General features: G+C 32.1%; 52 protein-coding genes, 1 riboswitch and 1 other annotated feature. Of the genes, 41 read left to right on the forward strand and 11 right to left on the reverse strand.

The features are described from left to right. From B5D15_RS10665 to B5D15_RS10685, 5 genes are all read right to left on the reverse strand, one after another. Positions 1–428, reverse strand: a 428-nt coding sequence (locus B5D15_RS10665) for a transposase (RefSeq protein WP_179122271.1), incomplete at its 3' end; no start/stop codon positions are given. A gap of 122 nt (positions 429–550) precedes the next feature. Further along, the gene (locus B5D15_RS10670; protein WP_078697116.1) at positions 551–1078 is read right to left on the reverse strand and encodes a hypothetical protein; all 528 of its coding nucleotides are present in this window, start codon (positions 1076–1078) and stop codon (positions 551–553) included. 20 nt (positions 1079–1098) lie between these two features. Beyond that, positions 1099–2385 carry a hypothetical protein gene (locus B5D15_RS10675; protein ID WP_078697117.1) on the reverse strand — a complete coding sequence of 429 codons (1287 nt, stop codon included), beginning with the start codon at positions 2383–2385 and terminating at the stop codon, positions 1099–1101. 187 nt (positions 2386–2572) lie between these two features. Next, positions 2573–3745, reverse strand: a complete 1173-nt coding sequence (locus B5D15_RS10680) for an NAD(P)-dependent malic enzyme (protein ID WP_078697118.1) — start codon at positions 3743–3745, stop codon at positions 2573–2575. A gap of 15 nt (positions 3746–3760) precedes the next feature. Next, positions 3761–4876 (reverse strand): Ldh family oxidoreductase, encoded by a 1116-nt coding sequence (locus B5D15_RS10685; protein WP_078697119.1) that lies wholly within the window; start codon positions 4874–4876, stop codon positions 3761–3763. Between the two features lie 262 nt (positions 4877–5138). On the opposite strand from B5D15_RS10685, the gene B5D15_RS10690 reads away from it, so the two are divergent. Together B5D15_RS10690 and B5D15_RS10695 are read left to right on the forward strand one after the other, a co-directional pair. Continuing rightward, positions 5139–5885 carry an acyl-[acyl-carrier-protein] thioesterase gene (locus tag B5D15_RS10690; protein WP_078697120.1) on the forward strand — a complete coding sequence of 249 codons (747 nt, stop codon included), beginning with the start codon at positions 5139–5141 and terminating at the stop codon, positions 5883–5885. A gap of 379 nt (positions 5886–6264) precedes the next feature. Beyond that, positions 6265–6524, forward strand: a binding site (T-box leader). Positions 6525–6585: 61 nt separating this feature from the next. Further along, positions 6586–7500: a branched-chain amino acid transaminase gene (locus B5D15_RS10695; RefSeq protein ID WP_078697121.1), complete on the forward strand. Its 915-nt coding sequence runs from the start codon at positions 6586–6588 to the stop codon at positions 7498–7500. Between the two features lie 128 nt (positions 7501–7628). Here the strand turns inward: B5D15_RS10695 and B5D15_RS10700 are convergent, their stop codons facing one another. Next, positions 7629–8570, reverse strand: coding sequence for a phosphoglycerate dehydrogenase (locus tag B5D15_RS10700; RefSeq protein ID WP_078697122.1), 942 nt, complete (start codon positions 8568–8570; stop codon positions 7629–7631). A gap of 80 nt (positions 8571–8650) precedes the next feature. Between B5D15_RS10700 and B5D15_RS10705 the strand changes: the two genes are divergently transcribed. The 13 genes from B5D15_RS10705 (at position 8651) to B5D15_RS15470 (ending at position 18636) form a co-directional block, all read left to right on the forward strand. Further along, entirely contained in the window at positions 8651–8881 is a 231-nt protein-coding gene (locus tag B5D15_RS10705; protein WP_078697123.1) for a hypothetical protein, read from the forward strand. Positions 8882–8979: 98 nt separating this feature from the next. Further along, entirely contained in the window at positions 8980–9741 is a 762-nt protein-coding gene (gene aroD, locus B5D15_RS10710) for a type I 3-dehydroquinate dehydratase (RefSeq protein ID WP_078697124.1), read from the forward strand. Positions 9742–9891: 150 nt separating this feature from the next. Then, a riboswitch (molybdenum cofactor riboswitch) is annotated at positions 9892–10009 on the forward strand. Between the two features lie 28 nt (positions 10010–10037). Beyond that, complete coding sequence (locus B5D15_RS10715; protein WP_078697158.1) at positions 10038–10868, forward strand: ABC transporter substrate-binding protein; 831 nt, start codon at positions 10038–10040, stop codon at positions 10866–10868. Between the two features lie 9 nt (positions 10869–10877). Beyond that, complete coding sequence (locus B5D15_RS10720; RefSeq protein WP_078697125.1) at positions 10878–11519, forward strand: ABC transporter permease; 642 nt, start codon at positions 10878–10880, stop codon at positions 11517–11519. Beyond that, positions 11516–12142, forward strand: coding sequence for an ATP-binding cassette domain-containing protein (locus B5D15_RS10725; protein ID WP_078697126.1), 627 nt, complete (start codon positions 11516–11518; stop codon positions 12140–12142). Before B5D15_RS10720 ends, B5D15_RS10725 begins: the two co-directional genes overlap by 4 nt. Further along, positions 12135–12623, forward strand: coding sequence for a MogA/MoaB family molybdenum cofactor biosynthesis protein (locus B5D15_RS10730; RefSeq protein WP_078697127.1), 489 nt, complete (start codon positions 12135–12137; stop codon positions 12621–12623). The genes B5D15_RS10725 and B5D15_RS10730 overlap by 8 nt, the downstream gene beginning before the upstream one ends. A gap of 12 nt (positions 12624–12635) precedes the next feature. After that, positions 12636–13859, forward strand: coding sequence for a molybdopterin molybdotransferase MoeA (locus tag B5D15_RS10735; RefSeq protein ID WP_078697128.1), 1224 nt, complete (start codon positions 12636–12638; stop codon positions 13857–13859). Between the two features lie 6 nt (positions 13860–13865). Continuing rightward, the gene (locus B5D15_RS10740) at positions 13866–15782 is read left to right on the forward strand and encodes a molybdopterin biosynthesis protein (RefSeq protein WP_143287290.1); all 1917 of its coding nucleotides are present in this window, start codon (positions 13866–13868) and stop codon (positions 15780–15782) included. 4 nt (positions 15783–15786) lie between these two features. Further along, positions 15787–16746 (forward strand): GTP 3',8-cyclase MoaA, encoded by a 960-nt coding sequence (moaA, locus tag B5D15_RS10745; RefSeq protein ID WP_078697130.1) that lies wholly within the window; start codon positions 15787–15789, stop codon positions 16744–16746. Between the two features lies 1 nt (position 16747). Then, entirely contained in the window at positions 16748–17227 is a 480-nt protein-coding gene (moaC, locus tag B5D15_RS10750; protein ID WP_078697131.1) for a cyclic pyranopterin monophosphate synthase MoaC, read from the forward strand. Position 17228: 1 nt separating this feature from the next. Next, positions 17229–17666 (forward strand): MOSC domain-containing protein, encoded by a 438-nt coding sequence (locus tag B5D15_RS10755; RefSeq protein ID WP_078697132.1) that lies wholly within the window; start codon positions 17229–17231, stop codon positions 17664–17666. A gap of 18 nt (positions 17667–17684) precedes the next feature. Continuing rightward, entirely contained in the window at positions 17685–18368 is a 684-nt protein-coding gene (locus B5D15_RS10760; RefSeq protein ID WP_242948736.1) for a HesA/MoeB/ThiF family protein, read from the forward strand. Between the two features lie 121 nt (positions 18369–18489). Further along, on the forward strand, positions 18490–18636 hold the full coding sequence (locus tag B5D15_RS15470) for a hypothetical protein (RefSeq protein WP_179122272.1): 147 nt from the start codon (positions 18490–18492) through the stop codon (positions 18634–18636). Between the two features lie 228 nt (positions 18637–18864). Here B5D15_RS15470 and B5D15_RS10765 read toward each other — a convergent pair whose 3' ends face one another. After that, complete coding sequence (locus B5D15_RS10765) at positions 18865–19464, reverse strand: DUF4825 domain-containing protein (protein WP_078697133.1); 600 nt, start codon at positions 19462–19464, stop codon at positions 18865–18867. Positions 19465–19730: 266 nt separating this feature from the next. Continuing rightward, positions 19731–21188, reverse strand: a complete 1458-nt coding sequence (locus B5D15_RS10770; RefSeq protein ID WP_078697134.1) for a 4Fe-4S dicluster domain-containing protein — start codon at positions 21186–21188, stop codon at positions 19731–19733. A gap of 242 nt (positions 21189–21430) precedes the next feature. On the opposite strand from B5D15_RS10770, the gene B5D15_RS10775 reads away from it, so the two are divergent. The 4 genes from B5D15_RS10775 to B5D15_RS10790 are packed head-to-tail and all read left to right on the forward strand — an operon-like array spanning position 21431 to position 26109. Further along, the gene (locus B5D15_RS10775; RefSeq protein ID WP_078697135.1) at positions 21431–21688 is read left to right on the forward strand and encodes a (2Fe-2S) ferredoxin domain-containing protein; all 258 of its coding nucleotides are present in this window, start codon (positions 21431–21433) and stop codon (positions 21686–21688) included. Then, on the forward strand, positions 21681–23387 hold the full coding sequence (locus tag B5D15_RS10780; RefSeq protein WP_242948737.1) for a [Fe-Fe] hydrogenase large subunit C-terminal domain-containing protein: 1707 nt from the start codon (positions 21681–21683) through the stop codon (positions 23385–23387). Before B5D15_RS10775 ends, B5D15_RS10780 begins: the two co-directional genes overlap by 8 nt. Next, positions 23384–24556, forward strand: a complete 1173-nt coding sequence (locus B5D15_RS10785; protein WP_078697136.1) for a SpoIIE family protein phosphatase — start codon at positions 23384–23386, stop codon at positions 24554–24556. Before B5D15_RS10780 ends, B5D15_RS10785 begins: the two co-directional genes overlap by 4 nt. Before the next feature lie 2 nt (positions 24557–24558). After that, the gene (locus B5D15_RS10790) at positions 24559–26109 is read left to right on the forward strand and encodes a hypothetical protein (protein WP_078697137.1); all 1551 of its coding nucleotides are present in this window, start codon (positions 24559–24561) and stop codon (positions 26107–26109) included. 133 nt (positions 26110–26242) lie between these two features. On the opposite strand, the gene B5D15_RS10795 is transcribed toward B5D15_RS10790, so the two are convergent. Beyond that, the gene (locus B5D15_RS10795) at positions 26243–26812 is read right to left on the reverse strand and encodes a DUF1836 domain-containing protein (protein WP_078697138.1); all 570 of its coding nucleotides are present in this window, start codon (positions 26810–26812) and stop codon (positions 26243–26245) included. A 417-nt stretch (positions 26813–27229) separates the two neighbouring features. On the opposite strand from B5D15_RS10795, the gene B5D15_RS10800 reads away from it, so the two are divergent. The 3 genes from B5D15_RS10800 to B5D15_RS10810 all read left to right on the forward strand — a co-directional run bounded on the left by B5D15_RS10800 (position 27230) and on the right by B5D15_RS10810 (position 29620). Next, positions 27230–27418 carry a PspC domain-containing protein gene (locus B5D15_RS10800; protein ID WP_078697139.1) on the forward strand — a complete coding sequence of 63 codons (189 nt, stop codon included), beginning with the start codon at positions 27230–27232 and terminating at the stop codon, positions 27416–27418. 132 nt (positions 27419–27550) lie between these two features. Further along, positions 27551–29248: a hypothetical protein gene (locus tag B5D15_RS10805; protein WP_078697140.1), complete on the forward strand. Its 1698-nt coding sequence runs from the start codon at positions 27551–27553 to the stop codon at positions 29246–29248. A 114-nt stretch (positions 29249–29362) separates the two neighbouring features. Further along, a complete protein-coding gene (locus tag B5D15_RS10810; protein WP_078697141.1) occupies positions 29363–29620 on the forward strand; it encodes an ATP cone domain-containing protein in 258 nt (85 codons plus the stop codon). 188 nt (positions 29621–29808) lie between these two features. Here B5D15_RS10810 and B5D15_RS10815 read toward each other — a convergent pair whose 3' ends face one another. Continuing rightward, on the reverse strand, positions 29809–33105 hold the full coding sequence (locus B5D15_RS10815) for an SNF2 helicase associated domain-containing protein (RefSeq protein ID WP_242948738.1): 3297 nt from the start codon (positions 33103–33105) through the stop codon (positions 29809–29811). Positions 33106–33314: 209 nt separating this feature from the next. Continuing rightward, the gene (locus B5D15_RS10820; protein WP_179122273.1) at positions 33315–35486 is read right to left on the reverse strand and encodes a substrate-binding domain-containing protein; all 2172 of its coding nucleotides are present in this window, start codon (positions 35484–35486) and stop codon (positions 33315–33317) included. Positions 35487–35686: 200 nt separating this feature from the next. Between B5D15_RS10820 and B5D15_RS10825 the strand changes: the two genes are divergently transcribed. From B5D15_RS10825 to murQ, 19 genes are all read left to right on the forward strand, one after another. After that, a complete protein-coding gene (locus B5D15_RS10825) occupies positions 35687–36679 on the forward strand; it encodes a LacI family DNA-binding transcriptional regulator (protein ID WP_179122274.1) in 993 nt (330 codons plus the stop codon). A 97-nt stretch (positions 36680–36776) separates the two neighbouring features. Next, the gene (locus B5D15_RS10830) at positions 36777–38093 is read left to right on the forward strand and encodes an ABC transporter substrate-binding protein (protein WP_078697144.1); all 1317 of its coding nucleotides are present in this window, start codon (positions 36777–36779) and stop codon (positions 38091–38093) included. Between the two features lie 71 nt (positions 38094–38164). Further along, entirely contained in the window at positions 38165–39049 is an 885-nt protein-coding gene (locus tag B5D15_RS10835; protein ID WP_078697145.1) for a carbohydrate ABC transporter permease, read from the forward strand. Continuing rightward, positions 39046–39876 (forward strand): carbohydrate ABC transporter permease, encoded by an 831-nt coding sequence (locus B5D15_RS10840; RefSeq protein ID WP_207651465.1) that lies wholly within the window; start codon positions 39046–39048, stop codon positions 39874–39876. Before B5D15_RS10835 ends, B5D15_RS10840 begins: the two co-directional genes overlap by 4 nt. A gap of 18 nt (positions 39877–39894) precedes the next feature. Beyond that, positions 39895–41355, forward strand: coding sequence for a glycoside hydrolase family 32 protein (locus tag B5D15_RS10845; protein ID WP_078697146.1), 1461 nt, complete (start codon positions 39895–39897; stop codon positions 41353–41355). 275 nt (positions 41356–41630) lie between these two features. Next, positions 41631–41759, forward strand: coding sequence for a hypothetical protein (locus B5D15_RS15795; RefSeq protein WP_278305837.1), 129 nt, complete (start codon positions 41631–41633; stop codon positions 41757–41759). A gap of 25 nt (positions 41760–41784) precedes the next feature. Next, a complete protein-coding gene (locus tag B5D15_RS10850; protein WP_143287292.1) occupies positions 41785–42729 on the forward strand; it encodes a carbohydrate kinase family protein in 945 nt (314 codons plus the stop codon). A gap of 9 nt (positions 42730–42738) precedes the next feature. Continuing rightward, positions 42739–44190, forward strand: a complete 1452-nt coding sequence (locus B5D15_RS10855) for a glycosyltransferase (RefSeq protein ID WP_078697147.1) — start codon at positions 42739–42741, stop codon at positions 44188–44190. A gap of 2 nt (positions 44191–44192) precedes the next feature. Then, entirely contained in the window at positions 44193–45119 is a 927-nt protein-coding gene (locus tag B5D15_RS10860; protein ID WP_078697148.1) for a galactose-1-phosphate uridylyltransferase, read from the forward strand. 16 nt (positions 45120–45135) lie between these two features. Then, a complete protein-coding gene (locus B5D15_RS10865; protein WP_078697149.1) occupies positions 45136–45822 on the forward strand; it encodes a response regulator transcription factor in 687 nt (228 codons plus the stop codon). Continuing rightward, the gene (locus tag B5D15_RS10870; protein ID WP_078697150.1) at positions 45809–47287 is read left to right on the forward strand and encodes a HAMP domain-containing sensor histidine kinase; all 1479 of its coding nucleotides are present in this window, start codon (positions 45809–45811) and stop codon (positions 47285–47287) included. Before B5D15_RS10865 ends, B5D15_RS10870 begins: the two co-directional genes overlap by 14 nt. Before the next feature lie 156 nt (positions 47288–47443). Next, positions 47444–49540 carry a glycosyltransferase family 39 protein gene (locus B5D15_RS10875; RefSeq protein WP_078697151.1) on the forward strand — a complete coding sequence of 699 codons (2097 nt, stop codon included), beginning with the start codon at positions 47444–47446 and terminating at the stop codon, positions 49538–49540. Positions 49541–49552: 12 nt separating this feature from the next. Beyond that, positions 49553–50467, forward strand: coding sequence for a glycosyltransferase family 2 protein (locus B5D15_RS10880; protein ID WP_078697152.1), 915 nt, complete (start codon positions 49553–49555; stop codon positions 50465–50467). Next, positions 50464–50874 carry a GtrA family protein gene (locus B5D15_RS10885; protein ID WP_078697153.1) on the forward strand — a complete coding sequence of 137 codons (411 nt, stop codon included), beginning with the start codon at positions 50464–50466 and terminating at the stop codon, positions 50872–50874. Before B5D15_RS10880 ends, B5D15_RS10885 begins: the two co-directional genes overlap by 4 nt. A gap of 163 nt (positions 50875–51037) precedes the next feature. After that, a complete protein-coding gene (locus tag B5D15_RS10890) occupies positions 51038–51523 on the forward strand; it encodes a PTS sugar transporter subunit IIA (RefSeq protein ID WP_078697154.1) in 486 nt (161 codons plus the stop codon). A gap of 27 nt (positions 51524–51550) precedes the next feature. Beyond that, complete coding sequence (locus B5D15_RS10895; RefSeq protein ID WP_078697155.1) at positions 51551–52393, forward strand: PRD domain-containing protein; 843 nt, start codon at positions 51551–51553, stop codon at positions 52391–52393. A gap of 126 nt (positions 52394–52519) precedes the next feature. After that, entirely contained in the window at positions 52520–53857 is a 1338-nt protein-coding gene (locus tag B5D15_RS10900) for a PTS transporter subunit EIIC (RefSeq protein WP_078697164.1), read from the forward strand. Positions 53858–53925: 68 nt separating this feature from the next. After that, a complete protein-coding gene (locus tag B5D15_RS10905) occupies positions 53926–55002 on the forward strand; it encodes a DUF871 domain-containing protein (protein WP_078697156.1) in 1077 nt (358 codons plus the stop codon). Positions 55003–55016: 14 nt separating this feature from the next. Next, positions 55017–55934, forward strand: coding sequence for an N-acetylmuramic acid 6-phosphate etherase (murQ, locus tag B5D15_RS10910; RefSeq protein ID WP_078697157.1), 918 nt, complete (start codon positions 55017–55019; stop codon positions 55932–55934). Positions 55935–56378: the final 444 nt, after the last annotated feature.

The raw sequence follows: 56378 nt of genomic DNA on the forward strand, positions 1-56378 counted from the left end.
CCTAAGGATGAAAAAGGATAATCCTGAGGGTTTGTCTCGTAGCCTTTGATATCCGTTGCATTATAGTGAACATAAGCAGTTAAGGCGAAGAGATACCTGTCATCCTTGACGATTTTGCTTTTAAATCTGTCTTGGAAGAGGTGGCCATGTCTTTTATGCCTTTTGTTAAAATACATGGCATATTTGTAGTTGATAAAATGCAAAATTTTCGATATGTCTGCCCCATTAGCATCTATAATAAAATGGGCGTGAGTATCCATTACGCAGTAGGAGTAAACTCTAAATTCAAACTGATCCTGAGCTTTTTTCATAAAATCCAAATATTTTACCTTATCCTTTTCGTCAATGTAAAGGTTTACCTCGGAAATACTTTTTACCATGATGTGATAAATAGAGTCAAAGGATTTTTCTCGTGACAATCTTGGCATAATAACGCACCTCCAGATTTGGTTGTATTTTTAGTATTATTTTGCCAATTTGGAGGTGGTTTTATTCATAAAATTATATAGTTGTAACAACAAATAAGTAACCGTCCCTTGCTGCTACCTCATTACTCCTGTTTTTGTGGCTGTAGGGATATGGTTATTATAGTTTCATAACCTTCCATTTCGCTACTTTTTCCTACATCTAAATTATAAGTATACCCACTCTTTGTTCCAAAGGATGTAAGGCTTTCATCGGTTTTTGTATCCATCTGTACTTTTGCCCCTTCTAAAACCTTATTATAAAATGCTATGACCTTTTTAACATCGTCCTTACTGAAAGCTGTAAGAACATAGCTGCCATCTAATTCTGTTACTGTTGAAATAAAGCTTCCCTCATATACAGGGAATTTATCAGAGGGATACTCCTTTGGAAGCTTTGCACTATTATTTGTTCCTTGTGTAACAGAAATCTTATAATTTGAATTTGAAGTTTCAGATTGTGAATTTTGTTCCTGTTTATTAGAGGAATTTTGATTTTCTGTTGTACTTTGAGTTTCTGTTTTTGGCTTGCTTTGTTCACCAGTTTTTGAGCCGCATCCTGCAAAAAGCAACAGTGATAAAATAACCATAAGACTAATTAATTTTCTTATCATATTAAAACCTTCATTTAAAATTAATCATCTATAGGAGTTAATATAATTTGAATCATTGTTTTTTCCTTACCACCTAAGGTGTTATCCATAATCATAACATTATATTCATAACCCTTTTTCTCACCCTGCATTGTGGATACTCCATTCATTGTAAAGGTTGATGCATCCTTTAGCAGAGTTTTATATTTTTTTAATACTTCTTCTTTTGATTCTTTTAGTTTAATAGTTACTTCATATCCATTTTTATTGTCCTCAGTTGGTACAGTATTAGAAATTGCAATAAAGGCATCTTCTGATATTGGGAATATATCTTGAGGATAATCCTTTGGCAAAGGGAGTCCATTCAAAGTATCGACGGAAATATCTTTATTTTCATCTATTTGAGATTCAGGATCAGGGATAAAATCAGTAGTAAAATCTATTTTTTTATTTTCTAAAAGCTTTGAGTTTAGATTTGCAATCTCACTCATAGCTTCAACATCAGTTAACTTCCTTAACTCTATACGAAACTTTCCATTAGGTTTAACTAAATTTCCAGTAACTTCATCAACCACAGTTTCTGAAGAGCTATATGTCCTTGAGACTTCAATATTTTTAGAGTCAGGAATAAGAGCTATTTGAGCATTAGCAAGTGATTCAGGAGGGAAAACTAAAGGAGGGCCATCGGAAACATCACGTCCTATTATATTTGATACCCAATCCTGGGATTTAGTTGGTGGTAAGGTAAATATAAGACTTTCTTTGACATTTAATCTTACAGGAAGTTTATCATATTGTGGAACATTATCTTTTTCGGTTATAAGGTCACCATATAATTCTATAAGTTCCCCAGTTGCGTCATAATTTTTAACTTGATCAAATGAACCACCTAAGTGCTTAACATTTACTGCTCCCTTTCCCTTATAGGTTAAACTTCTTGCTAATATATAGCATTTTTCAGTTTTATTATCATAAATTAAAATATCATTTGATATTAAAAATGAGTCAATAATCCCACTTGAAGAAACCTGGGCATTTGCTTCAAATTGATTGGTTTCAAATATACTAACTATTGTTTTATAATAGGTATTAGGCATGTTAGGATCAAGGGGCATATCAGAATCAGATAAAGAACCGTTATTTTTATCAGAAGAAGATGAATTTAAGCTTTCACTATTTTCATTTTGAATTTTAGTTTTGGTATTCTGATGAGAATTATTATTTGTATTTTTTTGGTTGTTTAAGGCTACTAAGACTGCTGCACCAATAACAATTAAGGTTCCCACAGCAGCAATGGCTTTTAAAATGGATTTACTCAATCCATACATCAATGTAACCTCCTAAAAACTAAAATTAACCATATATTATAATATTAAATTATTATATGATTGATTACAGTATTAATAAAAATAATTAAACATTTCATTGTATAAATATAAGAACATTATAAAATTGTTTTTTTAATATAGTATAAAAATAAAAGAGGCTGGCACTAATTATTTAGTGCCAACCTCTTTATATCCTTGCAACCTTTGATTTTATTGCAGCTTCTTTTACTGCCTGTGCAACTTTCTTTTGAACATCGAGATTGAAAGCCTTTGGAATTATATTATCTTCGCAAAGCTCACTATCGGGTATTGACTCTGCTATTGCCATAGCTGCGGCTATTTTCATTTCCTCGTTTATTGCACTTGCCCTGACATCGAGAGCTCCTCTGAATATTCCAGGAAAGGCGAGAACGTTGTTAATCTGGTTTGGAAAATCAGATCTTCCTGTTCCTACAATCCTTGCGCCAGCCTTTTTAGCATCTTCAGGGAATATCTCAGGGGTTGGGTTTGCCATTGCAAATATTATGCTGTCTTTATTCATAGTCTTTACCATATCTTCAGTTAACGCCCCTGCTACAGAAACACCTATAAACACATCAGCTTCCTTTATTACATCGGATAGTAATCCCTTTATATTTTCAGGGTTTGTAATGTTTGCAAGCTCAGCCTTTGATGAGTCCATGTTTTCACGGCCCTTGTATATAGCGCCCTTTCTATCGCAAAGAATTATGTTTTTTGCTCCTGATGATAAAAGAAGTTTTGCAATTGCTACTCCAGCAGCACCAGCACCATTTATTACTATCTTTAAATCTTCCATTTTCTTTTTAACTATCTTCAGAGCATTAATCAGTCCTGATAGAACAACAACAGCAGTTCCGTGCTGGTCATCGTGGAAAACAGGTATATCCAGTTTTTCTTTTAGCCTTTTTTCGATTTCAAAACATCTTGGAGCTGATATATCCTCAAGGTTTATTCCCCCAAAGGATGGAGATATTCTTACTATTGTTTCAACAAGTTCATCAACATCCTTAGAATTTATAACAATAGGGAAAGCATCAACATCACCAAAGCTTTTAAATAAAACAGCTTTACCCTCCATAACAGGAAGGGAGGATAATGCCCCAATATCACCAAGGCCTAAAACTGCAGTACCATCGGATATAACTGCAATTGTGTTCCATCTTCTTGTGTATATGTATGACTTTGATGGATCTTTTTGAATTTCAAGGCAGGGCTGTGCAACCCCAGGAGTGTAGGCTAAACTCAAATCCATTGAATTTTTTACTTCAACCCTCGATACAACTTCGATTTTTCCTTTTTTCTCCTCATGAAATTTGAGGGATTCTTCATAAATTGTCATAACTAATCCTCCTTTTTATTCTTCAAAGGGGAAGGAATATTGTGTAAGATTCAATTCTTTCTTTAATGTCAGCATATCCCTTTGAAGTGCTTCGTTTACAGGTACGCCTTTATCCTTTCTGTAAAGCCATGCTTCATATTCCTTTTCTCCAGCAGTATAAATTCTATCCTGTCCTGGAGCTTTTTTAGAATTTCTAAGCTGCCTTAGGATTTCTCCAGTGGTCTTTTTAAAATTTTCAAGCTCAGTAAATTCGCTTATATTAATTGCAATAAAGAAATGCCCAAGATGATAAGGCATAGGCTTATTGTTTTCATCAAAGCCCAAAAGCCCCTTAAGGAATGAACCGCCTTGAAGAGCAGCGGATAATATCTCAACAACAGTTGCATAGCCATACCCCTTATATCCTGCAGTTTCCTCTCCGATACCTCCAAGTGGAGTTAAGGCTGCTGTTCCTTTAACAAGGTCTTTTAAAATTTGATGGGTGTCGGTTCTTGCATTACCGTTTTCGTCTATAACCCAGCCTTTAGGTACATCCTTTCCTTCTCTATCGTATACCTCTATTTTACCCCTTTGTGTAATAGATGTTGCACAATCAAGAACAAAGGGGAATTCTTCATCAGTTGGCATACCGAAGGTTAAAGGATTAGTACCGAGCATATTTTCAACCCCGAAGGTTGGAGCGATTGAAGGCCTTGCGTTAGTTCCTGTAATGCCAATCATACCTTCTTTAACAGCCATAAGAGAATAGTATCCTGCAATTCCATAGTGAGTGGAATTTCTAACAGCAACCATACCCATTCCGTACTTTTTAGCCTTGTCTATGGCAAGCTGCATGGCTTTTTTGCCAATTACATGCCCCATTCCGTCATGACCGTCAACAACAGCTGTTGTAAGACCTTCTCTTACGATTTCAAAGTTTGTTACAGGATTTTGGATTCCAAGTTTTATTCTATCATAATATATAGGTTTTAATCTACCTATTCCGTGGGAATCTATGCCTCTTTTATCGGAGGTTATAAGAACATCAGCACATATTTTTGCATCCTCCAATGGGACCCCTACACCAACAAACACATCTACCATGAACTTTTCCATAGTTTCAAAATCAATCCAATAAATTTTTTCAGACATATTAACCCTCCTCAGTAAATTGATATTTTATTAACATAGAGGCTAAAAAAAAGCGCACAAAACAAAGGCTTAATGCCTTGCTTTGCGGCTCTCAACTCTCGCCAAATATTTACACTTTGATGATATCACTTAAAATAAATTAAATCAATAATTTTGTCAAAATATTATGCATTTAAATTAAAAAATTGAGCCCAAATTTTAATTTTCTTTTCAAAGTGATATAATCTAATAGGATAAAAATAAAAAATTTGGGGGAATTTATATGAAATATTCAAAAGAATTTAGTGTATACTACAGCGACGTAGATAGATTTAATAAATCAAAAACTCTTTCAATATTAAACTATCTTGAGGAAACAGCAATGAGCCACTCCTTAAGCGTTGGATTAGGCTTTGAAAAACTTTATAATGAAGGTTTCGCGTGGATTCTTGCAGCATGGCATGTTGAGATAGATAGAGCACCTTCCTTCAATGAAAAAATTACTGTTAAAACTTGGCCTGTTTGCTTTGACAAATATTTTGCCTATAGACATTTTAAAATTATTGATGAAATGGGAAATGTAATAGTAAGTGCAGCATCTAAATGGGTACTATTAGATATAAATAAAAGAAGAGCGGTTAAAATACCAAATGAGATTAAAAACTCCTATATTATTGATGAAGAGACTGCAACAAAACAGCCCTTTATGGATTTCAAAAAAATAGAAGTATTTGGTGATAAAAAGCAGTTTGATATAAGAAGAAGCGATATCGACACAAATAATCATGTGAATAATAAAAAATATGTTGAATGGGCAATAGAGACTGTACCTTATGATATTTATGATAACTACTATCTTTCTTCCTTTGATGTTTTATATAAAAGGGAGACGGAGTATGGGAATACTGTATTATCGTACTGCATGGAATCTTATAAGGATGAAAACAGCGCTGAGTATTACCATGCAATAAAATCAGAGGATGAATTAGAGCTTGCCCTAATCTTTACAAATTGGAAAAGGAGGTATTAAAACATAAAAGGGAAAAAAGAAATTAAAAAATAATATAAAAATCCTAAAAATAAAAGTAAAATAAATAGCTTAAAAACGAATTTAACAGTTTTAAATATTATTTGAAGAAGTATTATAAAAATAAAAAAGCATATTAAAAACTTAACCAAATCAATCACTCCGAAAAATGTTTTATATTATTATATTATATTACTCATAAAAAAGAAACAAATAAAGAATTTATGATTTTTAGAGTTATAATTTAGATGCATTGTTTATATAAAATTAAATTGAGGATTATTTTATTGAAAAAGCTCGTAAGAACAATTAAAATTTTGTAAAAATATTGACAAATCAATGCTGTGGTAATATAATTCTTTAAAAGATTAAATTCCTAAAGCAAAAGGCGTTGAAGGAGAGAAAGATGCTGAAATTAAACTCAAGAGAGCCAGCGTTTGGTGGGAGCTGGTGTTTAGCAGCATGTAATAATCACTCCGGAGCTTCCAGCCGAAAGATTAGTAGCGAGTAGGTTAGGACGGATGCCTCCGATACAGGGCTATATGGTTAAGATTTAATCATTATATTAAATCCGACCTGATTAAATAAGGCTTTTATGCGAATAAGGGTGGTACCGCGGAGAATAAATCCTTCGCCCCTGTGGATAGTTTTATATCCATGGAGGCGGAGGATTTTTTAATATAATAAGCAGGAGGTTTTAAAAATGAGTGAGTATTTTGCTTTTTACAATGGAGAAATAGTTAAAGAGGACAGCATAAAAATAAGCATAAGAAGCAAAGCTTTTAACTATGGATTAGGTTGCTTTGAGGGGATTAGAGCATATTGGAATGAAGAAAAAAATCAGCTTTATGTGTTTAGGCTGAGGGAACATTATGAGAGGCTTTTGCAGTCCTGCAAAACTCTTTATATTAATATTCCATACAGCGTTGAGCAGCTTTGCGATGCTACTGTTGAGCTTTTAAGGAAGAACAATTTTAAAACTACTGTATATATAAGGCCAGTTGCATATAAAAGCTCTGAAAAGCTCTCCCCATCCCTATATGATGATGAAAACAGTTTTTTAATTTACTGCCAGCCCTTAGAAAGATTTATAGAAAAAGAAGCTTTCAGAGTTTGCATATCATCATGGAGAAGAATTTCTGATAATATGATACCTGCAAGAACTAAACCTACAGGAGGGTATTTAAACTCAGCCCTTGCATCAATGGAAGCAACTTTAAATGGATATGATGAGGCGATTTTTTTAACTGACGATGGAAAGGTATGTGAAGGCCCGGGAGAAAACATATTTATATATAAAAACGGGAAACTTATAACACCCCCAGCATCGGATAATATACTTGAAGGAATTACAAGGGATATGGTTATAAAAATTGCTAAAAATGAACTTAACATACCAGTTGAAGAAAGGAGCATTTCAAGAACAGAGCTTTATGCTGCTGATGAAGTGTTTTTTACTGGAACAGCAATGGAGGTTGCTCCTGTTGTTGAAATAGACAGAAGAATTATAGGAAGCGGAGAACCTTCAAAGGTTGCTTTAGAAATAAGGAATTATTTAATGAATGCAGCTATGGGAAATATAGAAAAGTATATGGATATGTGCACAAGGGTTTATTAAAAATTTTAGGAGGGCAAGATACCCTCCTTTTTAACGTTAATTTTTAATTTAATTAGCTAAATAAGTAACCGTCCCTCTAAGGCTTACTAAAATAACCAAACTCATTAGCGTGTTGTTGAGTTTTAAATTTAATATCCTTTTATTATATCAACGACGTTTTTTAAAGGCTCGCCGTTAATGTACCTTTTAAGGTTATCATATATTATATTAAATCTTCTTTCATTTCTCATCTCTGAAATCCAAGAGTTGTGAGGGGTTATTATAACGTTTTCAAGTTCCCAAAGGTGACTGTCAGGTGGCAGAGGCTCATTTTCAAAAACATCGAGGGCTGCACCTGCTATTATTCCTTCCTTTAGAGCATCTATAAGGTCACATTCCTTTATGATGCTGCCCCTTGATATGTTTATTAAAAAGCTGCTGCTTTTAAAGAGTTTTAATCTTTCTTTATTGATTAGATGATAGGTTTTATCAGTAGATGGAATTGATAAAACAACAACATCAGCTCTATTTAAAACATTATTAAGCTTTTCTAAAGGATAACATTCATTAAAATACTCAGCATTCTTTCCAGTAGTATTTATTCCAAGTATGTTAACACCAAAGCCTGAAAAACGTTTTGCGGCCTCAACTGCTATGCTTCCAGTTCCTATAAATAATATAGTTTTGTTATAGAGCTCAAGAAGGGAAGTATCGAGTTTATATATTTTATTATCTTGCTTTTTATAAAATTCCTTGCTTTTTTTGAAAAGTTCAAGGGTTTTAAGTACTATCCACTCACCAATAGGTATAGAATAACCAGATTTATTGTTTGTAACTGTAATGCCTCTTTTAAGTACAATATCCTTTGGTACCTGATCTATTCCTATGCTTGACAGTTGTATCCATTTTAAATCATAAAACTTTGATATATCAATTTTTGAAAATGGATTGTAGCATACGAGTATCTGAGCATCTTCAATATCAGGGGAATTGGAGATAGTTCCTTCGTATTTGTATATAAGGTTATATCCAAGGTCAGAAACTCTTTGCATTTTTTCAGTACCGTAATCATATGTAAATAAAACCTTCATATTATCACCTGCTACTGCTTTTAATATTATTATATATTATACAATGAATTAATAAAAAGATTAAATGTAAAAAAAATAAAATGATTGAAGTTACCGATAGCGAAGTTATAATATATAGGTGGTTTTGGAAAAGAAGAATAAAGAAAGAAAATATAAGAAGCGCCTATGTATCAGATACATTTTATTTAACGATTCGTACCTATGATGGTAGAATCATAGCCTGCGGTAATGATTTTATTCTTTGGAGTTATGGAAAAAAATTAGAAATGATAGTTGATGAAGCTTTTGCTTCATCCATTTTTTTAAAATAGTTTATTTTTTTATCTATCTTTTATCTAATCATAACTTCTTTACTGAGTATGAAATTGCTGGTATTATATAAAAAAAGCTTAAAAATGAAGGGATATATATGAGTAAAACTTTAAAAATAAGAGATATTATAATCGGGGAAGGGATACCTAAGATTTGCACATCATTAGTTGATAGTACTATTGATGATTTGATTGAAGAATCATATAATTTAAAAAAATACGATTTGGATTTAGTAGAATGGAGAGCAGATTTTTATGAGGATATATATGAAATAGAAAAGGTTGAAAAGGCTCTTATTAGTATAAGAAAGATTATTTATGATAAGCCATTAATTTTTACCTTTAGAAGCGGGAAAGAAGGTGGAGCTAAAAATATAGATGAATCATACTATTTTGAATTAATTGATTTAATATTAAAAACAAAACTTGCAGATATTGTTGATATTGAGCTTTTAAGATGTGAAGAAAAGGTCAAAGATACAATAGATAAAGCCTGTAAAAACGGTATAGCTGTTATTTTATCTTATCATAATATTTATAATACTCCTTCAAGGGATGAAATATTAAACTATATAAATAAAGCAGACAATTTAGGTGCAGATATTATTAAGGTTTCAGTAATGGCTAAATCAACAAAAGATGTTATTACATTATTAGAGTCTGCATGTGCTGCAAAGGAAAATATTCAAAAGCCTTTTATTGCAATTTCCATGGGTAAAAAAGGAATTATAAGCCGAATATCAGGGGAGATATTTGGTTCCTGTATAACCTTTGGTTCTGTAAAAAATAAAAGTGCATTAGGACAGATTCATGTGGAAGATTTAAAAGCTATAATAAGCATTATTCACAAAAATTTATAATATTAAATTTTACTTCTATGAAAATTTAAGAAAGAATACAATAAATATAGATTGTTTTCTTACAATTTGGAAAAACGGTAAATTTTTGTTTTAAAATAGTTTATTCATATCTTGTGATGTATATAATTAGTGGAATATAATTAAAAAAAAGAATAAGTTATTCTCCGAATTATAATTCCTAAGGCTTTGGCTATGGATTATAATCGATGGGTATTGTTGGAAACGGCAGTGCCTTCCGCGTTTGAAAAGGGGAATTAATGGTTCTCCTTTTACATATATGTGAAAGGGGTTTTTTTATGAAAAAAAATTTAACTAAATTTTTTTACTTTTCTGTAATTTTCATTTTTTGTCTATCTTTTTTATCATGCACTTCTGTTAACGAAAAGAGCTTTATACTCGCAACAACAACAAGCACACAGGATTCAGGACTTTTAGATTACATACTCCCAGTATTTGAAAAAGAAACAGGTATAAAAGTTAAGGTAGTTGCAAAAGGTACAGGAGAAGCATTAGAGATGGGAAAAAGAGGAGATGCTGACTGCCTTTTGGTACATGCAAAGTCAAAGGAAGAGCAGTTTGTAAATGATGGATATGCTCTTAAAAGATATGATGTTATGTACAATGATTTTGTAATAGTAGGCCCTAAAGAGGATAGAGCCCAAATAAAGTCTACAGGTAATGATCCTTTGCTCGCTTTTAAAAAGATATATGAAAATAAGGTAGCTTTTATTTCGAGGGGTGATGAATCGGGAACCCATACAAAAGAAAAGGAGATTTGGAAAAAATTAAATATAAACATTAAGGGCGAATGGTATATTTCAGCTGGAACAGGAATGGGAGCTGTACTTAAAATGGCTGATGAAAAAAAAGCTTATACTTTAACCGACAGGGCTACATATCTTTCTATGAAGGATAAAATAAGTCTTGTAATTCTTGTAGAAAAAAACCCTATATTATATAACCAATATGGAATAATGATGGTAAACCCTAAAAAGCATAAAATAAAGGAAAAGGAAGTACAAACCTTTATAGACTGGATTTTATCAGATAAAACTCAAAAACTTATAGGGGAATACGGAAGGGACAAATATGGACAATCCCTCTTTATACCAAATGCAAAAAAATAGGAGAAGGTTATGGCAAGTGAAATTTTACCTGTAATTTTTTTATCACTGATTGTTTCATTTACATCGACATTTATTGCATCTGTTATTGGAATATCAGCTGCAGTACCCTTTTCTATTAAGAATTTTAAACTAAAAAAATATATCTTAAGAATTAATGAAGTGTTAATGAGCATGCCTCCTGTTCTTATGGGGCTTATAGTATATGTGGTTCTTTCAAAGGAGGGGTCTTTAGGCAATTATAATCTTTTATTTACCCCATTTGCTATGATAATTGCCCAGACTTTATTGGTAATGCCGATAGTTTTTACACTTACAGTATCATCACTATCTAAAGTTTCTGTTGAGATTATGAAAAACTGCAAAGTCCTTGGCGCAGGAAGATTTGAGATTTTTATATCTATTATTAATGAATGCAGGATGCAGATTCTTTCAATAATAACAACAGGCTTTGGAAGGGCAATATCAGAGGTTGGGGCTGTAATGATGGTAGGGGGAAATATAAAAGGCCATACAAGGGTTATGACAACTTTTATAGCCTTTGAAACAGGGAAGGGAAACTTTAGGGAAGCTTTTATTATAGGAGGGATACTTCTTTTTATATCTTTAATTGTAAATACCCTTATACACTGTTTTAAGGGGGAAGCGGAATGAGTGTTAGAATATGCAATATACAAAAGACTTATAACAGTAAAAGAGTTTTAGATATAGAAAACTACCATTTTAAAGAAAATTATATATATGTTATAAGAGGTAAAAATGGAGAAGGGAAAAGCACTCTTTTAAACATTATAGCAGGCATTGAAAAACCAGACTATGGAGAAGTTTTATATGATTTTAAGACAGACTGTTTAAGATATGATATTTCTATGATGCTTCAAAAACCATATTTATTTAATACAACAGTATATGAGAATATAATTATGGGATTAAAATACAGAAAGATAAATAAAAATGAAATAGATAAAAGGCTGAAAAGATACTGCAGCTATTTTAAAATGGGTGAGCTTATGAATAAAAACGCTAAAAAACTGTCAGGAGGGGAAAGTCAAAGAGTTGCTCTTTTAAGGAGTGCAATACTTGAATCAAAGCTAATGCTCCTTGATGAACCAACTTCCAGTATGGACTATGAAAATACTTTAATGGCAGAAAAACTTATTTTGGATATGAAAAATAAAGGCTCAACTATTATAATGGTTACTCATGATATGAGTCAGGCAAAAAGGATTGGCGATAAAATAATACTTTTAGAGGATGGGAGGATAAATTATGATTAGTGCAGCAGTTCTTACAATAAGCGATAAGGGCTCAAAGGGAGAGAGGGAGGACATTACGGGAAAAGATTTAAAGGAGCTTTTAGAGTCCTCAAATTACAGCGTTGAATATTACAAAATAATTCCTGATGAAATTGAGGAAATAAAAAGGGAGCTTATTTATATCTGCGATGAGCTTAAACTAAACTTGATACTTACAAATGGGGGGACAGGCTTTTCAAAGAGGGATGTAACCCCGGAGGCAACCCTTTCAGTAATTGAAAAAAACGCTATAGGTATTGCAGAGGCTATGAGATATAATTCACTTAAAATTACTCCAAAGGCAATGCTGTCAAGGGCAGCAGCGGGAATTAGGAAGGATACCCTTATTATAAATCTTCCAGGAAGCCCAAAGGGTGCAGTTGAAAATTTTAAATCTATAATGGATGCAATTCCCCATGGAATAGATATTTTAACAGGTAAGGCAAAAGAATGTGCAAGATAAGGGGCTGATAGTGTGGAACTTTTTAAGGTTGCAGACTTAGATGAAGCACTGAATATAGTTTTAGATAACAATAAAATCTCTTTAGGTTATGAAGAGATTGATATTTTAAATTCCTTAGACAGAGTTTTATATGAGGATATAGTATCCCCCCTTAATGTACCTGATTTTAGAAGGTCAACGGTAGATGGTTATGCAGTAAGATTTAAGGATACAATAGGCGCTAGTGAATCTATTCCAGCAATGTTAAACCTTAAGGGTGAGGTTGTAATGGGAAAGGCTGCAGATAGGGATATAAAAGAGGGAGAATGTGTGTACGTCCCAACAGGAGGGATGCTTCCTTATGGCAGTGATGCAGTTGTTATGATTGAGTATACTGAAAAGCTTGATGATGAAACGATTTTAATAAACTCACCTGTACCTTTTTTAGAAAACGTTGTTGAAATAGGAGAGGATGTTAAAAAAGATGAGATTATATTAAAAAAAGGAAGTATTATCAGACCTTTTGAAATAGGAGTTATGTCAAGCCTTGGAATTAAAAAAGTTAAAGTCTATAAAAAAGCAGTTATTGGGATAATATCAACGGGCAATGAGGTTTTAGATATAAATGAAAATCTTACTTTAGGAAAAATCTATGATATAAACTCTTATCTTCTAATGTCTTTAGTAAAAAAGGATATGGCAGAGGCTAAAAGCTACGGGATAGTAAAGGATGAGTATGATTTACTTAAAGGTATATTAAATAAAGCTTTAGATGAGTGCGATATAGTACTGATTTCAGGAGGAAGTTCTGTTGGCAAAAAGGATGAAACATTTAAAGTTTTAAACTCCTTTGATGATTTGGGGGTTTTAATCCACGGCATAGCAATAAAACCAGGAAAGCCAACCCTTATCGCAAGATGCAAAGGTAAAATAGTTTTTGGCCTTCCAGGGCACCCTTTAGCCTGCAGTGTTATTTATATTAGCCTTGTTAAAAAATATATACAAAGCCTTGTAAGCTTTTTTGAAAAAGAAATTCCTTTAAGCTGCACCTTTGGACTTAATTATCATAAAGCAAAGGGAAGGGAGGAATATCTTCCTGTTAATTTAATAGATGAATATGGAGAGTTAAAAGCATACCCTGTATTTACAAAATCAGGGCTTATAACTGGGTTTTCTAAGGCAGAAGGTTATATAGTAATACCTAAAAATGAAGAAGGACTTAGGGAAAATCAGAGGGTTTATGTTTATAGATTATAGGAGGATATTATGTCAAACATATATTTATCAAATTATGAGCTTAATGATGCTCTTAATATTTATTTTTCAAATTTTGATTTTAAAGAAAAACTTGAAAGGGAAGAAATTTTAACCTGTGAATCTTGCGGGAGAGTAACATCAAAGGCGGTATATGCAAAAATATCCTATCCTTTTTATAACTCATCGGCTATGGATGGTATTGCTGTTAAAAGCGAAAAAACTATTGGTGCTACGGAAAAGAATATGATAGAGCTTTATGAAAATGAGGACTACATAGTTGTTGATACAGGAGATCCTATACCTAAAGGCTTCGACAGCGTTATTATGGTTGAAGATATTATAAAGGTTAAAGAGGGCTGCGTAAAAATATACAAAAGTGTCCTGCCCTATGAGAATATAAGGCCTATTGGTGAAGATATTGTGCAAAATACATTAATCCTTCCATCAAACCATAAAATAAGGGCAGTAGATATTGGGGCTCTTCTTTGCGGGGGAGTAAATAGTATAAAGGTCTATAAAAAGCCTAAAGTAGGCATAATACCAACAGGAACGGAAATAGTAGAGCCTGCTTTAGACCTTAAGGTTGGGGACATAATAGAGTCAAATTCGAGGGTTTTTAGTGCCCTTATTAATGAATGGGGAGGAGAGGCTTTAAGATACGATATAGTAAAAGATGATTATGAAAAAATAAAAGCTGCAATAATAAAAGCAGTTGATGAAAACGACATAGTTTTAATAAATGCAGGCTCCTCTGCAGGAAGAGAGGATTTTACATATAGCATTATAAATGAGCTTGGAAAGGTTTTTATCCATGGAATTGCAATAAAGCCAGGAAAGCCTGTTATACTTGGGAAAATAAAGGATAAGCCTGTTATTGGTATACCAGGATATCCCGTTTCAGCCTATATTATTATGGAAAACATAGTAAAACCCCTTTTGGAAAAATATCAGGGACTTTTACATGATGAGGGGGATATAAAAGAGGCAGTTCTTTCAAGGAGAATAGTATCTTCGTTAAAACATCTTGAGTTTGTAAGAGTAAAGCTTGGATTCGTTGCTGATAAGCTTATTGCAACGCCTCTAAACAGGGGTGCTGGGGCAACTATGTCCTTAGTTAATGCTGATGGAATACTTAAAATTCCTCAAAACTGTGAAGGGTTAGAGGCAGGAAGCAAAGTTAAAGTTAATCTTTTGAAAAAAACAAATGAGATAAAAAATACAATAGTAGTAATAGGAAGCCATGATCCTATAGTTGATGTTGTTTCAGATTTATTAAAGAAAAGTGATGGAGGATACTCCCTATCCTCATCCCACGTTGGAAGCATGGGAGGAATACTATCTTTAAAAAAGCAAGAATGTCATATTGCACCTATCCATCTTCTTGATATGGAAAGCGGGGAATATAATATTCCTTATATAAATAAATATTTAAAGGGTATGGATATTGCGCTTATTAAAGGCGTTAAAAGGATTCAGGGGTTTATGGTTAAAAAAGGAAATCCATATAATATAAAAGACTTAAGGGATGTAGCAGAGCTTAAATTAAGATATATAAACAGGCAAAAAGGCTCAGGGACAAGGCTTTTGCTTGACTATAATTTAAAAAAGCTTGGAATAGATTTCAGTATGATTTCAGGCTATGAAAGGGAGGAGTTTACCCATCTTGGAGTTGCTGCATCAATTAAAGAAGATGATGCCGACTGCGGCATGGGGGTATACTCTGCAGCCAAGCTTATGGATCTTGATTTTATACCAGTATGCAGTGAAGAATATGATTTTGCAGTACCTGAATCTTATCTAGAAATGCCAATGATTAAAAAATTTATTGAAGTTATAAAAAGTGAGGAGTTTTTTAAAGAACTTGACAGACTTGGAGGATATGACTACTTAGAATGCGGAAAGATAGTAAAGGTTAGGGGATGAGATTGTGAAGGATGGATGGGGAAGAGATATAAATTATATAAGGATTTCGGTAACCGACAGATGCAACTTAAGATGTATATACTGCATGCCTTTGGAAGGTGTTGAAAAAAAGGAGCATGATGATATATTAAGGCATGAAGATATATTAAAAATTGTAAAATGCTGTGCAAAGCTTGGAATTAATAAAATAAGGTTAACGGGAGGAGAACCATTAATAGTTAAGGATATAGACAGGCTTATATATGAAATAAGCAAAGTAGAGGGAATTTACGATATAGGAATTACAACGAACGGCATTTTGTTAAAGGATATGGCAGGGGATTTAAAAAAGTGCGGACTTAAAAGAGTAAACATAAGCCTTGACACATTGGATGAGGAAAAATTTAAAAAAATTACAAGAAGAGGGCAGCTTAAAAATGTTTTAGATGCAATTGAAGAGTGCCTTAGAATTGGCTTGAGCCCTGTAAAGATAAATACAGTGCTTATAAGAGGAATAAACGATAATGAGATTGAGGATATTATGAATCTTACAAGAAAGTATCCTTTAGATGTTCGCTTTATTGAGCTTATGCCCATAGGAGAAGGGGAGAAATATTATAAGGATGGATTTATATCAAGCGAAGAGATAATAAAAAATCATAAAAGCCTTATTCCTCTTGGAAGAAAAAAGGGAGAGACAGCAGAAAATTATAAGCTTTCTGATGCAATAGGGAAAATAGGTTTTATAAGCCCTTTAAGCTGCAAATTCTGCGACAGCTGCAACAGAATAAGGCTTACCTCAACAGGAACTATAAAGCCATGCCTTCACTCTGAAAAAGAGTACAGCATAAGGGAATATTTAAACAGTGAGGATATGCTTTTGATGGCGATTAAAAACTCTATATTAAATAAGCCTAAGGAACATTATCTTGAGGAAAATGAGAAAAGCTTCAGTAAAAAAATGATGTTTCAAATAGGAGGTTAAAATGGAATTTACGCATATAAATAAAGAAGGAAGAGCAAGGATGGTAGATGTGAGCTTAAAGGATGAAACTTTAAGGGAGGCTGTAGCAAAAGGATATGTATACATGAAAAAAGAAACTTTAGAAAAGATAAAGGAGGGGAGCATTAAAAAAGGAGATGTTCTATCCGTTGCACAGGTTGGTGGAATAATGGGTGCAAAGAGGACAAGCGATATAATTCCAATGTGCCATCCAATTATGATGACAGGGTGCGACATTAGCTTTAAGCTAAATTTTGAAAAAGACAGAGTTGAAATAACATCAACGGTTAAAACAGTAGGACAAACAGGAGTTGAAATGGAGGCACTAAGTGCTGTAAGTATAGCTGCCTTAACTATTTATGATATGTGTAAGGCAATTGACAGAGAGATGATTATATCTGATATAAAGCTTATGAAAAAGTCTGGAGGAAAATCAGGAATTTTTGAAAGGAAGGAGGATTAATATGGCAAAGGTTTTAGCAGTTAATATAAGTTCAAAAAAAGGGGAGATAAAACATCCAATAAAAGAGGGGTATTTTAGAGAAAATCACGGCCTTGAGGGAGATGCCCATGCAGGAAACTGGCACAGGCAGGTAAGCCTTCTTGGAAAGGAGAGCATCGACAAAATGAAGGCCCTTGGTATTGAGGGGCTTTGCACTGGAAAATTTGCTGAAAACATTACAACCGAGGGGATTGAGCTTTATAAGCTTCCAATTGGTACAAAACTTAAAATAGGAGAAACTATAATGGAGGTAACACAAATAGGGAAAGAGTGCCATGCAGGATGCCAGATAAGAAACATTGTTGGGGACTGCATTATGCCAAGGGAAGGTATATTTACAAAGGTTTTAAAGAGCGGATATGTAAGGGACGGGGATGAAATAGAAATTTTACAAGAATAATTAATAGGAGTGTTTTATTTGATTGATGAAAGGTATATAAGAAACATTGAGGCTTTAACAGAAGAGGAATGCTTAAGACTTAAAAACTTTAGAGTAGGAGTTGTAGGATGCGGAGGCCTTGGAGGATACATAATTGAGATGCTCTCAAGAATTGGAATAGGATATATTGCTGCAGTAGACGGGGATGTGTTTCAAAGGTCTAATTTAAACAGGCAGATTTTATCAAGCAGCCTCTCTATAGGGAAAAAAAAGGCAAGGGAAGCAAGGGACAGGATTATGTATGTAAATCCTGATGTTAAAGTAGAAGCCTTCGAAGAGATGTTAAATGAAAATAATGCACAAAAAATTTTAAAGGGACTTGATTTGGCAGTAGATGCACTGGATAACATAGAGTCAAGGCTTCTTCTTCAAAGTAAGGCTAAGGATTTTAATATACCGCTAATTCATGGCTCAATAGGAGGATGGTACGGTCAGGTTACAACAATACTTCCAGGGGATGATACTCTTAAATTTATTTATAGAGAAGGAATTAAATCTGGAATTGAAAAAAAGCTTGGCAATCCTTCCTTTATACCCCCTTTAATAGCCTCAATACAGGTTAGTGAAGCTATTAAGCTTCTTTTAAATAAAGGGGATATATTAAGAAAAAAGATACTTTTTATTGATATATTAAACAACGACTTTAATATAATTGAAGTTTAAAATAACAAAAAATTACCAATGAAAAATGCGTATATATAATTTTAATAGGGTAAAAATATAAAATGTAAAGGGTATACAGTGGTTGAGCTAAGACTTATATATGATCCCACTGGGGTTATATATGGGTCGACCAAAGGTTGCATGCAGGTCCTGGCAGGCTTGCATGCAGCCGGAGGGAAGATTCTGCATGGTGGGGAAAAGCTTTATTGCAGTTGAACTTATTTTTGATTGTAGTAAGGTTCCAACTTATCATGCAGGGTCGAGCTAAGATTATATAGGGTATTGTAAACTTTGATATGGTTTAAGTCCCAGTAAGCTGCTGGCACTAGTGCTTGTATGCAGCCGAGAGGTTGCATACAGGTGCGTAGATATCCTATATAGTCGAACGAACCATCATTATAGGTTGTGAACTGCTCTATCATAGTCGGAAGATTATGGTTGGGTAATAAGCTATCTATAGTGGTGTAAGGTAGATTACTGTGTGCTCTTTAATTTTTTATTTTCTTTTTTTATGAATGGTTTCAAGTATAGCCTTATCGTTTTTATCATGTAATGCTTTAAAATATTTTTCAACAACTGCACGGGCAGAGGTAACTTCTTCATCAGTAAACTCAGGAAGATTATAAAAACTATATTTTTTAAAATTATTATTTGAAGAATTATTATACAGGGCATTTTTTAAAAGCTCTAAATTATCATACATTGAAGCTGTATTTCCATAAGTATTTTCAATATCTCTTCTTTTATATGAAAAAATCACGCTGTATTTTGAAGTATCAAGACTTCCTGTAGATTTACTATCTCTGTATGCAAATTTTATCTCATCAAGATTTTTAATCATAGCAAATAAAACGAGTGCATTTTTCTCCATTATTGTATAAGATGAGGCGTTTAAATTCTGCCCTGCAGAACCTTCCTGTTTTTCATAATAAACAGTAAGCCCTAAAGGCTTTTCCTTTGTATCTAAAGACATATATCTTTGTATATAATTTTTGCTTGGTAAAGGAAGACAGTTTATAATAGCGGATACTTTACTATTATTTCCTAAGTAAGGGGTTTTATGTTTTGATATTTCTTCAAGGTTGTAATTTGGTATATTAACTCTTACAACAAAGGAATAATTAACAGTGCATGACTAAAAAATAGCCACAACGACGGAATGAAAAAGTTTGTCACTTGTCAACTGGGTGGCACTTTTTTTGCTGTATACCTCCTTTATCCGGTATCTAACACCGTATATTGTAATATATATCCAAATATGGGAATGCTACATTTTCACACTAACCGTCCCTCCTATCATTACTCAAAAAGCTGATTTGGGAAATTACCGCAAATCAGCTTTTTGAGTAATGATTTATAAAGTTACTCTTTATGCATATTTACTTTTTTCGTATTGTAAACGCTTAAGGATTCTTTGATGTTTTTTTCAATTGCTAAATTGCCGTATTTATCAACTTCGCTTCTGTCCTTTGGACCGTGGCATAAGGATGCAGCACCGCCTATGCAGCCTCCGACGCATGCCATACCTTCCACGAAGTTGCCGTTTAGCTTTCCTATTTTTCCAAGCTTTAATGCTTTGTCACATTCTTTAAGTCCATCGCATACGACGGGTTTAAATTCAACATTTAGATTTTCCTCTTTAATAGCTTGCTTTATAGCCTCTGTTACTCCGCCTGATCTTGCAAATATTCTTCCAAAGAAAGATGCGTTGTTTAAAGGAGTTTCTTCGCACTCTTCAATGTTTATTTCAAAAGCATCAAGCATTGCCTGAAGTTCTTCAAAGGTCATAACATAATCTGTGCTTCCCTTTAATTCATCCCTTTGTATTTCTGCTTTTTTAGCTGTACATGGTCCTATGAATACAACCTTAGCACTGCTGTCTATTTCCTTTATAAGTCTTGATACTGCAATCATAGGTGATACTGTTGAGGACATATTACCTTTAAGGTCAGGATATTTTTTCTCAATATATGATACAAAAGCAGGGCAGCAGGATGTAGTCATGAATTTTTTATCCTTCAGCTTTTCAATAAGTTCTTTTGATTCGGTTTCTGCTACCATGTCAGCTCCAAGGGCTGCTTCAACAACATCATAAAACCCAAGCTTTTTAATTCCTGTTACAACTTGTTCAATTTTTGCATAGGTAAACTGGCTTGATATTGCAGGCGCTATTACAGCATATACACGGATGCTTTTATCTTCCTTAGTTTTTTTAAGAAGATTAATAATATCTACAACGAAGGATTTGTCCATTATTGCACCAAAGGGACATTGATATACGCAGGCACCGCACTGAATGCATTTTTCATTGTCTATAACAGCCTTTTTGTTTTCATCTATACGGAGCGCAGAAGCGCTGCATGCCTTTCTGCAGGGCCTCATAACATCCGATATGGCGTTATAAGGACAGGCATTTTTGCATCGTCCGCATTCTATACATTTTTCATGGTCTATATAGGATTTTCTGTCTATTATATAAATGGCACCAACAGGGCAGGCTTCTTTGCACTTGTGGGCAAGACAGCCTCTGCAGGCTTCAGTTACTTTAAAACGGTGAATAGGACATTCATCGCAGGCCTCGCTTATAACCTCTATTACGTTGGGATTTTTTTTGTTTCCTCCCATTGCGAGTTTTACTCTTTCTGAGACAATGGCTCTTTCCTTATATATACAGCATCTTGTCATAGGTTTAGGGCCTGGTATTACTTTCTTTGGAATATCAAAAACCTTTTCACTTAAAGTCCCTTCATCAGCATATTTAATTACCTGCTTTAAAACCTTATATTTTATTAACTGTACATCATTTTCAAAATTTCTCATATAACCACTTCCTTATAACATAATTTACCCTATTTAAATTAAACCCTTTATTATATGGCATTTGACATAAAATATTGCCTTTAAAAGTATACTATTACTTTGTAAAAATATCAATTCTATAAAGTTAAATATTTAATGAATATATTTTTGATAAGATGCTACCTTATTCTATTGTACATAATTTTATTATTTGTTACAATTATAATTGTTAACAAATTAACATTAATTTTGGAGGGGTCAAAGTGCTTAGTGTGTATATATGTGTAGGAAGTTCCTGCCATCTAAAAGGTTCTTATCAAATTATGAAAATATTCCAAGAAATTATAAAGGAAAAAAAATTAGAGGAAAAGGTTGAACTTAAAGCATCCTTTTGCCTTGGCAATTGTACAAATGGTGTTTCAATAAAGGTTGATGATGTAATTTTTGGAAACCTAACTCCTGAAAATGCAAGAGAAAAGTTTGATGAATATATATTAAAGAAGGTTAATAGCAATGATTAACACAATAAGATTCAAGGAAGCAAACTGCAAAAACTGTTACAAGTGTATAAGAAGCTGTCCTGTAAAAGCCATATCTTTTAATAATGATCAGGCTCAAATAATGGAGGATAACTGCATACTTTGCGGAAATTGTCTTAAAGTATGCCCTCAGAATGCTAAAAGCGTTGTGGATGAAATAGGGAAGGTAAAAGGATTTATAAAAAAAAAATACAGCGTCTATGCAAGCATTGCGCCTTCTTTTCCCTCTGCATTTAAGTCCAATAATGCAAAAGCTCTGTTTTCTGCTCTTGAAAAACTTGGATTTTCTTATATAGAAGAAACAGCTGTAGGAGCTTTTGCAGTATCGAGAGAATATGAAAAACTTATAAAAAAAGGTGAGATGAAAAATATTATAACAACAGCATGTCCGGTTGTTGTCTCCCTTGTTGAAAAATATTATCCAAAGGCTATAGAATATCTTGCCCCTGTGGTATCTCCTATGATTGCCCATGCAAAGATGTTAAAACATGCCTATGGAGAAAATATAAAGGTTGTATTTATTGGACCCTGCCTTGCAAAGAAAAAAGAATACAGGGATGGAGAAAATGATAATTTAATCGATGCTGTAGTTACCTTCGATGAGCTGAAAAAATGGCTTGAAGATGAAGGCATTGATTTAAATGAGTTCCAAAATGAAAATATTAAAGATGATGAAACTCTAATTGAGGGATATTATCCCATAGTTGGCGGTATATTAAAAACTATTAATAAAGAAAGCAGTTATAAATTTTTAAGCGTTGATGGTTTGAAAAGTTGCATGGAAACTCTTGATGCATTAGTTAAAGGAAATATTAATGGATATTTTATAGAGATGAACAGCTGCAGGGGTGGATGCATTAATGGTTCATGCAATAATAACAGCAGCTTTATTGAAGCCTATGATGATGTCTTGAATTATGTAAGTAATAAAATAGTAAGCGGTTTAAAAGATATTAAAGTTGATGTCGATTTATCAAAGGGTTTTTGCGATAAAGAAGTAAAAAATATTATACCTGATGATAAAACTATCAGGAGTATATTGAAAAAAATAGGTAAGTTTAAAAAGGAAGATGAGCTTAACTGCGGTGCCTGCGGATATTCAAGCTGCAGGGAAAAGGCAATTGCAGTTTATAATAATAAGGCAGACCTTCATATGTGCCTGCCTTATATGAGAGAAAAAGCTGAGTCCATATCTAATATAATTATTAACTCCTCTCCTAATGCAATACTTGCTTTAAACAGCGAGCTTTATATTCAGGAGGCTAATAATTCAGCATATAGGATTTTTAATATAGAAAATATGAACTTAGTTGGTAAGAATGTATTCGACTTTTTCGATTGCCCTGACTTTGCAATTGTAAGGGATACTGAAAAGGATATTTTAAATCAAAAGATTCATTATGATAAGTTTGATGTTACTGTAGAGCAGTCAGTAATATATTCAAAGGAACACGAGGCAATTATAATAATAATGAAGGATATAACAAAAGAAGAAAAAAATCAGGAGCAAATGAATAAAGTTAGAAGTGAAACTGTTGAGATTGCACAAAGAGTTATCGAAAAGCAAATGAGAGTTGCTCAGGAAATTGCAAGTCTGCTTGGAGAGACTACAGCAGAGACCAAAGTAGCATTAACTAAACTAAAGGACACAATAGTAACAAAGATGGGTGAAGACGAATGAACTTTTTTATAGATGCAGATTATGAGAGTATTAACAAATTTAATGAGGAACTCTGCGGAGATAAGGTTGAAATAATAAGAAACAAGGAATCGGTTATAGTAGTTCTTGCCGATGGGCTTGGAAGCGGAGTTAAGGCTAATATACTTTCAACTTTGACGAGCAAAATAATAGGGACTATGCTCTCTAAAGGCTCAAGCATAGATGAAGCAGTAGAGACTATAGCAAAAACTCTTCCAGTATGTAAAGAAAGAGGCATTGCCTATTCTACCTTTTCCATACTGGAGATATTCAGCAGTGGGGAAGGGTATATTGTAGAGTTTGATAATCCGTCAATTATAAGGCTTAAAAATGGAAAGTATGCACCTCTTCTTAAAAATGAGAGAACTATATATGATAAGAAAATATATGAGACCAGATTTAAAATAGACTTAGACGATACATTTATTATGATAAGCGATGGAGCAGTGCATGCAGGAATAGGGCAGATGCTGAACTTAGGATGGCAGTGGGAAAATGTTAAGGAATATACAGAGAGAATGTATAAAAAGGAACTGCCTGCTAAAAACTTTGCAAGGTTATTAGTTAATGTCTGTGATAATCTTTACGGACAAAAACCTGGAGATGATACTACAGTTGTTGCAGTAAGGATTAGAAAGTCTCAAAACGTTAACGTATTAATAGGTCCTCCTGTTGATAAGGAGCTTGATGAATATGTTATTAAAAAGTTTATAAACAGCGATGGGAAAAAGGTTGTATGCGGAGGCACAACATCTCAGATAGTCTGCAGGGTTTTAAAAAAAGAGCTTAAGGTTAATTTAAACTACATTAATCCTTCAATACCTCCAACGGCGGAGATAGATGGTATTGATTTAACCTGTGAAGGCGTGCTTACAATGAGCAAGGCAGTTGAGCTTGTAAAAAGATATATTTCATCAAAGGATACTTCAACAAATTTGTTTTATCTTAATAAATATGATGGTGCCTCAAGACTATCTAAAATGCTGATAGAAGAGGGCACTAACATACATTTTTTTGTTGGAAGGGCAATTAATCCCGCCCATCAAAATCCTGAATTTCCTCTCGATTTAGGATTAAAATTGAAGCTTGTTGATGATATAGCTCAGTATTTAAAGTCCCTTGGAAAGGAGGTTACAGTAGATTATTTTTAAAAATGTATACTATAAAATTAAAACTTTATAAACCCAGTAAAAGAAAAAGAGATATAATAGATGAAACGATGAAAAATTATTCCCTTGCTTATCAGTACCTTCTTGACAGGGCCTATGAGGATATTAAAAGAATTGAGAGGGACTTTAAGGACAGCATAGGAAATTACAGCACTATGAATATAATAAAATGGATAGATAAGGATATTTGTAAGGAACTAAACAGGTTTTCAATAGAGCCCTTTAAGGATGCGCTTAAAATGGAATTTGCATCAACAATTGTAGGATATTTAAAACTGAAGCAGAGCAAAGGGAGGGTATGCTACCCCTGTGCCTATATATCAGATGAGAAACTTGAAAGGATGTATTCTAATATTACAAAGGATTTTTTAGAAAATAAAAAAGACTTTTCGTATTATGAAGCTGAAATAGAAAAGATTTTAAAGAAGAACAAGCCGAAACCTTTGTTTTTTGGAAGATACGATAAAAATAGAAATTACTGCCTTCTTTATGATGAAAAGTCTAATAGATATTTTGCAAAGCTTTATCTTTTAAATGTAAAAAGCACGAAACGAGAAAGAATAAATGTCAGCGATGAAAGAAAACTTAAATATGTTTATAAGGATTTTGAAACTGTAGAAGATAGGGGAAGAAAAGAGTGTTTTTTGTTATTTCCCTTATCCTTTGGTAAATATCAAGAAGAGTATTTAAAACAGGCTCTAAAAAACCCATCTATTTTAAAGGTTGCAAGGCTTGTAAAAGAAAATGGAGAATATTATCTTTTAATAACTCTTGATATAAAAATGCCTGATAGAATCGAAACTAATAATTTTATGGGGGTTTCGAGGGGAATTAATGATGACATATATTATACTATTTCTGATAATGAAGGATGTGAATTAGAGAGCGGCTTCATTTCAAATGATAATATTCATTGCATTGCAAACCAAATAGTAGAAAGAGCCTATGATAATAAATGTCAGGTAATTATGCACAAAAATTTCAATATGGGAGATAAGCTTAAGTGGGTTGATGGTGAAAGAGAGATAATGCCAAGGCTCAGCCCGAGGGAGTATAATAAGCTCTGCAGTATTTTAAATTATAAACTGTTAGAAAAGGGACTGCCATCTCCTGTAAAGGTGAGCTGCAAAGGTATATATACTACCTGTCCATCATGCTTATCTAATACTATAAAAAATAGGTTTTCAGAGAAACTTTATATTTGTGTATATTGCGGTTATGCTGACAGCATTGAACATGTTGGAAGTTTAAATACATCACGAAGGCTTATAAAATACCGACAGGATAAAATAAAAATAAAGGTTGTAAAAAATAATGGTGTGTTAAGATTTATAAATAAGGATTTAGACCTTAATTTTGTTCCGCAAAATCCATACAATTGCAAAGAGGAATTTATAGAGCATTTAAAGCTGCTTATTAAAGATTTTTATTCAAAAGGTTCAATTAATGATAAAAATTATAAGAAAAGATTCAGCCTTATAAAAAAGATAGAAAACAGCAAAGATATATTTGAACAGATACAAATAATAGAGTAAAATATTATTGGTGCTTTTGCTGCTGCACCTTATCTCAAAGCTGTGGGAATCCTGTTTTGAGATTAAAACCTACAGGGTAGGATTTTAAGTAGCAGCTATCTATTGAAATAGGTATATGGCTTTTGCCATATACCTATTTTTTCATATAATCGTCTACTATTCTTTCAGCCATTTTTTTGCAAGTTGATGCTTGAGCTATAAGATTTAGTACAGTTAAGAATACAAATATTCTTTCAAAATTTTCTTCATTTATATTGTTTTCCTTTATAATTTTAGTAAGCTTTTCTTTTATTTGTTTATTCTTCTCAGTAAAGTTTTTAAGACTTTCTTTTTGAAGTTCTGTAAATATTTTATAAGTATTTTCCCAAGTTAAAATATCATCAGTGGATATGTTAATATCATTGAAAGCAAGATTAAATACATCTTTTATTTCTTCGGCTGAAAGTATTGGCCTCATATAGCTTAAAAGTATTAGCTGTATTATATGATCTTTAGTGTAACCTCTCTTTTTCCCATCCTCAGGTTTTGAAATAATCTGGGATTTTATATAGTTTTGAATTATGTTGTTTGTAAAATTGCCATCGAATTTATCGTTTAAAAAATCTGTAACTTGGGATAGATATAAATCGTAAAGAGGAAGATCTTCATAGCCTATTATATTGAATCCCTTTGCCATTTCTAATATTTTATCTATATCATTCATAGGATTCCCTCCCGAAACTTCAATTTATACTTATATTATATAGTATTTATTACTACATTACAAGGTATACATTGAGAAAATATTTTTGAAAATGTGAGATATACAAAGATATTATTAGAAAAAGAGAGAAATATATTTTTAGTATTGCTATTTATACTTATTTAATCCTAAATAAAATAAATTATAACTTGTAAAATGGTAAAAAATACTGCATAATAAGTTATGTAATAAGATACAACTGATTTTAATTCTTTTAGCTCTATTTCTAAATATTATTAATAAGGGGGCTGCCTATATTATATGTTTTCTTTTATACTCATATTATATTATTAAATAAATATAATTTAAGTCTTGTAAAAAATTCAAAGTTATTATGTAAAATAAACTAACAAAAATTTTAAGATAGGAGTTGTTATTATGTATAAAAAGCTTTACAGGTCCAGAAAGGATAGAATGATTGCAGGCGTCTGCGGAGGTATTGCAGAATATTTTGATATAGACCCTACTTTAGTAAGGCTATTTTGGGTATTTGCTGTTCTATTAGGAGGATCGGGAATACTTGCATATATTATTTGTGCAATTGTAATTCCTAATGGAGATGTATAAAAGCAGCATAAACCTTAACATGAACTTTTTAATATTTATAATGAAGTATAAATATGTTAGTATAATATTTATACTTCATTGATTATATTTTGAAACAAAGAAAAAGATAAGTTAATAGAAATGGGGGATTTTATGTATTATATACTATTTACACTTTTATTTTTAAAGTTCAGTTTTAAAAAGGAAGACGTAAAAGAGCAGATTGCAAGAGCTGTAATTGGAATATTTATTAGTTTTATTGTGTTTTATTTATTTAATAAGGACAGAAGTTTATCTCTCCTGATTTCAATATTGTGGATACCTGCATTTTTTCAGCTTCTTTTTACTTCGGTTTGTCAAAGTATCAAGAAGCAGAAGATATCGAATTTTTATTATTTAGCAGCAACATTATTTATTCTTTTTAGCTTTTGCTATAACCTATACCCCTATATAACAGGAAGCTCTAAAAAACTTGCACAAATGGTTCCTGTAAAGGAGAGCAGTGATATAGTATCAAAGATAGATGCAGAACATGTAATAATAATTTCACCTGAAACAGCCTATTATAAGATGCAAAAATTGCTTGGAACTTTGCCAAACCCGAGTATATACAGAGTAGGGGAACTTGGAATTACTATGACAAAGGATGGGGCGTGCTATGTTGCTCCAATAGAAGTTGATGGATTTTTCAGAGCACTTTCAAATAAAGAAATACCAGGAGTTATGTATATTTCAGCAGAAAGAAATGAAGAGGCAAGAATAATAAATGTTCCTGTAGGATATGCTGATTCTTTCGTATTTGGAAGGGACTTAAAAAGACATTTAAGAAGTTATAAACCTGATAAAGTTCTTTTTCAGGCAAATGCAGAACTTGATGATGATGGTAACCCCTATTATGTTGGAAGCTATGGGCACTATGCCTATGGAAGAAAAGGAGCGGTAATAGATGGAGTACTTTTGTTATCCTTTAAGGATGGCAAAGTTACAGATTACAGTAAAGAAAAAGTGCCATCATGGGTTGATGAGGTATATCCTTCAGATGTATCGGAGGATTATAACAAGTTTTTTGGTACTTTAAAGGATGGCCTTTGGAACAAGCTAATAACTAAGAAAGGAGTTCATATTCCTACCAAGTGGGGCTCAATGGCTGAAGTTAAGGGCCTTGAGGTAAATTCGAGCGAGGTTATTGGTGTTATAGATGGAGTAAAGAAACTAAAATGGTTTACAGATCATACAAATACTTCTGACACTTCAACTACTATGACTGGTTATACGCTGATGGACATGAGAAGCGGAAATATGATTTATTATAAAACGCCTGGATATATTAATGGAAAGGGAGCTATGAATGTCGTAAGCAAAGCCCTCGGCGCAAACAGCATGAACTGGACGCCTTCACAGCCAATATTTTATAATCTTTTTGGAACTGAGGCTTGGGTGGTTCCAGTGATAAACAAAACCGATGGTGCATTTATAAAGCTTGGGATTGTTTCGGCTCAAAGCAGTTATGTGGTTCTTGAGGATAGCAAAGATACAGCGATAGAATCCTTTAAAAATGCAATTGCCTATGGCCTTATAAACAGCAGTACAGGAGCAAATGCAAACAGCCTAAAAGCAGAGGAAAAATCGATTACAGGAAAGGTTTTAAGAATAAATCCTGTAACTGAAAACGGTAATACAGTATTCTATTTAAGGCTCGAGGGAGTTAGTACTATTTTCATGGTAAATAAATCTACGGGAGTAGATATAACACTTACAAGAGATGGGGATAATGTTGAAATAAGATATCTTGATATTAAAGGAAATAATGTAGTTTCAACTACCTATTTTAAAAACAATAGTATAAGGTAATCCCTTTTAAAGAACGTCTGCGTGAGTGCGCAGCCGTTCTTTAAATTGTTGAAAAATTATGAAAAATAAATTAATATTAGATTAGAACATATCATCTTAAAGGGAGTTGATTTTATGAAGGTTAGAAAAAGGGATGGGAGCCTACAGGATTTTGATTTTGAAAAGATGATTAGAAGTATTGAAGCGGCCTCTGATGAAGTTGGTGAGCCAATGACACTTTCAGATTTGCAAAATGTTTCAAAAGAGGTAGAGAAAATTTTAAAATCTAAATTTATAGATGAGGTTTCCTATATGGACATAAGGGATGCAATTTCTGCGGAATTAAAAAACAGCGGATTTGAAGATGTTGCAAAGGCATACAGCGAGTTTTAAAAAATAATGTAAAATTAAGGCATACAAAGATAGGTTTATTAAATCATTGTATGCCTTTTATTTGAAAAAGTGCCACCCAATTGATAAGTGACAAACTTTTTCATGCCGCTGTTGCGGCTATTGATTAGTCATGAGTTATTACTTAGGCAAAATCTATATAATTTATTAGTATATGGTTATACACTTAACTATGATTTGAAAAGTTCTAAAAGTTCCTCTTTGCTAAGAGTTGATATGAATGCACTGTCATCGCTGCTGTCCCCGACAACGCTAACAGCTATTTCCCTTTTCAACTCTTGCAGGCGAAGAATTTTTTCTTCAACTGTTCCCATAGCTACAAGTTTTATAACCTCAACAGTCTTACTTTGCCCTATTCTATGAGCTCTGTCCGTTGCCTGATCCTCAACTGCAGGATTCCACCAAGGGTCAAAGTGAATTACTATATCGGCAGATGAGAGGTTAAGACCTGTACCTCCAGCTTTTAATGATATTAAAAATACTTCCCCTTCACCATTATTAAAACGATTTACCATATCGATTCTATTTTCAGATTTTACGCTTCCATCGAGGTACATATATTTAATACCATTATCTGACAGGGATTTTGCTATGTTTTTTAATACAGATGTAAACTGAGAGAATAATAAAATCCTATGTCCTCCTGAAATGCTTTCATCAAGGAGCTCTAAAAGAGCAGATATTTTCCCGCTTTCTCCATCATAATTTTCTATAAAGGAGGAAGGATCACAGCATATTTGACGAAGCCTTGTTAATGCAGCTATCATTTTTAGTTTGCTTTTGTTAAAGCCATAAGCTTCAATATCCTTATCGATTTCATCCTTCGCAGCATTTAAATATGCAAGATAAAGCTTCTTTTGCTTATCTGTCATTTCTACAAGAACAGTCTGCTCTATTTTAGGGGGTAGTTCTTTTACAACATCCTTTTTTAGTCTTCTTAATATAAAAGGCTTAACATGGCGATTCAGTTCTAACAGAGCTCTATCATCCTTGTTTTTAGATATAGGATTGTCATATTTTAAGCTGAAATTCCTATGGGATAATAAATATCCTGGCATTAGAAAATCGAATATTGACCAAAGCTCTGTCAGTGAGTTTTCAATTGGGGTTCCGGTTAGTGCAAAACGCTTTTTTGCATTTATTTCCTTAACGCACTTTGCATTAAGGGATGAAGGGTTTTTAATCTGCTGTGCTTCATCTAATATGCAGCATGAAAACTCAATTTCTTTGTATTCATCAATATCTCTTCTTAAAAGAGGATATGAAGTTATTACAATATCAAAATCATTTATGTTTTCCTTAAATTCGAGCCTTTTGTCCTTTGAACCTGTAATTACAGCAGCTTTAAGGGAAGGGGCAAAACGCTCAATCTCAGCCTTCCAATTGTATAAAAGTGAAGTTGGAGCAACAACGATGGCTGGATGGGAAAGACTGCCTTCAAGTTTTTCGGATTCTAAAAAGGCAATTGTCTGAAGTGTTTTCCCAAGTCCCATCTCATCAGCAAGAATTCCTCCAAATCCATACATTGATAAGGTTTTAAACCATTTAAAACCTGTCCTTTGATATCCTCTAAGCACATTTTCAAGATGTTTTGGAACTTCAAAATCCGATTCTTGAATTTCTCTTATATTTGATATTAGCTGCCTGAAATTCTTATCCTTTTCAATAAAAGAAAGGTTTGAGGATTTTATTACCTGATCAATATATAAAGCGTTATATTTTGATAGGGTAATCTTGTCCTTTAAAAGCTCAGAATCCTTGATGTTAAGATAGTCAATCATATTTGCAAATTCATTGACTTCTTGGGTTTCAAGGGATAAATATCCTCCGTTTTTAAGTTTGTGATATTTTTTCTTAAGCTTTAAAGATTCAAATATGTTTTTAAGTTCGCTTTTATCAACGCCATCTATGCTGAAAGTAAACTCTAAAAGGTCATCATCGTTTAGGCGGACCTTTGATTTTATATTGCTTTTTGAATATATTTTTACATTTTTAAAGGAATCAGAGTAATAAACTTCAGCCATTTCTAAAAGATTTTGCAATTTGTTTTCAATAAAATCTATTATCTTTTCTTCCTCAGATAAGTAAAATATGCCTTTTGAATATTTAAATTCGCAGTTTTCAAAAAAGGATAGTATTTTAGCTTCCTTTTCTATATCTCTTGTTACTATATCGTTTTTGTTTGTAGTATATATAAAATCAATTTTTGCACTTATTCCCTCGTCATATTTATCAAGATATGCTTTGGCTAATAAAGTACATTCCTTTATATCCTTTTTAATTTTATCATCTATTTTTATTTCATTGCTTATCTGTTTTAAAGTAGGCAATATATTTGAAATTATAACTTTTTTATCATCCAGCGGAAACATTAATTTTCCATTATTTACGACCAAACTATTATGAATAGGACTATATACGATTGATTGTTTTTCAGATGGTTTATATATAGTATTATCGTAGAAGAAATATTCTCCGTCTTTAGTCAGAGGAAATGGAAGTGGTTTATCAATTTGCAAAGATATATTATTCTTTGATTGAGATAAGCTAAAGCTTAGTGGCATATCTTCAGGCTTAACAGCACATAAAAATGTTTCTGCTTGATTTATACTTAAGAAAATATTGCTTCCTTCATATATTTTTAAAATCTTTTTTAGAATTTCAGGAGTTATTGTTACAGTTTTTCCGCTTACAATTTTATTAAAGCTGTAGTAATTTCCAATTGTTTTTTCTATTGTATATATTTCATACAATGTGTTAAGAAGTTCCATATCTTTATCCGAATATTTATGAATACTTGGATCAAAGGTAAATAACTTACCAAATTCTAAAGGCTTTTGTGATAGAAAAACAGCATCAAGAAAAGAGGCCATATTTTTAACAATATACAGCCTGTCTACTCCTGTTTTAAGTTCAATGCTCGGAGTCATGTAAAACCGTGAATTTATATTAATAGTAGGCTCAAGAATTATTTCCTGTCTTAAATCCTTTGAATTTAATGACACAAAAGAATCATATAATTTGTTTGATAACTCTGAGGCAAAGGGCTTTATTATTTCCTTTTTATTTGAAGTTTTACTTAATGAATTTGTTTTATTAATTGAAGTATTTGGGGAAGATGAGCTTTTGCTGTTAGTTTTATTTTTATAATCATTTAAATATTTTATAAGTACAGCAGCAATATGCTTACAAAACCTTTTGCCTTCACAGAAATTTTCAAAGGCAGGGCAGGTGCAGCTAAAAAAGGTGAATCCATGTTCAGAGCTGAAGTTAACCTCAACATCGTATAATTCACCGTCACTTCCTTCAACATCTGCATATAGGGATAAAAAATATTCGCTTTTTATGTCGCCTTCTTCTTCAACGTCTAAATTTAAAACCATATCTCTTTTGTAATAGGACATACCCTTTGAATAGGATTGAGAATAGCAGTATTTTTGTACTAAATCCTTTGTTAATATATACAAAACATTCACCCCGTAAAAAATAGTTTACTTTATAATGGTATCATATTTTTTATTATTTTAAACATAAAAATAAAATTGGCATGGTATATTTTAATTCATGCCAATTTTATATGATAGAAGTTTGTAAAGATTTACTGTAAAAGTCTATTATGTGATGATAGTGCTAATTTTGCGGAAATGATGCCTACTCTTAGATAGAACTATTATTTTTATAAAAGCATATTATCAACGTTTTCAGAATTTACAACATCCATTCTTGTCCAGACTTTGTCGCTTTCCGGTTTTTTATTATCAACAATATAATTATAAAGATATATTAAAGGATTGTATCCTTGACCAAATGGGTCCTGACCTATGGAGCAGGATATAACGCCTTTTTTTATGTAATTAAGCGTTGAATCTATAAAGTCAAAGCATACTATTTTTACTTTACCGCTAAGTCCCATATCTACTACAGCCCTTGCAACCCCTGAAATCCCGCCGGCAGCTATGAATATTCCGTTTAAATCTTTATTTTCTTCAAGATATTGTTTAGTCTTTTTATAAGCAACCTCGTCGTTATCATGGGCTTCGGCTTCAAATACAACATTAAAGTTTTTTCCTTTAGATAAAGATTCTTTAAATCCTTTGATTCTAAGCTGATGGTCATTTATATTAAAGCTGCTCGTTATTATCCCTATTTTCCCATCCCTTTTAATTTCTTTTACCATCATTTCTCCGGATAGAAGGCCTGCGCTATATGGATTTTGACCTACAAATACTAAGCGATTGCTCTCAGGCACATCTCCATTAAATGTGGCAACAGCGATTCCTTTGTTAGCAGCATTATTAATTTTTGCTGCCATTTCCTTATAGTACCCAACAACAGAAATTCCATCATATCCTTCGCTTATCAAATTATCCAGTGCTTTATTAAAGTTTTCAACTGTTGTATCCTGAATTTCAATCAAATCCACTTTAGTATTTCTATTTAAAAGTTCTCGTTTTGCATACATAATGCCTTGCTTTATTGAATTCCAAAATTCAGCATTGTTTGGACATATTACTCCGAGTTTTAATTGCTTTGAAGGTTTTTTATCAGTCGGTTTTACGCTTGTATTAAATCTTGATGCAAGCTTTTCTATTTTTTTAAGCATTGATGAAAGATTGCTTGAGGAAGCATTTATCTCTTGAAGACCTGCAACTCCTTCTTCAATTATAGCTGCAACTTCCTGAGTACTTGAAGTAACAGCATTTGAAGCATCATAAAGCTTCTCGCTTAAAAGTGTTGTTTCCTTTGCATGCTGATTAATTCGAGTCGTTTCACCGCTTATTAGCTTCATACTTTCAATAATTACCTCGTTTTGATTGCTTATATTGTTGAATATATCCTTTACGCTTGAAAATATTTCATTTCCTTTATCAAAATTATTAATACATTCTTCTATACTTTTTTCAACGAAATCGCTGTTAGCCATAATACTATTTATTAAATTGTTAATTTTTATTGTTCCGTCCTTTGCAGCATCAGATAATTTTGTAGTTTCTGCAGCAACAACAGCAAAACCACGTCCGGCTTCTCCAGCCCTTGCGGCTTCAATTGAAGCATTGAGTGCAAGCATTTTCAGCTGCTCGCTAATATTAGTTATAAAATCTACTATTATAGTTATTTCTTTTATACTGCTTCTAAGTTTATTTATAAAATCATATGTACTTTTCAAATCAGAAGATATTATATTTATCTGATTATTGTATTCATTTATATTTTCAATACCCTGCTTTGTGATATTGCTTGTATTCATTGTTAGAGTTTCTGTATCTTTTATATTTGCTAATATATTATCTACCCTTTTACTAACATCATTAAGGTTATCTGCTGTATTTTTTACAAGCTCAAGCTGCTGTTGGGTTTTGCTTGAAATTTCTTGTATAGTACTTGAAACTTGTTCATTTCCTTTATAACTTATTTCAGTGCTTTTTGACATCTTGTCTACAGATTCTGAAATTACGAGTATATTGGATTTTGTCTGCTCTATGAATAAAAGCAGATTAGATTTCATGTCATTAAAAGCTCTGACAAGTTCACCAATGCTGCTTTTGTCATTTGTAACAATATCGCTTAATCCAAGTTCTCCCTTTGAAATTGTTTTTGCATATTCTGCAATTATATTAACAGGACTCAGTATTGATTTTAAAGAATAAAGTAGTATAAAAATACAAATTACTGCTAATGTTATTCCAATAACTGATAAAATTTTAATTAAATTAGAAGTATTTGATTTGAATAATATTATGTAGCCTGAGAAAATCATAAAGAGAAGAATCACAGAAAAGCATAAATAATTAGACAATTTTGAATTTAATTTTGATGATTTTAAAGAAAAGTTATTTTTTCCTTTCATATATAATCCCCCTTGATTGACAAAAAATTTAACCCTCCTTCTAAAATTATACATAATTTTATATATAATTACAATGTTGGTAATAATGGTTGAAGTATATGGGGATAAAAAAATATTAATTATAAATATTTAAATATTGACAAGTGCACAAATTTTGTGATAATTTTAAATTAAGAAAAGCTTTTCACGAGGTAATGATTATGAGTTTAAACATTAAAGATATAGCAAAATTAGCAGGAGTTTCACCTGCAACTGTTTCGAGGGTTATAAATAATACAGGAAATGTCAATGAAGAAAGTAGAGAAAGAGTTTTAAAGATTTTAGGTGAGACAGGCTATAAACCTAATGCATTAGCAAGGGGGCTCATACATAAAAGAACTAATATATTAGGTATTGTTGTCCCGGATATTTCAAATATAAATTTTTCTGAACTTGTAAAGGGAATTGAGAAAGAAGCAAGAAATCATGGATATAATATAATACTTACAACTTCAGGCAATGAATTTGAAAAAGAAATTGAATGCTTCCAGATGTATAATGAAAAAAGAGTAGACGGGATTATATTTTCAGGTACAAGATTTACTGAGAACCACAAAATTGAAATGGATAATTCTACAGCGCCATTTCTTGTATTTGGGCAGGATTTTGAACATGAAAAACTTTTAACGGTAAACATAGATAATAACAAAGCTGCCTATGATGCAGCAATGTTTCTATTTTCAAAGGGTGCAAAAAATATTGCGATGATTGGAGGCCCTCTTTGGGATAGGGCAGCAGGATACAGCAGGTTTATGGGTTTTTTAAGTGCAGCAGTTGAGAATGGATTAAACCCTAAAGAGCTTATTTATGAAGAGGGAGATTTTACAATAAAGTCAGGATATAGAATAATGAAGTCTATTTTAAATAAAAAGATAGTTGATGCAGTTCTTGCGGCTAATGATTTTATGGCTCTTGGTGCGATTAAATGCCTTAGCGATGAAGGAATATCTGTACCAGATGAAGTTCAGGTTATGGGATTTGATGATAATATTATTTCAGAGATATATAATCCTTCCCTTACTACAGTAAAAATAGATTTTTATGAAGCAGGGAAGATTTGTGCAAAGGCATTAATAAATAAAATAAATGGGATTGAAGTAGAAAAAAATGTAAAGTTTCCTTATGAAATTGTAGTAAGAAAAAGTACTAAATAATTTTTTAAGCTTCTGAGAAAAGCTTTTCACAAGTAGTTATTTAAAATATGGTCATATTTAAATGACATATATTAAAATAAATGAAGGGGGAAAATTTATGAAATTTAAAAAAACATTTACAGTGTTTTTGACAGTATTAATTATGACTCTATCACTTTCAGGATGCTCAAAATCAAGTACTACAAACAATTCGCAAACTCAGACAGAAAAAAAACAAGTTAAAATTACTGTTATGAATTCAAAAGGTGAAATACAAACTCAGCTTGAGAAAATGGCTAAGGCATTTATGAATGATAACAAAGACATCACAGTAGAAGTTATACCAGCACCTGCAGGGCAGTCACCTTTTGAAAAAGTTTCATCTCTTTATTCATCCGGAAACGCACCAACACTTTCAATGCTTGATCCAGGTGATATTGTCAAATTTAAAGATAAAGCAGCAGATTTAAGTTCTGAAAAGTGGATTAATGATTCTTTTGATAGAAGTCTTGATTCAGCTAAAGTTGATGGTAAGGTTATCGGTTTTCCATTTGCAGTTGAGGGATATGGTTTTATTTACAATAAAGAACTTTTAGACAAAGCTTATGGAGGAAATTTTGATGCTTCAGCAGTAAAAACTCAAAAGGATTTAGAAGAAATGTTTAAAAAGCTTGAAGCTTCAGGGGTAGGCTCTATCATAGTATCACCAATGGATTGGTCACTTGGTGGACATTTCCTTCCACTTTCATATTCAACACAAAGTAAGTCATCAGATGATGTAAATAAATTTATAGAAGATTTAAAAGCTGGTAAAGTTGAACTTGCTCAGAATAAGCAATTTAAAGGTTTAATGGCTACGCTTGATATAATGAAGAAACATAATATATCAAAAAGCTCACCACTTTCAGGCACCTATGAAAATGGCCCAGAAGCATTAGCAACAAAGAAGGCTGCAGTTTGGTTCATGGGTAACTGGGCATGGCCTCAAATCCATGAATTAGATGCTGAAAACAATTCCTATGCTTTCTTGCCTGTACCAATAAGTAATGATGCAGCTGATTATGGTAATTCAGAAATACCTGTTGGTGTAACTAAATATTTTATTTTAGACAAAGAGCAAAATAGCCAAGAGCAACAAGCAGCAGCAAAGAAGTTCTTAGAATGGATAGTATACAACCAAACAGGTCAAGATTATTTAGTAAATAAAGCTAATGTTATACCTGCATTTAAAAATATAACTATAGAATCACAGGATCCCCTCGCAAAATCAATTAAAAAATACATGAGTAAAGGAAAGACTTTACAATTTATGGTTACATTGCCGTCAGATCACTGGTCAAAAAATGGTGCTTCCATGCAAAAATTCTTAGATAACAAGATTGATGTAAATGGACTTGCAAAAGAAATACAAGAATATTGGAAAAACATAAAATAGCAATCAATTTAATAACGGATAGATTATTTCTATCCGTTATTTTTCCAAAATAATATTTTGGGGGGTATAAAATGAGAGAAGAGAGCAGGTTTATAGATAAACTAAAAACTTATATTGTTTATGCTGGACCAACAACATTTGTTTTTTTTACAGTAATAATATTGCCTTTTTTATTTGGTATATATTTGACATTTACCAGTTATGATGGGATATCTAACTCACATAACTTAGTTGGATTTGCAAACTATATTGAAGCCTTTAAGGATACTAAGTTTTTAGCTTCATTTTTGTTAACACTAAAATATGTATTATATACAGTTGTTTTTACTAATGTAATAGCATTTTTATTCGCATATATATTAACCAGTGGAATGAAAGGACAAAACTTTTTTAGAGCAGGATTCTTTACTCCAAATCTAATCGGAGGGATAATTTTAGGTTTCATATGGCAATTTATATTTTCAAAATTACTTGTTTATATAGGAAATAACTTTAATATACCTATATTTTCTACATCATGGCTTGCTGATCCAGTAAGGGCATTTTGGACATTAGTTATTGTTAGTGTATGGCAGAATTCAGGATATATGATGGTTATTTATATTGCAGGATTCATGAATGTACCTAAAGATTTATTAGAAGCTGCAAACATAGATGGTGCTAACGCATGGAGAAGAATGGTTAATGTCATAATTCCTATGATGATACCATCAATAACCATATGTTTATTCTTAACATTGCAAAGAGGATTTATGGTATATGATGTAAACCTTGCATTAACAAAGGGAGGACCGTTTAAGAGTACAGAATTAATATCGATGTATGTTTATAATCAAGCATTTTTGTCTCAAAAATATGGCGTAGGTCAAGCTCAGGCATTTGTATTGTTCTTAGTTGTTGCTTTAGTATCTGTTATACAGGTTTACTTTAGCAAGAAGATGGAGGTTGAAGCATGATGAAGAAAAAAGGAAGTATAACATCTATTATTAAATTTTTGTTTTTGGGTATATTTTTCCTTGCTTATATGGTTCCTTTTATATTTGTATTAATCAATTCTTTTAAATCAAAGAAAGAGATTTTGCTTAATCCTATGGCTTTACCTTCAAAGATAAATTTTACAAACTTTTTAACAGCTTTTAATAAGATGGATTATGTTCATGGATTTACAAATTCTCTTATTATTACAGTATTTAGTGTACTATTAATAGTTGTTTTATCCTCAATGACTGCCTATATACTTGTAAGAAAAAAATGGAAGTTTAATCAAGCGATATTCTTTGTAATGGTTGCTTCAATGATAATTCCATTTCAAGCCATAATGATTCCATTAGTTAGGATATATGGGTCTATAGGTATGCTAAATAGTAAGTGGGCTCTTATATATATGTATATTGGTTTTGGAACATCTCTTGCAGTATTTATGTTTCATGGTTTTATTAAAAGCATTCCCCTTGAGCTTGAAGAAGCAGCAATGATAGATGGAGCAAAGGGAATGCAGTTATTCTACCTTATTGTTTTTCCTTTACTAAAGCCAATTGCCATGACTATTGCTATATTGGATGTTTTATGGATATGGAATGACTTTCTTCTTCCCTCACTGGTTTTAATTGCTCCTGAGCAAAGGACATTACCACTATCAACATTTTATTTTTATGGAACATATACTGCTGATTATGGATTATCTATGGCAGGTTTAATATTAACAATAATTCCTGTAATAATAATTTATTTAATTCTTCAAAAGTATATCATAAATGGAGTGCTGCAAGGTTCAATCAAATAAAATTTAGGAGTAGTAGATATGACAGAAGATATGATAGTATTAGCAAAAAAATTTATTGAAAACAACAAAACAAAGGTAGATTCAACTTATAGGTTAAATTATCACCTTATGGGGGAGTATGGATGGGTTAATGATCCTAATGGTTTTATATACTTTAATGGTTTATATCATTTGTTTTATCAGCATTATCCATACGAACCCATATGGGGACCTATGCATTGGGGGCATGCTGTAAGCAGTGATTTAATAAAATGGGAATATATGCCTTTGGCCCTTGCGCCGGATAAAGTCTATGATAAAGATGGATGTTTTTCAGGAAGTGCCATTGAAAAAGATAATATGATGTATCTATTTTATACAGGACATGTTTATAATAGCGATAAAAAAGATGACTATAAGCAGACTCAGTGTATAGCATATTCAATAGATGGGATAAATTTCTCAAAATATATTAACAACCCTGTAATAGGAGCTGAAAAGATACCACAAAAATCGAGTAAGAATGATTTCAGGGATCCTAAAATATTTGTAAGAGGTACTAACTATTATATGGTATTAGGCTCAAATGATGGGGAAGGAAACGGTCAAGCATTGCTCTATAAATCCAAAGATTTAATTAATTGGGATTTTGTTAATATACTTGCAAAAAGTGATGGTAATATTGGAATGGGATGGGAATGCCCAGATTTATTCTCAATTAAAGATATGGATGTTTTAATTGTTTCGCCTCAATATATGAAAAGTCAGGGATATAACTATAAAAATTTACATTCAACAATATACGCTGTAGGAAAATTCTATGATGAAAGCGGAGAGCTTAAATTTGATGAATATCATCCAATAGATTATGGGTTTGACTTTTATGCACCTCAAACAACTTTTGATGATAAAGGAAGAAGACTGATAGTTGCATGGATGGATATGTGGGAATCAGAAATGCCCACACAAAGATTAGGACATAATTGGGCTGGAGCTATGACACTGCCAAGAGAGATAGTTATGAAAGATAATAAGCTGTATTTTAGACCAGTTGAAGAAATAAAAAAATATAGAAAAAATGAGTTTGAGATTAAGAATTTAGAATTAATAGAAGAGATTACAATAGATACAAAGGGAGATTGTTATGAACTTGATATTTTAATAGATGCACAGGAGGCTAAAAGTTTCGGAATAAAGGTAAGAGCAAGTGAAAAAGAAGAAACTATATTAGAATACAACAAAGAAAATAAACTTTTCAAGTTTAATAGAGATAAATCAGGAATAGGCCCAAAGGGTGAGAGGGCCACTGAAGCTGAACTAATTGATAACAGATTAAAACTTCAGATATTTGTGGATAAATCTTCAGTTGAAGTGTTTATAAACGATGGGGAGAAGGTTATGACGGGAAGGATTTATCCTTCGAAGGAATCTAATTTAATAAAACTATTCTCAAAGGGTAGGTGCAGGATATCTTATTTATATAAGTGGGACATACTGTAAGGAGTTAATAATTATTTAGAAGAAATGGTGGAAAGAAGAGATAATGGGAGGAGCCCAACAAGTGGGCAAGTCCTTAGATGGTTCAGATTGGGAATATAATCAAAATTCAATTTTAAAATATTAACGAAGGCTTATAAGTTTATAAAAAAAGTGTATGGCAGTTATGATTTGATTTTAGAGGAGAATGAAATATATATGCATACATTAGGACTTAAGAAAAAGAAACATTTAATCATATGTTATTTTAATGAAAAAGAAAATAAATTTAATTTAATATGCCTGAAGAAATAAGATATAAATTATATGAATTATTGATTTCAAACTATGAAGTGATTAGCAGAAGAATTGATGAAATAAACTTAAGACCATATGGAACAAGAGTTTATGAACTTGAAGGAAAATGAGCAAGGTGGGGATAATGTGATTAATATGTATGACAAAATAAATTTTGATAATAAGATATATGACCTATTGACAATAGGGGAGCTTTTAATAGATATGATTTCAAATGAATTTAGTGAGAAATTCAGCTGTAACAGTTATATTAGAAAATTTGGAGGTTCGCCATCAAATATAGCAATTAACGCTAAAAAACTAGGAGTAAATTCACTGCCTATATCCTGCGTTGGTAATGATGGCTTTGGAGATTTCCTAATTTCAAGTTTAGAGAAAGAAAACGTTGATACTTCACAAATAATTCGTTCAAAAAGTCCAACAAGCATGGTTGTATTAACAAGGTCAAAGGAAACGCCCATTCCAATATTTTATAGAGGAGCAGATTATCAAATAAAATATACACCAACATTAGATGAGAAAATTAAAAACTCCAAAATAGTACATTTTTCGTCTTGGCCAATATCTAAAAAACAATCAAGAGAGGTTATAGAAAGGGTGATTAAGACAGCAAAAGAAAGCAGTACATTAATAGGTTTTGACCCTAATTATCATAAAGATTTATGGGAAGAGGAAAATGGTACAAGCTTAATGAAATCAATGATAAAATATACAGATTTTATAAAGCCCTCAGAGGATGATGCAGAAAGATTATTTGGAAAGGATAATCCTGAAAATCAAATAAAGAAGTTTTTTGATTTAGGAGCAAAATTAGTTGTCATGACACTCGGTAAAGATGGAGTTATAGTTTCAGATGGAGTAAACAGTGAAAAATTCGACACACTGGCAACAAATGTCGTAGATGTAACAGGTGCAGGAGACGCATTTTGGGCGGGCTTTTATGTTGGATTAATAAAAGGAAGAAACGTAATAGATTCGGTAAAAGTTGGACTTGCAGCAAGTGCCTTTAAATTAAGATATGTTGGAGCAATTTCGCCAATGCCGCGATATGAAGAATTAATTAAAGAGTTCATTATATAGGAGGTTATTATGAGGATTGCATTTATAAACCCACAGGGCAATTTTGATAATAATGATAGTTACTGGACACAGCATCCTGATTTTGGCGGACAGCTTGTATACGTAAAGGAAGTAGCATTAGCCCTTGGAGACATGGGGATTAATGTGGATATAATTACAAGAAAAATTGTGGATGATAATTGGAAAGGTTTTTCAAAGGACGTTGAGATTTATCACGGTAATCCTAATGTTAGAGTTATAAGAATACCATTTGGAGGATATAAGTTTTTGAAAAAGGAGGAGCTTTGGCCATATATTGCAAATGAATTTGTAGATGGAATTAAAGAGTTTTATAAAAAGGAAAATACTAAAATAGATGCAATAACAACCCATTATGCAGATGGAGGTCTAACAGGTTCAATACTATCTAACATTTTTGATGTGCCTTTTACCTTTACAGCCCATTCCCTTGGTGCACAAAAGATGGACAAACTTGGCGTAAATGGAGAAAACTTTATTGAGTTTGAAAAGAGATATAATTTTTCAAAGAGGATATTTGCGGAAAGAATCGCAATGAACAGAGCCTTTGTAAATGTCGTATCAACAGAGCAGGAGAGGTTTGAACAATACAGCCACAGATTCTATAAAGGGGCGGTTGATGTAAATGATGATAATAAATTTAGGGTTATACCTCCAGGAGTTAACACAAAGGTATTTACTTATGAATACTCAAAGGAAGACGATTTGACAAAAGAATATATTGATAAGTACTTGCTTAGAGATATAAAAAGCGATAGGCTTAATTTGCAATATGTTGTGCTTTCATCAAGATTCGATAAAAAGAAAAATCATAAAGGTGCTGTGCTTTCCTTTGCAGAAAACAAGAAATTACAAGAGATTGCAAATCTTGTTATTGTGCTTAGAAATGTTGAAAATCCCTTTGAAGATTATTCAAATTTAAAGGGTGAAGAAAAGGAAATTATGGACGAAATTATGGATATAATAAAAAAATATAACCTAAAAGGAAAAATATCTATGTTTCCTATAAATGGTCAAAAACAGCTTGCATCAGCTTATAGGGTGTTTAGTAAAAGAAGGTCAGTTTTCTGCCTTACTGCATTATATGAGCCCTTTGGGCTTGCTCCAATTGAGGCAATGTATGCAGGACTTGCAGCTGTTGTTACTAAAAACGGTGGAACATTAGAAACAGTGGATAGAGGCAAATATGGAGTTGCAGTTGACCCAGAAAATATAAAGGATATATCTGAGGGGCTGATTTATGCACTTAATAATTTTGAAATGTTTAAAAAAATTGGAATAGAAAGGGCAGAGTCAAAATATACATGGAGACAGACAGCAAAGGGGTATCTTGATGTAATAGAAAAAGAATTAGAAAAAAGAGAAAAAATATCAGACTATTACTATAGGCGAGAAAATGAAGAGTACTTGATAATAAAAATGAAAGGATTGTTAGGTGAATAAATATGGCTGAATTTAGGCTGAATAATATAACACGAGAACAGATATTAATTGTAGAATCAAGGTCAAAGAGGCCTAAGGATTTTAAAAGCGCTGAAACAGCTGAAAAAGTAAAATATAAAGATAACTGTCCATTTTGTGTTGGAAATGAGGATAATACTCCTCCTGAAATTTTTAGATTAGGAAGTCCATGGGAGGTTAGAGTGGTTGAAAATAAATTCCCAATTCTCGACAGAGAAGGAGATATAACTGGTTATCATTATGTTTTAATTGAAACTGCTGACCATAGCAAAGGTTTTCATGAGATGGATGAAGAAGAGATTTTTAAGGTTTTTAAGAGTTATGTAGAGGTCTGTAAAAAGTTATATGAAAAGGATGATGTAAAATATGTTCAAGTGTTTAAAAATTATAAAAAGGAAGCAGGTGCATCCCTTGAACATCCTCATTCACAGATAATAGCAATCAAAAAAATGCCAGATAAAATCAATAACAAAATTAGAAAATACAGGGAATTATATTTTAAAAATTCAAGATGCCTTATGTGTAAAACTATAGAAGAAGAACTTCAATATAAAGAAAGGGTAGTATACCATGACGAAGATTTTATAATATACTGCCCCTTTGCTTCAATTTTCCCATACGAGATGGCTATAGCACCAATTAAGCATAAAAGCAGTATTTTAAATCTTTGTGATGATGATATTAGAAAGTTTTCAGGTTCTGTACTTAAAGCCATATTTAAGCTAAATCAGAATATAGGGGATGTTCCTTACAATATGTATTTAGATTTTATAAAAAATGAAAACAATTATTATCATTATGAAGTAAGGCTTTGCCCCAGACTTTCTATAAATGCAGGGTTTGAAATAGCAACAGGACTTTATACTAATATTGTGTCTCCAGAGACAGCAGCGAAAATACTAAGAGATTAAAAATCGGGGTGAAATTATGAATGAAACTGTTCTTGTAGTTGAAGATGAGGAAAGAATAAGAGAGCTTATAAAGGCGTACCTTATTAAAGATGAATATAATGTTCTTACTGCAGAAAATGGATATGAAGCTTTAAAAATAATAAAAAATAAAGATGTTCATATCGCAGTAATCGATGTTATGATGCCGGTTATGGATGGGTGGATGCTTTTAAATGAAATTAGGAAAACATCCACTCTTCCGGTTATTATGCTTACCGCTAAATCGGATGATGAAGATAAACTATTAGGATTTGAACTTGGAACGGATATTTATCTTACTAAGCCTATAAGCCCAAAGATTATTGCAGCAAATATAAAAGCATTATTAAAGAGGACATATTATATTGAAAATAGTGCAATTAATGCAGCTTATGATGACCTTTATATTGATGAAGATGCTCATAGAGTTTTGATAAACAAAGAGGAAGTTTTGTTATCACCGAAGGAATATGATATACTTTTATATTTGTTTAAAAACAAAGGCATTACTATTTCGAGGGAGAAAATACTTGATAAAATTTGGGGAATTGATTATGATGGCGATATAAGAACAGTAGATACCCATGTAAAAAGGCTGAGAGAAAAATTAGGAGATAAAGGGTATTTAATAACAACCGTAAGGGGCTACGGATATAAGTTTGAGGTAAAAAATGATAAAGTTTAAAAGTATAAGTAAAAAATTGTTCTTAATAAATGTAACCATATTTTTATCTTTTATATTTATAACGATGATTTTTCTTTTTCTATTTTTTGAACGTTTTTATTTAAGTGAGAAAATAAATAAAAATGAAAAAGCGTTAAAAGAATTTATAACTAACTATGAAAAGGCTGAATCTCTAAATGAAATAGAGAAAATTTTATTGGATTCTGAAGAAAAAAATGGCTCAAAGATAACTGTCTTAGATGAAAATATGGTTCCAAAGATATTCAGCTTAGATGGTAGAGATAGAAACCTGCCAAATGGAATGCTTCTTGATGCTATTAAGAGCATAGGTACTCCAAATATGAAACTTGTTAGAAAAAACAATAATATAGCAACTTTTATAATCGAAGGCAGAGAACCTCCTTTTAAAGGAATTGTAAGCATGAATTATTATTTAAAAAATAATGAAATTATTATTTCAGTAACTTCTCTTCAGCCAGTAAACGAGGCTCTGCTAATTATAAATAAAATATATATATATTTTACATTAATAGCATTATGTATAGTTATAATTTTATCCTATCTATATTCAAAGATTATTTCAAAACCATTAGTTGAAATGAATAATATAGCAATTAGGATGGCAAATCTCGATTTTGGAGAAAAATGCGATGTGAAATCACAGGATGAAATTGGAAGCCTCGCTAATAGCTTAAATAGTTTATCTGAAAACCTTAATGAGGCTCTAACATCTTTAAGATGTGCAAATGCTAAGCTTGAAGAAGACATAGAAAAAGAAAAGCGCATTGACAAGATGAGAAGGGATTTTATTGCTGCAGTTTCACATGATTTAAAAACTCCAATATCCCTAATAGAAGGGTATGCTGAAGCGTTAAAGGATAATATATTTATTGATAAGGATAGAGACTTTTATCTTGATATAATATTAGATGAAACGAAAAACATGAATAATCTTGTTGAGGATATGCTTGAACTTTCAAAACTTGAATCCGGTAAGTTTGAAATATCAAAGGAAAAATTTAATTTGAGCGATTTGATTGAATCAATAATTAAAAAATTTACAGTACCATTACATGAAAAAGAAATAGGAATTGAATTAAATCTTATAAAGAATGCAGTAGTTTTTGCTGATTGGGATAGAATTGGTCAGGTTATAACAAACTATTTAACAAATGCAATAAAACATACTGAGAAAAATGGTAAAATTATTATAAATATGATAAAAGAGAAAGATAAAATAAGGGTTGAAGTAGAAAACACAGGCTCCTACATTCCTGAAGATGAAATAGAAAAAATATGGGATATCTTTTATAAATTAGATAAATCAAGGAATAGAAAATTTAAAGGAGCTGGAGTCGGGCTTTCAATAGTTAAGAGCATAATTGAAATGCATGGCGGAACTTATGGGGCATTAAATACTGATAAAGGGGTAAAATTTTATATAATTCTGCCTTTAATTATGTGATATTAAAAAAGTGTTAAGCAGGTTTTAACTTGTTTGACACTTTTTTTATTTTTGATAGTTAAAGTATTTGTTCATAAATAGTTAATAGATTTGTCACTTGAATACAAAATACAAATTATAGCATATATTTAGCAAATTTAAGAGAGGAGAGAAAATATGAATTTTATTAAAAGGAAATGGAAAGATATAGCCCTTATTTTTATATTAATTTTATCTATGTTTTTAAGTTTTTACGGTGTTTGGAAGCAAGGCTATGCAAATTCCTATTATACTGCAGCTGTAAAGAGTATGCTTATGAATTGGCATAACTTTTTCTATGCATCCTTTGACCCTGCAGGATTTGTAACCGTAGATAAACCGGCCCTTGGGCTTTGGATTCAGGCTTTATTTGCATGGATTTTTGGAGTGCACGGATGGAGTGTAATTTTACCAGAAGCATTATCAACAGTTATATCAACTGCAATAGTTTATCATATCGTAAAAAGAAGCTTCGGAAAAAATGCAGGTCTTATTTCAGCTCTTATTTTTTCAACCACTCCAATACTTATTGCTGTAAGCAGAACAAATAATCTTGATGCATCATTAATAATGGTTCTTCTGCTTGCTGTATGGGCAGCGATTGTTGCAGCAGAGAGAGGAAGTTTGAAACATCTTTTAATCTCAATGGCTCTTGTGGGAATTGGGTTTAATATAAAGATGCTTCAGGCATATATGATAATCATAGGACTTTTTATGCTTTACTTTTTTACAGCAAATATATCTTTAAGAAAAAGAATAATTCATACTATAGTTTCAGCAGCAGTTTTAATTTCTGTTTCATTATCTTGGGCAGTGATTGTCGATTTGACACCAGCAGATAAAAGGCCATATATTGGCAGCAGCAGTACTAATTCTGTATTAGAACTTGCACTTGGATATAATGGAATTCAAAGATTGTTAGGTCATTCAGTTTCAAAATCAGCTGCAAATAATATGCCTATGCAGCCTAATATGGGAACACCGCCTGATATGAACCAAACTTATTTTCAAGGAGAAAATAAAGGTATGCCTCCTGACATGAATCAAAATGGAAATGCATCATTTGACGATAATGGTATACCATTTAATCAATCAAATAATGGCACTAAAGATAGTGCGGATTCTAATAGTCAAGCTACTCAAAGAATCGATAAAAATATGCAGAGGATAGGTGGAAATGGTGGTGTAGGAGGCGTTGGAGAAAATGGGAATAAAGGGATTTTAAGATTGTTTAATGAGAAGCTTGCAGGACAGATAAGCTGGCTTATTCCATCAGCTTTGTTTGGAGTACTTATTTTAGCAATAAATATAAAGAAAAAAGATAAAAACAACTTAAGGCATTTAATATTATGGTCAGGCATTATGTTTCCTATGATTGTTTTCTTTAGTATAGCAGGCTTTTACCACAGGTATTATCTTTCAATGCTTGCACCTTCAATAGCAGTTTTATCTGGAATAGGAATAATTAAGATGTGGGAAGAGTATAGAGAAAAATCTTGGAAATCATATCTTCTCCCTAATGCTATTGCTATAAATGCTTTGATTCAAGCAATAATATTATCAAAATACAGTTGGGGAAATATACTAATACCCTTAGTTTTAGGAATAGGATTAATATCTTCTATTTTACTTATTATGGTGAAAAACAAAAATATAAAATATGCAAAAATCTTCTTAATATCTGGGCTTTTAGCATTATTAATATCTCCCTTTGCCTGGTCGCTGACTCCTATGATTTATGGTGATCAATCAGTAATGCCTAATGCAGGACCACAAACTCAGATGAAAGATTTAGGTAGAATGAATAATATTGGAATAAACAATAAAAATCCAATGCCGTCAAATTTTGAAAATAACAGTAATTCAAGTTTAGTTAAGTTTTTAAAGAGCAAAAGGAATGGGGAAAAATATTTAGTTGCTGTTCCAAGTTCCCATACTGCTGATAGTATAATACTTGAATATGGAGAAAGCGTTATGACCTACGGAGGATTTTCAGGTTCAGACCCAATATTGACTGTAGAAAAATTAAAGTCAATGCTTGAAAAAGGGGAGATAAGATATTTTGCAATTGGCGGAATGGGTGGAAATCAAACAGAAATAATAAATTGGGTAAAACAAAATGGTAAGCAGGTTTCCCAAAGTGACTGGTCAAATACAGATGGAAATAACATTGGAGACCCTTTTAGGGGAGGAGAAAATATAACATTATATGATTTAATGCCTGATAAAAATTAGGGAGGGGTTTTTGTGGATAATGTTCAGTATTCAGTAGTTGTTCCATTATACAATGAGGAAGAAGTTATAAATGAGACGTATAAAAGGCTCAAGAGAATAATGGATTCAACTAAAGAATCCTATGAGATAATATTCGTTAATGATGGAAGCAGAGATAATACATTAGAGCTTGCAAGAGAAATCTGCAAATATGATTCAAATATAAAACTTATAAGTTTTTCAAGAAATTTTGGGCATCAGATAGCAATTACTGCAGGTATGGATTATTCCTGCGGAAAAGCAGTTATAGTAATTGATGCAGATCTTCAGGATCCTCCAGAAGTAATAATAGAGATGATTGAAAAATGGAAGGAAGGATATGAAGTAGTATATGGAAAAAGGATTAAAAGAGAAGGTGAAACTTTCTTCAAAAAGTTTACCGCATCAGCATTTTATAGATTTTTAAACAAGATGACAGATATAAATATGCCTGTTGATACAGGTGATTTTAGACTGATTGATAGAAAAGTCTGTGAAGCATTAAAATCTGCGCCAGAGCATAACCGATATGTTAGAGGCCTTGTAAGCTGGGTTGGGTTTAAACAGACTGGAGTTGAGTTTGTAAGGCAGGAGAGGTTCGCAGGAAAGACAAAATATCCTCTTAAAAAGATGCTTAAACTTGCCTTTGATGCAATAGCTTTATTCTCACATAAACCTTTGAAAATTGCAGCATATTTTGGGAGCATATTATTACTTATGAGTATTGTCTTTTTATTATTTACTCTTTGCAATGGATTGATTGTAGGAACAATACTCTCATTATTGTTTTTGCTTAATGGAGTTATTCTAACAGCACTTGGAGTAATTGGAGAATATATTGGTAGAATATATGATGAAGTTAAAGGAAGACCTCTTTACATTATCTCAGAAAGGGAAGGATTTAAATGATAGAGGCAATTAAAAGCAAAATTTCCTTCTTCGAAAAATACAAAAAAATATTTAGATTTTCATTAGTTGGAGTTATTAATACTTTAGTAGATTTTGCGTTTTTTTCTATATTAAATGGATTTACGATTAACAAAATGTTATGCCAATTTGCAGGTTACAGCATGGGAACAGTTAACAGTTTCATAATGAATAAACTTTGGACCTTTGAAGATAGAAAAAAATTTAAAATTAAAGCTCAGATAATAAAATTTGCTGTTGTTAATATAGTTTCCCTTTTAATTTCAATGTTTTTTATAAATTTTTTCTACTCAATTTTAGGAATTAATGTATATGTTTCAAAAGTATTAGTAACTTTAATTACTCAATTAATAAATTTTGCAGGGTATAGATATTGGGTATTTATATAGGAACAATAAACCTATACCTCATCCTGAAAATTTTTGTTGACATTTTGAGAATATTTTGTTATCTTCTTAATAGATGAGTGTGTTACTGATTTGCAGGCACGAGCTCAAGAAAACATAATTGTTTTCTTGAGCTTTTTTTGCATAAAAATTTAGGAGGAATATAATGTTTGACTTGATATTTAAAAAAGCAAATAATGAGGTAGTATCACCGGTTAGCGGAAAGGTATTAGAACTTAGTGAAGTTGAGGATGAGGCTTTTAAATCTGGTATTGTAGGAGAGGGAATTGCTATAATACCGGAGGATGATATTATAAAATCTCCAATAGATGGTAGACTTGCTATGATATTTAAAACTAATCATGCCTTTGCTGTTTTAAGCGATGATGGGGCAGAGATACTTGTTCATATTGGAATGGATACAGTAAGATTAAATGGCGAGGGTTTTACAAGGCTTATTGAAGAAGGCCAAAATATTAAAAAGGGGCAGGAGATTATAAAAATAGATAGAAAACTTATAGAAAGCAGGGGATATTCTATAGTAACTCCTGTTGTGATTACAAATCCTGAAAAAGAAGTTGAAATAAAGGTTAAAAGCGGTGACGATGTTAAGGCGGTCAGGGATGTTATTTTCAAGTATAAATTAAAATAAAATCATGCCTAAATTTCGGGGGATATTATGGTTAAAAAATTTGTAGTTATAAAACCCTTTAATCACAATGTAGTCTACTGCAAATGTATAGATTCAAAGAATGAGTGCATTATATTAGGAAAAGGTGTAGGATTTGGAGTTAAAGAAGGGCAGTATGTTAATGATAAAAATATTGAAAAAGTACTATATATTTTCGATGAAGATACAATTAGAAAATTTAATTCTTTGATTGAAAACATAGATGGAGATATTGTTGCAGCAGCAGAAGAGATAATAGAATATGCTGCCTCATGTTTTGAATCTAAATTAAATGAAAATCTCCATATTACCCTTTTAGACCATCTAAATTTTGCTGTTATAAGATACAAAAGCGCAATTGAGATAAAAAATCCTTTTTTATATGAGATAAAGTCTATGTATAAAAAAGAATTTGAAATTGCAAAAAAAGCAGTAGAGCTTATAAATAATAAACTCAATATAAATCTTCCAGAGGATGAGGCAGCTTTCATAGCTATGCATATACATGCAGCTGCCAATAATATACCAATATCACAGGCAGCATTAACAACAAATGTAATTGCAGCATCTATACAATATATTGAAGACTCTTTAGGAATAAACATAGATAAAGAAAGCATAGAATATATTAGGCTGTTAACTCATATAAGATTTGCGGTAGATAGGGCACGAAAAAAGATAAGCATAGAAAATCTTTTAATAGATACTATAAAAGAGAAATATAATTATTCTTTTCAGATAGCTAAAAACCTATCTGAAATGTTAAATAAAGAATATTTTATAGAGTTTTCTGAGGGAGAAATAGGATATATAGCGCTTCACCTTCAGACCATAATAGGTAAATTAACGTGATTTTTAAGAGCATGTTACTGGTAATGCAGGCATTAGCTCAAGAGATGATGGAACTATATTGTCATTTCTTGGGCTTTTTTTATAAAAAAATAAAAAGGGGGTTTTTAAATGTCAACGACAAATCTTATGCCTAATCAAATTGCAGAGCAAATATTGAAGAAAGTGGGCAATAAGCAAAATATTATTTCAATTGCTTATTGTATGACAAGATTGAGATTGACAGTAAAGGATTTATCTTTAGTACAAAAGGAAGAACTAAAGAAGACAGAGGGAGTATTAGGACTTGTTGAGCAGGATAATCAAGTTCAAATAATTTTAGGTCCTGGAAGGGTTGTAAAGGTAGCAAATGAAATGAGCCTTTTAACAGGATTAAAAGTTGGTGAGCTTGATGAAGCTGCTATAAGAAAAGAAGAAATTAAAGCAAAGAATTCTACACCATTTAAAAATTTATTAAAGAAGATATCAAATGTATTTATACCATTAATTCCTGCATTTATTGCGTGTGGTCTTGTAATGGGTATTAATAATATTTTATCAAAATTCAATCCTGAATTCGCAAAAACTACATTTGGAGGAATTTTAGGAGTTATAGGTGGAGCAGTTTTCTTTGGACTTAATTTGTTTGTTGGTGCAAATGCTGCAAAGGAATTTGGAGGTTCTCCAATGCTTGGAGGAACAATGGCAGCTATAATATCTGGTCCGTCTCTTGCTAATGTACAGCTTTCTGGGAAACCGCTTGTTCCGGGACGAGGAGGAGTTATTGCAGTTTTGTTAGTTGTTGTATTTAGTAGTTGGCTTGAGAAAAAAATAAGAAAATATATTCCAGAAGTATTGGATTTATTTATTACACCGCTCCTTACTGTACTCATTGCAGGATTTGCAGCTATATTTGTATTGCAACCTTTAGGAGGTGCAATTTCAGATTCAATAGGTAATGCAGTAAAGGCAGCAATACAAAGTGGTGGAGCTATAACAGGATTCATACTTGGAGGAACATTTTTACCGCTTGTAATGACAGGATTACATCAAGGACTTACTCCAATTCATGCTGATCTTTTAAAAACAACAGGGCAAAATCTTCTGTTACCAATACTTGCTATGGCTGGTGCTGGCCAAGTTGGGGCTTCTATAGCAGTATATTTTAAGACCAAAAACAATAGACTAAAAAAGACTATTTTATCAGGTCTTCCAGTAGGCATACTTGGAGTTGGAGAACCATTGATATATGGTGTTACGTTACCTCTTGGAAAGCCATTTTTAGGGGCATGTATTGGAGGTGCATTTGGAGGAGCTTTCAATGCTGCTACTAAAGTAGCTTCAATAAGTATGGGATTATCAGGTCTTCCACTTGCTGCATTAATAAAGCCGGGGACAGTTGTATATTATTTAATTGGTGTTCTTATTGCGTATACAGCAGGATTTATAGCAACTTATATATTAGGATTTGAAGATCCAGAAGAATAATATAAAATATATAATTATAGAGAATTGAGAAAACTCAATTCTCTATAATTGGAAATAAGGAGATTTGTATGCCAAAAGGAATTTCAATTTTTACAGGTTTAAATTATACTTTGGAAGAAAATTTAAATTATATAGTTTTTGCAAAAGAAAATGGATTTCAAAGCATATTCACATCACTACATATACCTGAAGCGGATTATAAAAGGACTATTGATGAATTTATTAATATGGTGGAATTCAGCAATAAGAATAATATGAATGTTATTGCAGATATATCTCCGAGGACTTTTAAATATTTAGGAGTAACAATGAACGATATGAAATATTTCAAGGAACTTGGATTATATGGAATTAGAGTGGACTTTGGATTTACAGCAAAAGAAATAGCTGAATTCACCAAAAACCCTTATGATATAAAAATAGAAATAAATGCAAGCACAGTAAACGAAAAATTTTTAAATGAATTTCGAACATTTGAACCTAATTATAGCAATATACAAGCTTGTCATAATTATTATCCGAGATTAAATACAGGGATATCTATTGATACGTTTAATTATAAGAACAAATTGCTTAGAAAGTATGGAATAAATATATCAGCATTTATTCCTTCTTTAATAAATAAAAGAGCACCTTTATTTGAAGGACTACCTACTTTAGAAAATCATAGATTTATGGAACCTCAAATTGCAGCTAAACATTTATTTGTATTAGGAATAAACAATGTTATTTTTGGAGATAGTATTCCAACTAATAAAGAGATAGAAACAGTTGGAAGAGTTGATGAAAATATTTTAGAGCTAAGAATAAAAGCGTTTACTTCAAGTAAAATAGAAAGAGATATTTTATTTAATCATATTCATACAAATAGACCTGATAATGCAGAAGATGTTATTCGATCTACATCTTCAAGAGAGCATATAAATGAAGTAATAGAACCTTATAATAATATTGAAAGGATTATTGGTTTTATTACTATTGATAATAAGGACTATTTAAGATATTGTGGAGAACTGCAGATTTGCAAAAAAAATCTTCCGGCTGATAATAGAGTTAATGTTGTAGGAAAAGTTATTGATGAAGAAATATTTTTGATTAATTACATAAATGAAGAAAGTAAATTTAAATTTATTGAAACGAAATAATTGTGGAGGTAGAAATGGACATTAATAAATTAAATGTATTAACAACTGAAGGAAGGAATATTAATACAATTGATATTGATAAACTTGATACCTTAGGTATTATTACTCTTATAAACGAAGAGGATAAAAAAGTAGCTTATGCTGTTGAAAATGCTAAAAAAGACATAGCAAAGGCTGTAGATGAGATTGCAAATCGACTATCTAATGGCGGGAGGCTTATTTATATAGGAGCAGGTACAAGCGGCAGGCTTGGGATTGTGGATGCTTCTGAATGTCCACCTACTTTTGGAGTAGATTTTGAACTTGTTCAGGGATTGATTGCAGGAGGACATGAGGCAATTTTTAAGGCTGTTGAGGGGGCTGAGGATGATGAGGTACTGGGTAAAAAAGATTTAGTAAACATAAATCTTACATCTAAGGATGTAGTTTGTGGTATTGCAGCCTCTGGCAGAACACCTTATGTTATAGGTGCCATGAATTATGCAAAAGAGATTGGTGCTGCAGTTATTTGTGTTACTATGAACCCTGAAAGTGAAATGTCAAAGATAGCTGATTATCCTATAAGTGTTGTAGTAGGACCTGAGGTTATAATGGGTTCTACACGTATGAAAGCAGGTACTGCCCAGAAAATGGTTTTAAATATGCTCACAACTGCAACTATGATAAAGCTTGGCAAAGTATATAGCAATCTTATGGTTGATGTTAAGGCAACAAATGAAAAGCTTGTAGCAAGGGCAAAAAGGATTGTAATGATAGCAACAGGTGCTGATGAAAATACTGCAAGCAGTATATTAGATGAAACTAATTATGATGTAAAATTAAGTATTTTTATGCTTTTAACAGGGTTAGAAAAGGAAAAAGCAAGAGAAATGCTTAAAAAAAACTGTGGCTATATTCAAAAAGCCTTAGAAGATGTAAAAAATGAAAAATAAAATATTTTTCAGAATTTTTATCCTTGAGCTGCTGACAAATGTATTTTGTCTGCAGCTCTTTTAAGTGTGCCCGGCATGGGCAACAGCTCGGCGGTGAAAGTCCGCTATGGGCTTGGTAGTGGGAACCATTAGCCAATGGCAAGGGTGTCCATCGTGAGGTGGAATCTGAAGGAAGCCGGAGGCAAAGTCTCGGCTCGATGAACAAGAACCACATACGAGGCTGACTTGAGGCGGACGAGTTTGCGGAACAAAACAAAGTCCAACACTACCCGAACCTCATACAGTAAATGTGGCGAGTATATGGGATGAAGGCGGTTGCTCTTACCCGGGGAGGTCTAACAGATATGCCATAAAAAGAATGAACTTTCTCAATGGCAACCTATTCAGCGATGAATAGCTGAACTGTTAGAAGTCAGCAGAGGTCATAGTACTACGAAATACGCG

Origin of the sequence: Caloramator quimbayensis, from assembly GCF_900167605.1 — a bacterium.
Classification (GTDB): Bacteria; Bacillota; Clostridia; order Clostridiales; family Caloramatoraceae; genus Caloramator_B; species Caloramator_B quimbayensis.

Bases quoted from the DNA above. Each gene is read 5' to 3' on its own strand.
- B5D15_RS10670 (WP_078697116.1), bottom strand. From the start codon at position 1,078: ATGATAAGAAAATTAATTAGTCTTATGGTTATTTTATCACTGTTGCTT.
- B5D15_RS10845 (WP_078697146.1), top strand. From the start codon at position 39,895: ATGACAGAAGATATGATAGTATTAGCAAAAAAATTTATTGAAAACAAC.
- B5D15_RS10835 (WP_078697145.1), top strand. From the start codon at position 38,165: ATGAGAGAAGAGAGCAGGTTTATAGATAAACTAAAAACTTATATTGTT.
- B5D15_RS10800 (WP_078697139.1), top strand. From the start codon at position 27,230: ATGTATAAAAAGCTTTACAGGTCCAGAAAGGATAGAATGATTGCAGGC.
- B5D15_RS10850 (WP_143287292.1), top strand. From the start codon at position 41,785: ATGTATGACAAAATAAATTTTGATAATAAGATATATGACCTATTGACA.
- B5D15_RS10855 (WP_078697147.1), top strand. From the start codon at position 42,739: ATGAGGATTGCATTTATAAACCCACAGGGCAATTTTGATAATAATGAT.
- B5D15_RS10870 (WP_078697150.1), top strand. From the start codon at position 45,809: ATGATAAAGTTTAAAAGTATAAGTAAAAAATTGTTCTTAATAAATGTA.
- B5D15_RS10840 (WP_207651465.1), top strand. From the start codon at position 39,046: ATGATGAAGAAAAAAGGAAGTATAACATCTATTATTAAATTTTTGTTT.
- B5D15_RS10755 (WP_078697132.1), top strand. From the start codon at position 17,229: ATGGCAAAGGTTTTAGCAGTTAATATAAGTTCAAAAAAAGGGGAGATA.
- murQ (WP_078697157.1), top strand. From the start codon at position 55,017: ATGGACATTAATAAATTAAATGTATTAACAACTGAAGGAAGGAATATT.
- B5D15_RS10780 (WP_242948737.1), top strand. From the start codon at position 21,681: ATGATTAACACAATAAGATTCAAGGAAGCAAACTGCAAAAACTGTTAC.
- B5D15_RS10770 (WP_078697134.1), bottom strand. From the start codon at position 21,188: ATGAGAAATTTTGAAAATGATGTACAGTTAATAAAATATAAGGTTTTA.
- B5D15_RS10675 (WP_078697117.1), bottom strand. From the start codon at position 2,385: ATGTATGGATTGAGTAAATCCATTTTAAAAGCCATTGCTGCTGTGGGA.
- B5D15_RS10785 (WP_078697136.1), top strand. From the start codon at position 23,384: ATGAACTTTTTTATAGATGCAGATTATGAGAGTATTAACAAATTTAAT.
- B5D15_RS10715 (WP_078697158.1), top strand. From the start codon at position 10,038: ATGAAAAAAAATTTAACTAAATTTTTTTACTTTTCTGTAATTTTCATT.
- B5D15_RS10730 (WP_078697127.1), top strand. From the start codon at position 12,135: ATGATTAGTGCAGCAGTTCTTACAATAAGCGATAAGGGCTCAAAGGGA.
- B5D15_RS10895 (WP_078697155.1), top strand. From the start codon at position 51,551: ATGGTTAAAAAATTTGTAGTTATAAAACCCTTTAATCACAATGTAGTC.
- B5D15_RS10905 (WP_078697156.1), top strand. From the start codon at position 53,926: ATGCCAAAAGGAATTTCAATTTTTACAGGTTTAAATTATACTTTGGAA.
- B5D15_RS10805 (WP_078697140.1), top strand. From the start codon at position 27,551: ATGTATTATATACTATTTACACTTTTATTTTTAAAGTTCAGTTTTAAA.
- B5D15_RS10810 (WP_078697141.1), top strand. From the start codon at position 29,363: ATGAAGGTTAGAAAAAGGGATGGGAGCCTACAGGATTTTGATTTTGAA.
- B5D15_RS10705 (WP_078697123.1), top strand. From the start codon at position 8,651: ATGATTGAAGTTACCGATAGCGAAGTTATAATATATAGGTGGTTTTGG.
- B5D15_RS10725 (WP_078697126.1), top strand. From the start codon at position 11,516: ATGAGTGTTAGAATATGCAATATACAAAAGACTTATAACAGTAAAAGA.
- B5D15_RS10890 (WP_078697154.1), top strand. From the start codon at position 51,038: ATGTTTGACTTGATATTTAAAAAAGCAAATAATGAGGTAGTATCACCG.
- B5D15_RS10720 (WP_078697125.1), top strand. From the start codon at position 10,878: ATGGCAAGTGAAATTTTACCTGTAATTTTTTTATCACTGATTGTTTCA.
- B5D15_RS10865 (WP_078697149.1), top strand. From the start codon at position 45,136: ATGAATGAAACTGTTCTTGTAGTTGAAGATGAGGAAAGAATAAGAGAG.
- B5D15_RS10885 (WP_078697153.1), top strand. From the start codon at position 50,464: ATGATAGAGGCAATTAAAAGCAAAATTTCCTTCTTCGAAAAATACAAA.
- B5D15_RS10700 (WP_078697122.1), bottom strand. From the start codon at position 8,570: ATGAAGGTTTTATTTACATATGATTACGGTACTGAAAAAATGCAAAGA.
- B5D15_RS10820 (WP_179122273.1), bottom strand. From the start codon at position 35,486: ATGAAAGGAAAAAATAACTTTTCTTTAAAATCATCAAAATTAAATTCA.
- moaC (WP_078697131.1), top strand. From the start codon at position 16,748: ATGGAATTTACGCATATAAATAAAGAAGGAAGAGCAAGGATGGTAGAT.
- B5D15_RS10790 (WP_078697137.1), top strand. From the start codon at position 24,559: ATGTATACTATAAAATTAAAACTTTATAAACCCAGTAAAAGAAAAAGA.
- B5D15_RS10875 (WP_078697151.1), top strand. From the start codon at position 47,444: ATGAATTTTATTAAAAGGAAATGGAAAGATATAGCCCTTATTTTTATA.
- B5D15_RS10825 (WP_179122274.1), top strand. From the start codon at position 35,687: ATGAGTTTAAACATTAAAGATATAGCAAAATTAGCAGGAGTTTCACCT.
- B5D15_RS10690 (WP_078697120.1), top strand. From the start codon at position 5,139: ATGAAATATTCAAAAGAATTTAGTGTATACTACAGCGACGTAGATAGA.
- B5D15_RS10680 (WP_078697118.1), bottom strand. From the start codon at position 3,745: ATGACAATTTATGAAGAATCCCTCAAATTTCATGAGGAGAAAAAAGGA.
- B5D15_RS10795 (WP_078697138.1), bottom strand. From the start codon at position 26,812: ATGAATGATATAGATAAAATATTAGAAATGGCAAAGGGATTCAATATA.
- B5D15_RS15795 (WP_278305837.1), top strand. From the start codon at position 41,631: ATGCCTGAAGAAATAAGATATAAATTATATGAATTATTGATTTCAAAC.
- B5D15_RS10860 (WP_078697148.1), top strand. From the start codon at position 44,193: ATGGCTGAATTTAGGCTGAATAATATAACACGAGAACAGATATTAATT.
- B5D15_RS10695 (WP_078697121.1), top strand. From the start codon at position 6,586: ATGAGTGAGTATTTTGCTTTTTACAATGGAGAAATAGTTAAAGAGGAC.
- B5D15_RS15470 (WP_179122272.1), top strand. From the start codon at position 18,490: ATGGGTCGACCAAAGGTTGCATGCAGGTCCTGGCAGGCTTGCATGCAG.
- aroD (WP_078697124.1), top strand. From the start codon at position 8,980: ATGAGTAAAACTTTAAAAATAAGAGATATTATAATCGGGGAAGGGATA.
- B5D15_RS10685 (WP_078697119.1), bottom strand. From the start codon at position 4,876: ATGTCTGAAAAAATTTATTGGATTGATTTTGAAACTATGGAAAAGTTC.
- B5D15_RS10900 (WP_078697164.1), top strand. From the start codon at position 52,520: ATGCCTAATCAAATTGCAGAGCAAATATTGAAGAAAGTGGGCAATAAG.
- B5D15_RS10830 (WP_078697144.1), top strand. From the start codon at position 36,777: ATGAAATTTAAAAAAACATTTACAGTGTTTTTGACAGTATTAATTATG.